Consider the following 44464-nt stretch of genomic DNA (forward strand, 5'->3'; position numbering starts at 1 on the left):
CAACCGCTACAGTGAACACCGCTCACGGGTGGGGATTTTCGTTGAGCACAGCTGGGGAGTTTCCCTGAGCCTCGTCAATGGTTGCATCAGCATCGCGGGACATCGTGCCTCGTAACCGATTACCATCCGACCCTCCACGGGAGGTCGATCGTCCGAGGCAACCGGCCTCGGACGGACGTAAGAGCCGTCCGTCCCCGATCAACCGCAACATTGTGGTGGCATCGCGTACCGATACCGAGCTACTGCGTCGTGCCGTAGCTCACCGCCGAATTCGTTTCCTGACACAGGATTTGGGAACACCGATGCTACGCCCGCGATCGCACTGCCAGATTCGCGATCGCAATGGACGCAGTGCACTTCCCCACGGTCGGCCGCCACCGACGAACGCGACCCTACCCGATCCGAATTCAGCGACAACGCGCACTCATCGAAATCCGGTCGAATCCTGTCAAGGTCGCGGCACATCGAGGCGGTCAGTGCGGGACCGGCGACCAGAAGCGCAACCCGCCCCGCACCTGACGGCGGCATCGACAGCTTCCCCGGTGACTTCGCCCGATCGATACACACGGCGCTACGGTGTGAAAATTTTCCCTGGATTGAGAATCCCCAGTGGGTCCAAGGCCCTCTTCACAGCACGATGCAGCTCCATCACGTGTCCAGAGAGTTCCTGCGTCAGGCCTGCTTTCTTCAGCACGCCGACTCCATGTTCCCCGGTGATCGTGCCCCCCAGTTCCAATGCCTCGGCGATGATGTCGGCGAAGGCAGCTTCAGCGCGCACGCGCCCTTCATCGTCGCCGTGCCGCACCAACAACATCGGATGCAGATTGCCGTCCCCCGCGTGCGCAACGTTCGCGATCACTGTCTCGTGCCGGTGCGCGATCGCCTCGATCCGGGCCAGCATGTCCGGAAGGGCCGTCTTGGGTACACACACGTCCTCGGTCATCACGTGCCCCAAACGTTCCATTGCAGGATAGGCGAGCCGGCGCGCTTCGAACAGCGACTCCGCCTCCTCTGGAGCGGTCGACACGGCCGCCCAAGACGCACCCGCCTGTTCGAAGCACGCTTGTATCGCCGCCGCCTCGTCGTCGCCTATCGACCCTGGAGTATCTGTCCGGCTCAATAGAACTGTGTCCGCCTCCGCAGAAACGCCCATCTTCTTCCACTCATCGACCGCCACCAAGCACTGACGGTCGATCAGTTCCAGAGCAGATGGCGTCAAGCCCGCAGCCGCTACAGCACGGACGGCACGGCCGGCAGCGACGAGCGAGTCGAAGTAGCCAGCGACCGTTCGGGAGGGAGCAGGGGTAGGCAGCAATCTCACCGTCACCTCGGTGATGATGCCGAGCGTCCCCTCGGACCCCACCAGCAATCCGACCAGATCGTACCCTGCGACCCCCTTACTGGTTCGACGGCCGAGTTCCACCAATTCCCCGGTACCCGTGACTACCCTGAGCGCAAGAACGTAGTCCTTGGTCACCCCGTATTTGACGCAACAGATTCCACCTGCGTTCGTAGCGACGTTGCCTCCGATGTTCGACCACGCTGCACTCGACGGGTCGGGTGGGTACCACAAACCGTGCTCGCGGCACGCCTCGCGCAGGTCGTTGTTGATGACGCCAGGGCCAACGACCGCCAATCGTTCGGCAACATTGATCTCTTTGATTTCGTCGAGTCGGTCCAGCACCAGCACGATGCACCCCGCCGTCGCGTTGGCTCCGCCGGACAAACCCGTGCCACCACCACGAGGCACGATAGGTACCCCGCGCTCCACACAGACTTTCACCGTCTGCTGAACTTCGGCTTCGGTGCGTGGTCGCACCACCGCCAGCGGAGTGACGAAAGGAGCCCACTGTGCCTCGTCGCGCGCATAGGAGCGCATAACATCGTCATCGACGATGATGCGGTCGGACGGTAGCACAGCGGCCAGCGCGTCCCGGACTGCCAGGTCAAACGCACTTGTCACGCTCACCGGACCACCCCCGTCGGCACGTTTCGGACGTCACCGTCGGCGATCGACACTGGTGGCGGAGGAACCGAACAGGTGTAGTTCGAGAATTCCCACGGCGGAGCTCCCACGAACAGGTACCCGTGCTCCGCATCGCCCGTCGAGGTGATCAAGCTGGTGTCGCCGACCTGCGCCCGACCGAGGTTCTCTGCGTCGCGGGTGAACTGCGCTGCAGGCACACCCGCCTTGTGGAAGGCCAGCACCCACGCGCGCGTCGGTAGTTGGCAGGTTGCTGCTTCGATCCACTGCCGCAACACTTCGCGGTTGGAACAGCGGGCTGCGTTGGTACCGACGTCGACGGTCAGCGGCGCGGTTTGGTACCGCGCGACGACGGATTCGAACGTCTGCCACTCGTGGTCGTTGCGCGCCTCGACTGCAACCCAACCATCCTTGGTCCGAAAGGCACCTGCCGGCGCATACTCTGCTCGTTCACTGAGGTCATCCGGTTCGCCGACACCGAGATGCGCCGACGCCAGCACTACTTGCTCGGCAAAGATTGCGGTACCGAGCATGGTGTTGGTGATTCGAGACCCCTGTCCGGTCCGTTGGGTGTGCAACAGTCCTGCAAGCATGCCCAGCGTGTTCATCGTCGAGGTGAGCAGATCCAGAAAACCGTTGTATCGCAGAACCTCGGGAGTTCCATCACGCCCGTTTGCCGCAGCAAACCCGCTGAGAGCCTGGATGTGGCCGTCGGTTGCGCGGCGGCCGGCGAGCGGGCCCTCGACGCCGTAACCGGTTGAGCTGAACGTGACGATCCGCGGATTCAGTTGCAGAATCTCGTCCGGATCGAGTCCCAGCCGCTCCATCACACCGGGGCGGAAGTTTTCGGTGATGACGTCGGACTCCGAGATCGCTCGCTTCAGGGCTTCGATTCCGTCTTCGGTCTTGAGGTCGAGAACTTGAACACGTTTACCGAGATTCAGTGCGGTGTAGGTGGTTCGGCGGCCGTTCTGATCGGGTTCGACCTGTTGAATCATGTCGCCGGCCGGTGACTCGACCTTGACCACGTCGGCTCCCAGGTACGCCAGGAGTGTAGCGCCCCACGGCCCGACCCCGGCGATGCCGAGGTCGAGGACCTTCACTCCCGCGAGCGGGCCTGCAGCACGGTCGTGGTTGATCGGCGTACTTGCCGGCGTGTCCGCCTCGCGTGGATGCACCGGGTTGCCGAGGGGAAGAGGTGTCGCAGTGTCGCTGCGAATAGGCAATCGGACAAGGGGTGCCACTGAGCCGATGGGAGTTCGGAAGGACTGCAGGCATTGCACTTGGGGGTCATCGGGCACCCGTCCCAACTGTGTGTACGGCACCGAGATCCCTCGCGCTCGCTGGACTGCAACACCGACGTCATGGGCGCTTCTGTTCTCGATCGCCCGATTGATCGCGCTCCGGAATCGAATGGCGGCGTCACCGAATCCTGCGATGTCGGAGGGGGTGAGACCGGGCATGTCGATGTCGAGGGCGAGGTCAGCGGCGAGGCGCTTGTAGTCCGCCATGGTGACCGCACCCAGATCGAACGAGATCGGTCCGTCTGCTGCCTGATACGGCTCCTGTACCGGTCCTGTTTCGGCGTTGCAGTGGAAGCCGACCCAGGTATCCGGATCATGTTGAGCAGCCCAGGTCAGAGATTTGATGGCCGCGACCGAGCGTGCTGCGGAGACGTCGATGTGGGAACACACCCCAGTTCGTTCGCGAGCGAACAACGCCGCCAGCACTGCCTGTGCGGTGAACGTCGCAGCCGCAACAGCGGCAACATCTGCGCGTACTGTGCGTGGCGATTCGTGGAGCGAGCCCAGGTATCCACAGAGACCGGTGGTCGCTTGGATTCCGGTTTCTCCCAGACGGGTGTCGTTGCCAGGGACATTGTCATGGATGTCGCACCGGACGATGTCGTCCAGGTTGTGCAACCACTCCAGCTTGGCGCGATCGCGATGAGAGTCCGGGTGGTCGATGACTGCATCAGCTCGCTCCACCGCAGTTCGTACCGCAGTTCGATACTCTGCGTCCGTGCTCGGCACGACGACCGTCTTGCCCGCTGAGCACTGACGATACGCGAGAGATTGGTCGCCTACCCGCGGCTCGAATCGGCGTAGCCAGTCACCCTGGGGCGGCTCGATTTTCACCACCGCCGCTCCGAGTTCGGCCAGCATGCTGCCGCACAACGAGCTGATCAACCCCTCCCCGAGCTCAACGATCTCGAGCCCTTCCAACAGACGATTGTCACCGTGTAGTTCCTTCACCCTGGGTCGTCCTTCCATCGGCGGCGTCCACGGCAGGACGGCGTGTGCGTGGGCGGCATGCCCTGACTGTCGCGACGAGCCCGACACCCCTCCCACTAGGTGTGTCGTCAGTCACTGACCACTGATACAATCATATAGAATTTGAGTTGCGCAACAAGAACCTCGGCTGATGGTCGACCCACGATCGCCGACCCGGATCGAGGGCATGTTCATATATTTTCGCATTTCAAGTAGCCGTTTCGGTGAATCTTGATCGTGCGGGCGCAGGATCTCAACGAAGGAAGACCCTGTCGCTGGACCAATTTTATATACAATCGACCAGTCGAGACACACAACCAGGAGGCATCATGTCCCTCGCATCCGATCGTGCGGCCGAGACGGACCGCGCAGCATTCTTCATCGACGGCCGGTGGGCGACACCTTCGTCCACCCGCACGCATATCGCAATCGAAGCCGCCACGGGAGAGGTGCTGGGTTCCGCCCGGCTCGGCGCCGAGTCCGATATCGATGCCGCAGTCGCGGCCGCCAGGACCGCTCTCGACCAGGGCCCCTGGGGAAAGACCACCGCCGTCGAACGAGCAGCCGCGATGACGCGATTCGCCGATGCGCTCGAGGCGCGCGCGACCGAGATCAGCACCCTCGTCAGCCGCGAAAACGGCATGCCCATCGGACTGTCCAATGCCTTCAATGGCGTGGCACCGGCGGCGCTACTCCGGATGTACGCCGGTTGGATCATCGATTTCCCGCTCGAAGAGACCCGGGCCAGTGCCTTGGGATCGACGATCGTTCGTCGTGAACCCGTTGGTGTGGTTGCCGCGATCACTCCCTGGAACTACCCACAGATTCTCGCAATGACGAAGATTGCGCCTGCCCTCGCTGCAGGGTGCACCGTGGTTCTCAAGCCTGCCCCCGAGACGGCATTGGATTCCTACATTCTGGCCGATGCGGCCCTCGAAGCGGGTCTTCCTGCAGGTGTGCTGAACATCGTGCTCGCGGACCGCGAAGTCGGCAGTTACCTGGTGTCGCACCCGGGCGTCGACAAGGTCGCCTTCACCGGTTCCACCGCGGCCGGGCGATCGATCGGCGCGGAGTGTGGCCGGCTGATTCGCAGAGTGACCCTTGAACTGGGTGGCAAATCTGCGTCAATCGTCCTCGACGACGCCGACCTGGACACGTTTGTGCAGGGACTCGACAGCGCCTCATTGATGAACAACAGCCAGACGTGCACAACCCAGTCCCGAATCCTTGCCCCCCGATCCCGCTACGACGAGGTGGTCGACGCCGTCGCGAGCTACGCCTCGGCAATGACGGTCGGAAACCCCCTCGATCCCACGGTGACGTGCGGACCGATGGCCAGCGAATCGCAGCTGGCCCGCGTCAAGCACTTCATCGATGTCGGAGTGGCCAGCGGTGCCCGGCTCGTCACGGGCGGTGGATCTCCCCGCGGAGCCGACCGCGGGTGGTTCGTGGAACCCACCGTATTCGCCGATGTCAAGAATTCCGATGAACTGGCACGCGAGGAGGTTTTCGGTCCGGTCCTCGCGGTAATTCCGTACGACGGCGACGACGATGCCGTGAAGATCGCAAACGATAGCAATTACGGTCTGGCCGGCTCGGTGTGGACGGCGGACGAAAGCCGCGGACTGGGTATCGCCCGACGTGTGCGCACCGGGACAATCGGAATCAACTACTACAACCTCGATCTGGGCGCCCCGTTCGGCGGGATGAAGGACAGCGGAATCGGGCGGGAGCTCGGACCGGAAGCTCTGTCCAACTACCTCGAGTACAAATCGATCTTCGCCAGTTCGGCAATGATCGACGAATGACCGAGCGTCCAGCCAAAAGGATCGACCACGAAGAACCAGCGAGAAAGCGAGTGGAACAATCTGATGGGCACCATGAACGGGGTGAAGATCGTCGAGATGGCCGGGCTGGGTCCGGTCCCGTTCGCGGCGATGATGATGGCGGACATGGGCGCGGACATCGTCAGGATCGACCCTCCTTCGCAGGCTCCGACCGCAGATGCGACCGACATCGCCTGGATGGGAGACAAGAACACTCCGATCTGGCGAGGTCGCTCAGCCGTCGAGCTGGACCTCAAGGACGATCAGGACCGCGAACGGGCGCTGTCACTGATCTCGGAAGCCGATGTGGTTCTCGAGGGATTTCGACCTGGTGTGATGGAGCGACTCGGCCTCGGCCCCGAGGAGTGCCGGCTCAAGAACGCACGCCTCGTCTACGCCCGAATGACCGGGTGGGGGCAGACCGGGCCGATGAAGGACGCAGCCGGGCATGACGTCAACTATCTGGCACTCAGCGGAGCACTCCGGTACATCGCGCGTGAGGGTGAGCGTCCGTTACCACCATTGAACCTGCTGGCAGACTTCGGCGGTGGTGGAATGCTGCTGGTCGTCGGGGTGCTCTCGGCGCTTCTCGAGCGGACCTCCTCCGGGATGGGTCAAACGGTGGATGCAGCGATGCTGGATGGGACGGCCTTGCTGATGACTTCGATCATGGGATGGATGGACCGTGGTTCGTGGATCGAACCGCCCGGCACCAACGTCATCGATACCGGAGCCCCGTTCTACGAGGTGTACACGACGAAGGATGGGCGATACCTGGCGTTCGGCTCGGTAGAGCCGAAATTCTACCGGGAATTGGTGCGTGTACTCGGAATCGACCCCGAGACGTTGGCGCCGCAGTTCGACCGTTCACAGTGGCCCGCGATGAAGCAGATCTTTGCCGAAGCCGTGGCCCGACGGACGTTCGACGAGTGGGTCACTGCATTCGACGGGCACCAGGCGTGTGCGACGGGAGTGTTCGACATGAAAGAAGCTGCAGCACATCCGCATAACGTCGCTCGGGAGACCTATGTCGAAATCGGTGGGGTCCTGCAGCCGGCGCCGGCACCCCGTTTCGATCGGACGCCCAGCTCGATCCGAGAGTCGCGCCCCGACGAATCGGTGGACACTGTGCTGAAGCGATGGTCCATGTACGCATGACACAGCGATGCGGGTTGCCCGTGGGGGCAACCCGCATCGTCCCACAAACGCGGAGTACGACTACGAGGGCACGAGCACAGCCCGACCGATGATCTCCGATCGATCGATCGCGCCGTGCGCGGCGGCAGCTTCGTCGAGCGCAAACGATCGCGTCACAGGCACCACGGCGCCACTGGCCACCAAATCGAGCGAACGGCGGAAGCTCGAGGTTGTCGTCGACGCCGAGCCCGTGATGACGGCTTCGTTGAAGAACACGAAAGCCGGGTACAACGCGATCTTCTCGCGTTTCAGTTGGCCGGTGAGGACATAGCGGCCGCGCCGGCGCAGGGCTTTGAAGCACTCCTCGAACATCCCGGCGAGTCCCACATTGTCCAGGACGACGTCCGCACCGACGCCGTTCGTGAGGTCGAGGACTTGTTCGGTGATGCCTGCGGCCGCAACCACCACGTTGTCAGCTCCGTGCGTGAGTAGCAGGTCGGATTTGGCGGACGACGACGTTACGGCGACGACCCGCGCTCCCAGGTGCCGTGCGATCTGCATGGCATGCAGGCCGAGCCCGCCACCCGCGCCGGTCACGACGACGGTCTCGCCCTGGCGGACTCGCGCGACATCGTCGAGCGCCTGCAGGCAGCTGCCCACCACACAGGCGGTCACAGCGGCCTGCTGCATGTCCACCCCGTCCGGAATCGCGATCAGCGTGTCTTGTTCGAGAGCGGCGTACTCGGCGTATCCCCCGTAAACGAATGTCGCTTGGTCGCAACCCAGTTCGTCCCCGGATGTGCAGCAAACACACTCCAGGCACGTGTGATGCTGTTTACTCGCCACGCGGTCTCCGAGCCTGAACCCTCGGACCGCCGAACCTTTCGCGACCACCTCGCCCGCGATCTCGTGACCCAGCACAACGCCTCCGCGTACCCGCGTCAGCCCGGCGCGGTCCGCTACGTCGTGCCCGCAGACACCGCACGCGCGGACGCGGACGACAACCTGGGTGGGGGTGGGGGTCGGGTCGGTAAGCGTTTGATACCGAAGTACCTCCGGCGCACCGTTATCGGTCATCACTACTGCGTGCACTGTAGCTCTCCTGGGTCTTGCACCGACAATACGGGATCTCACTGGGTACGGGACCTACCGAACCTGATCGGCCGCCGATCGACGATCGACATGGAGTTCTCCGATCAGCCGCTTGCTGACCTTGCCGGTCGCCGTCAGTGGTACCTCGCCCGGGGAGAGCATGACGAACAGATCCGGCACCTTGTAGGACGACACCCTTTCACGCAACCATGTCCGCAGTTCCGCCCGAGCCTCCTCCAATTCGACGCTCACCGAATCTTCGAGAACAATTGCGCAGCACAGTGTCTCCTCGCTAGAGGATCCCAGGTTCCATCCGAACGCATACGCCTCGGCGACCCACGGATGGTTCTCGACGTAGCTTTCCACTTCGGCAGGTGAGATGGTGATTCCGTTGATCTTGAGAACTTCCTTCAATCGGCCGGCGAAGTGGAGGCGACCGTCCGTATCGATCCATCCCAGATCTCCGGTTCTGAACCAGCCATCCGCGGAGAACGAAGCCGCATTTGCCACCTCGTCGTCCAGATAGCCCGGCGTCACGCATCCGGCCAGCTGGATCTCGCCGAGCTGTGCGGGATCACCCGGTGCTATTTCCGTACCCGATGCAGGGTCGATGCATCGGATCCTGTGGGTGGAGTTGACGGTGCCCTGGGTATTCAGGACAACGTCGAGGGAATCACCCGGCTCGGTCACATTGCAGTTACCGTATGACTCTGTCAAGCCGTAGACGCTGGAGGCGCCGGTGACACCGAGCGTCTCGACGGCGAGACGTTTGTCCTCGGCACTGAAGCCGATTGGTCCGGTTCGCAGTGACGAGATGTCGAACTTTCGGTGGGCATCGGCTGCAACGAGGGCCCTGGTCATCGGTCCGAGTCCGTAGTACACCGTGCAACGGTTGGTCTCGATGAACTGTGCGGATGTGAGGGCATCGAAGCGCTCTTCGAGACACAGCGTCACGCCATGGGTCAAGGCGACCGGTAGTGCGTTGACACAACCGAACCCGAAGAACATCGGGGCTGCGAACCAGATCTTGTCCGAGGAGTTCAACGTCCATCGGCGTCCCATTTCGTAGGGGTTGCGGACCAGGCCTTCGTGATTGACGACCACGACTTTGGGCTCAGCACTGCTCCCGCTGGTGAAGACGTGCATCGATACGTCGTCCGGCGCAACCTGTGCAGCGTGGTGCGCTGTCAGGGCCTTCCGACGTGGCAGGCGGTCCGGAAGCTCCCCCTCCGACCAGAAGTAGGTACCCAGCCACTCCGAATCATCCTCGGCGGCAAGGAGATCTGCATCGCGCAGCATGGCGTGATAGTCGGTGCCATAGAAGTTCGGCGTGGCCACGATGGCCTTCAGCTTCGCTTTGCGGCGCGCAGTTGCCAACTCGGCCGTTCTGTACCACGTATTGAGCGGCGCAGCGACAAGGCCCGCGTAGTTCAGCGCCAGCATCGCCGTCGTCATCCTCCACCCGTTGGGCATCAGGATTCCCACAGCCGAACCCCGCGGTAGTTCGAGCGCTGCGAACGACGCAGCCAGCGAGCGGACACTGTCGGCAAACTCGGCCGCCGACATCGTTCGATCCGTCGTCACCAGCAACGTCCGCTGGGGATACGCCTCGGCGTAAGCGTCCAGCACCGACGGCAGCGTCAGCGAACTCGAAAGTTCGAACGGTGTCGGTGCGTCGTGGACATTTTCCGTGTTCATTCGGTGCCATCCTTCGAATCTCTTCGACAGTGGGAAGGGTGCGGTTCGCGGCGTGCGTTCCCGGAACCCGGGCCAGAAGGAGGCCAGCTCCCAGGAGCATTCTATACAATCTTACGAGATCTTATACGATCCTCGTCACAACCATGACGTCAATACGCCTTTGATCAGGCATTGACAGCGGAGGTGACTAACGACACAATATAGAATGTCGGCTCGCCGCCGGTACTGCTTCGGTACTCGCTCCGTTCGGATTTTCGCGAGGGCGCCACTCTTTCTGACCCATCCTGCACAAGGGGACCCACTCATGGCATCACAGCCACAGCTCCAGCCCATAGAAGAAACGAACCAGCGCCGGTTGGTCGTTGCGGGGCTGTCGACAAGCACGATCGAGTTCTACGACTTCATGCTGTATGGCACGATGGCGGCCCTTGTGTTCAATCAGGTCTTCTTCCCTGCCTACAGTCCGGCCACAGGAACGCTCGCAGCCTTCGCTACCTTCGCCGTGGGATTCGTGGCCCGGCCGATCGGCAGCATCGTCCTCGGCCGATTGGGCGATCGCATCGGCCGCAAACAGACCGTGATGCTCACGCTCGTACTCATGGGCGGCGCGACCGTCGGAATCGGGCTGATTCCGAGCTACCAGAGCATCGGCTTGGCCGCCCCGGTCATTCTGGTAACCCTACGATTCGTCCAGGGGTTCGCCATCGGTGGTGAAGTGGCCGGCGTCGCCCTGCTGCTCATCGAACACTCGAAAAAGTCCAGCCGCAATCTCCTCGGCAGCATCGTCCACATGGGCGCCCTCGGCCTCATCCTGTCCTCCGCCGCAACCTCGTTCTTCTCACATGTGGCCGGAGACAGATTCCTCGACTGGGGGTGGCGCATCCCGTTCCTGCTGAGTGCCGTCCTGTTCGGGCTCACCTACTGGCTGCGTAGATCGATCAGCGACAGCCCTCAGTTCGTGGCAACGCGCACCGATGCCGCACGACAGCCCCGCCTCAGCCTGGCACGAACCTTCGCTCTCTACTGGAGGCCGATCCTGCTCGCCACCGGAATCACGGGAGCCGGCGGCGTGGTCTACTATACAATCTTCACATACAGCGTCGGGTATGCCACGGGTTCGTTGGGCTACGACCGCAACTCTATTCTGAATGCCTTGATCCTCTCCGCGGTTCTCTACACCCTCGCCGTCCCAGTAGCTGGATGGCTTGCAGACCGGACCAGTGCACACATCGTAATCTCGTGCGGGCTCATCTTCTCGATCATCTTCGCCTTCCCGTTCTTCATCCTGTTCGACTCCGGCCCCGTGGGCGTATTCGCCGCGATGTCGACCTACCTCTGTCTCACCATGGCTCCCGTCAACGCCCCTCAGTTCGCACTGTATGCCGCCCAATTTCCTGCCTTGTCCCGCTATACCGGAACTGCTCTGTCACAGGCTATTCCTGCAGCCACTATCGCTGGAACGGCTCCCTTCGTCGCGCAGTACCTGTTCGGTGCCACAGGGTCGAACACCTCGGTGGCGTGGTACATCGCACTACTGTCGGTCATCGCGCTGGGATGCACATGGGTTCTCGGCCGCCGACCTTCACTCCTCGATGACAACGTCGAGACACCGGCGCACGCTGGCGAGACGCCCCACTCCTCGCACGCCTAGACAGTCGCCCGTTCACAGTGCTCATCCCCAACCGGCCCATTACGCCGTGCTACCAAGAAACGGACAAGAATCGATGACCGAACAACGACGACGCAGGGCCATCCTGGCCGTGTGCTTCCTCGGGCTCGCATTCGAGGGCTACGACCTCGTTGTATACGGAACAGTGCTACCCCAGCTGATCTCGTCCGACGACTGGAATATGGGTCCGACACAGGCCGGCCTGATCGGTACGGTGACCGTGATCGGCATGCTGATCGGGTCCATCGTCTCCGGCACGCTGGCCGACATCATCGGCCGTCGCGCACTGACGATCGCGTCCTGCGCGTGGTTTTCTACATGGATGCTGGTGTCGTCGGCCGCACCGAGCACCCAAATCCTGGGCGCCACACGCTTCCTGGTCGGGCTGGGCGTCGGCGCGTTCGTTCCCTTGGTCGCGGCCCTGGCAGTGCAGTGCGCCCCCGAAGGTAAAGGCAACCGCTACAGCGCCATTGCGTGGTCGGGCTATCCGATCGGAGGCGTCATCGCCGCCGTCATCGGGTACTTCGCCTTGGAGTCGCTCGGTGCACGGTTTCTGTTCGCACTCGGAGGACTTCCGCTACTGACGATCGTGCCGATGATGATCGCGCAGATCCCGAAGGCAAACGCATACCAGCATTCAGAGAACCATCCGGATCGGCGTGCGATACGGGGTGCCAGCTCACCTGTGGCCGGCCTGTTCAGCCGGGGAGTGCGAGTCCGAACCGTGCTGTTCGGAGCCATCAGCGCCTCAGGCCTGATCCTCACCTATGGATTGAACACCTGGCTACCCCAGCTCATGCGGTCCAACGGCTACGAACTCGGTTCCGCCATCACCTTTCTCATAGTCCTCAACCTCGGGGCCGCAGTCGTACCGCCCATCCTCGCCAGACGAGCCGACATTTCAGGTCCGGGCATCGTGATCCTGTGCGTCTTCCTGTCGGCCTCCGTCAGCATCCTGGCGCTTTCCGTCCCACTGCCCATCCTCGCCGTCTACTGTCTGGTCTTCGTGGCGGGCGCCGGAACACTCGGTGCCCAACTACTGCTGCCCGGCTTCGTGGCCACCGACTATCCTCAGGACACCCGAGTGGCCGCGCTGTCCTGGATCTCGTGTGCGGGGAGGATCGGCGCCCTCGGCGGGCCGACGTTGATCGGCGTTCTGATCGCCGGCGGCAGCAGCGTAGCAACCAACTTCTTCGTCTTCGCCGCCTTCGGACTACTGGGCGCAGTCCTGACAGCCCTCCTCATCCGACGCCGTCCAGCGATCACTCCGTCGTCGGCCAACGGTGCCGAATCGTCATCGCACACCTCAGAGAACACAAGGAGCATTCACAAGTGAACGTCGCAGCAACACCATCAACCGTTCTGGACGGATTCGCCTTCACCGAATGCCCCCGGTGGCACGACGGCCGTCTCTGGTTCGTGGACATGCATCTGAACCAGGTCGTGTCGACCGACCTCGGAACCACCGACACCTCAGTTCTCAACGTACCCGGTTCACCGGGTGGCATCGGCTGGCTTCCCGACGGTCGATTGCTGGTGGTGATGATGGACGAGCGCCGAATCCTCCGCCGGGAAGACGACAAGTGGGTGGTGCATGCAGACCTGTCCACGGCGGTGCCTACGACCCTCAACGACTTGGCGGTCGACTCCGCCGGACGGTGCTTCGTCGGAGAAACCGGCTTCGACCCACACGAGTATCTCTCCGATCCCAGCGATATCGACCGAGTTTCGAGCGGGGAATTCGAATGTCCCTCTCTCAGCCGACTCTTCGTTGTAGAAACCGACGGCCGATACAGAGAATCCGCCTCCGGGCTTGCGTTCGCCAACGGCATCGTCATCAACGATGACACCCGACAACTTTTCGTCGCCGAGTCGTTCGGTGCGAGACTCAGCCGGTACGACATGGACGAGAGCGGTGCGTTGTCCAATCGCCTGAGGCTCCCACTCGGCTTCGCACCCGACGGGATCGGCATGGATGCATGGGGCCACATATGGGTATCCGATGTCTTCGGTAGGGCGGCCCAACGCGTGAGTAGCACCGGTGAACTGCTCGATCGCGTCTCTTCCCGACAACTGTGCCTCGCGTGCACGGTGGGCGGAGCGAGCGGCAACGAACTGATGCTGTGCAGCTCTCCATCGCTCGACCGGACCGAGTGCCTCGCGAAATTGGAGTCGCACATCGAAATGACCACGATCGCGCCTTCCGCGAGGCCCGAGAACGGCGAGTGATCATCTCACGTGCGGTCAACTACCGAGAATGCCTTTGTCGTCCAGGAATTTCTGGAGAACCACGCCCGAGTGCTCGATGTGTCGACGCATCGCGTCCGCCGCACGTTCAGGATCACGGGTCTTCATCGCCTCGAGGATCTCCGCCCGCTCATCCTGCGAGGGATACACTCCCGTCTTCTCGTAAAACCTGTTCGGTACGTACGACAGCGCCACGGCGAGCAACGTCCTCAGCTTCGGCGCGTCGGAGTTTCGATTGATAAGACGATGAAAGTCGCTGTTGAGACTCTGAACCAAGGCAGCGTCGTCTTCGTCGACGGCGACGATCAGGTCCTCGTGGATCCGCGCCAATTCGTTGACTTGCTCCCAGCTCAACCGAGTCGCGGCACGGCGCGCGAGTTCGGCCGACAGATGAGCTTGGACGCCGAAAACGTCCTCGATGTCGGACCGGCGCAGCTCGAGGACTCTGAATCCGCGCCGCGGTTCGAGCCTGAGGAACCCCTGACCGCGCAGGGCTTGAAGCCCCTCACGGACGGGGGTTTGACTGACTCCCATCTGCGCTGCGAGCGTCTCTGTCCGAATATACTGTCCGGCTTTGAATTTTCCGGTCATGATCTCTTCGCGAACATACGCTTCGACCTCGGCGGACAGTTGCTTTCTGCCTCCTGATGACAAAGTGTCGGACCGCGGACTGACGGACTCCACCGACTTCCTCCTACAACCACTGCTGCACATCTCGGGCGGTTCGTGTCCAACGACTGAACACTGGTCGTATTATATACAAGACAGGCCAAGTTCCATGGGATTGGGCACCGAATGGGCCATAGAAACCCAGAACCAACACGGTTGAACCGAATTATTCTATAGAATATAGTTGTTGCAGGCGGTGCCGCCGATTCCTTCTCCCGTTGCACAAGACCACGGGCCCCTCAGAAAAGGACGTGACAGACAATGCCTCCCATCGACGCTCTGAGGGGGTCGACCGCCGTCGTCGGTGTCGGTACGACTCCCTTCGGTAAACTGCCTGGATACTCTGCCGACGATCTGGGTAACTGGGCTCTACGCGAAGCGCTTCGAGACTCCGGGCTCACAGTCCGGGACATCGATGGACTCATCGTCAACAGAGTGAGTTCGTACGAGACGATTGCCTCCACCCTCGGTATTCAGCCGCAATGGATGGCCCAACTGCCGTCGGAAGGACGGATGAGCGGCACTTCGATCGAGATGGCCGCGATGGCGATCACGACCGGACTCTGCCGGCGTGTCGCACTGGTGTATGGAAACAACGGCCGCTCGGCCGGCGCAACGTACGGCGGCGTCGTAGGCGAGGCGTACGGCACTTCCGCCGACCTCACTGCCCCTTACGGCTTCACGTCGCCGGGCGCCTTCTACTCCATGATGTACCAGCGTCACAAGCACCTGTTCGGTACGACCGACGATCAGCTGGCCACGATCGCAACGACGTTCCGTCACAATGCGTCCTTGAACGAAAATGCAGTGATGAGAACGCCTCTCAGCCGCGAGGACTACCACAACTCACGGTACATCGTCGAACCCTTGCATGTGATGGACTACTGCTTGATCAACGACGGCGGTGTCGCGCTGATCATGTGTGCTGCCGACGAAGCTCGCGACTACCCGCAGCCACCCGCTTACCTGCTCGGATTCGCGCAACAGGGCCAGTTGGTCGATTCCGACTTTCCCCCCGAGGACTTCTGGTGCAGTGCCACCGCCGCAGTCGGTGAGCGCGCATATCGCATGGCCGACGTAAAGCGCGAGGACATAGACGCTTTGATGGTGTACGACAACTTCAGTCCGAACGTCCTCTTCGCACTCGAAGGCCTCGGATTCTGCGAACAGGGTCAGGCGGGTGACTTCATTCAGGACGGACGGATCGGTATCGGAGGAGAACTTCCTCTCAATACGAGCGGCGGCCACCTCTCCGAGAGCTACATGCAGGGATGGGGATTGACCGTCGAAGCCGTACGTCAGATCAGAGGCACATGCGGCGACAGACAACTGGAACGTACATCACTGGTTCAGTACGTGTGCCCTTCTCCAGTCGTCTCGTCAATCATCTACGGGTCGGAGAACTGAAATGCACAGCCAAAACGCATCTTTCACCACGTCCTCTAGCTTGCTGACGCCCTATTTCGATGCACTCGATCGACACGAACTGACCACCACTCGGTGCACTTGCTGCGGAGTGGGACAGTTTCCTCCTCGGACAGCATGTTCCTTCTGCGGCACCTTCGACGCCTTTGAATGGCTGACCACCGCCGGGAAGGGCACTATCTGGACGTTCGGCGTGTTCCACAAGATGTACTTTCCGACCTTCGGTCCTGACCCGTACAACGTGGCGGTCATCGAACTCGACGAAGGCACCAAACTCATCAGCAACGTCGTCGATGTCGACAACTCGGAACTCGAGATCGGTATGCGGGTACGCGCAGTATTTGTCGACGCCGGCGGCCACAGTGCGGTCCGATTCGAACTCGACCCCGATGCGCAGGCCGCACACGAAAAGGAATCTTGATGTCCACTCAGGAGAAGTCCAAGTCCTCGTTGTCGCTGCCCGCCGGCGCCACATTGATCGCTGAGGGGATCGGATTCACCGAGGGCCCGGCAAAGATCAGCGATACGTCCGTGGCCGTCACCAGCATCAACCGCGGAAAGATCTACGAGGTCCCGCTCGATGGATCGGGTCCAATCGCGTTGTGCGAGACCGGAGGCGGTCCCAATGGAATCGCCCTTGGACAGGACGGCGAATTGTGGATCACCCAGAACGGTGGCACCGCAATGCCCTCCCGCTCATCGCTTCATACCACCCCCTCACTGCAGCGATGGAAGAACGGGACACTGACCACCGAGTTGACGGACACCGTCACCGCCCCGAGCGACTGCGTCATCGGACCGGACGGACGCCTGTGGTTCACCGACACCGCGGAGCACGCCGTCGGTGAAGCGGTCAAGCCGGGCCGCCTGCACGCCTACGATCCGACAACTCGCCGCTGCGAGACGCAACTGGACGGCCTGATGTTCCCCAACGGACTGGCATTCGACGGCAATCGTGAACGACTGTATGTCGCCGAAACGGCAACGGACACCGTCCGCCGGTACAAAATCTCGTCGTGCGGCTGCGAACCCGACGGGTGGGCAGTGACGCTGGGCAAGGGCAGGCCTGATGGCATGGCAATCGACAGTGCCGGATGGCTCTGGATCGCCGGCAGCTCGGGTGACAATGTCGTCGCCGTCGACAGTGACGGAGAAATTCGGCACGAACTCACCTTCGGAACACGGGTTCTTGTGACCAGCGTGTGTTTCGCCGGAGCCGGCCTCGACACGTTGATCGTCACCATCGCCAAAGGCGGCAGCGTCGTGTCACTTCCTGCAGTTCACCCTGGCCTTCCGCTCCCGGTCACGACGCTGTGAGCGCCGACGAAATCCGCGCCAAGATCGAGCGGGTGTACGGAACGATCAGCGATCAGTGGGAAACGCTGATAGAGCTCGACATCGAGTTCGCGGAGGTCTTCTCCGAGTACATCGAGGCCGCCTACGCGGCCGAATGCCTCGAACCGCATATCCGCGAGTTGCTGCTCCTGGCGCACGACGCATCGATGACCGTTCTCGAACCTCATGGCGTCCACCAGCGGATTCGCCGCGCACTGGAGCTCGGTGCGCGTCAGCGCGAGGTCCTCGACGTACTCGAGCTGCTGTCGATGATCTCCACGCACAGCCTCGCTGTCGGACTCCCCCTCGTGTTCGACTCCGACGACTACCGCGTGCCGGACTCCACTCGAGGCGGGTACTGGGACGCATTCGAGGTGCCCTTCCCAGGAGTTCACGGGATGATGGCCGAGCACACTCCGCGCTTGTTCTCCGCCTACCGCTCCATGGGCCGCGTGCTGTGGAGAAAAGACGGCCTCGCCCCTAAATGGCGGGAACTAGCCCTGGTCGTAGCCGACCTTTCCACGACCCACCTGTACAGCAGCGGCGCCAAACTGCACATCGACAACGCACGACACTACGGAGCAACCGACGCGGAAATCGTAGCCGCATTAGGGCTCACCGTGCCCTTCTCCGCCACCACCATCGAAGTCGGCTTGAGCGCGCTCGCCGGCCTCCTGAGTCAGGACCGTTCACTGTCGAGCGACCCGTCTTCCGAATAACAAACGAACCGCTTCCCACAGCGAGTGGCCGACATCCTTTCGTCGGCCCGCCCTGTGAGTGAGGTAGTCAGGCGACGGAGAAGACGACACCGAACCCCGACCTCGGCACAACCCGAGCTCACCTTCGATCGGCCCATACGAATGCGTGGTGCTTCCAGCATCCGAACGTGGAAGAAGTCCCCATGAACCACAACCTGAACGACGAAGAGACTTTTCTGGTCAAGACCGTCCGCGACTTCATCGATCGGGAGGTCAAGCCGTCGGTGCAGGAGGTCGAGCACGCAGGCGAGTACCCCGAGAAGTGGATCGAGCAGATGAAGCAGATCGGCATCTACGGGCTCGCCGTGCCCGAGGAGTACGGCGGCTCGCCGGTGTCGATGCCCTGCTACGTCCAGGTCACCGAGGAACTCGCCCGCGGATGGATGTCGCTCTCGGGTGCGATGGGCGGGCACACCGTCGTCGCCAAGCTGCTGACCCTGTTCGGCACCGAGGAGCAGAAGAGCAAGTATCTGCCCAAGCTCGCCACCGGTGAGATCCGGGCGACGATGGCGCTGACCGAGCCCGGCGGCGGCTCCGACCTGCAAGCGATGACCACGACCGCCAAGCGTGACGGCGACGAGCTGGTCATCAACGGTGCCAAGACGTGGATCACCAACGCGCGTCGCTCGGGGCTGATCGCGCTGCTGTGCAAGACCGACCCCACCGCGCAGCCGCGCCACAAGGGCATCTCCGTCGTGCTCGTCGAGCACGGCCCGGGCCTGACCGTCTCACGCGACCTGCCCAAGCTGGGTTACAAGGGCGTCGAGTCGTGCGAGCTGAGCTTCGACAACTACCGCATCTCCGCCGACGCGATCCTCGGCGGCGAGCCCGGCAAGGGCTTCGCCCACATGATGAAGGGCCTCGAGACCGGCCGCCTGCAGGTCGCCTCCCGCGCCCTCGGTGTCGCGACCGCCGCACTCGAGGATTCCCTCGCCTACGCGCAGCAGCGCGAGAGCTTCGGCCAGCCGATCTGGAAGCACCAGTCCATCGGCAACTACCTGGCGGAGATGGCCACCAAGCTCACCGCCGCGCGGCAGCTGGCGCGCTACGCGGCGGAGAAGTACGACAGCGGCGAGCGCTGCGACATGGAGGCCGGCATGGCCAAGCTGTACTGCTCGGAGATCGCGATGGAGATCGCCCTGAACGCGGTGCGTATCCACGGCGGCTACGGTTACTCCACCGAGTACGACGTCGAGCGCTACTTCCGCGACGCGCCGCTGATGATCGTCGGTGAGGGCACCAACGAGATCCAGCGCAACGTCATCGCCGGCCAGCTCGTAGCACGCGGCGGACTGTGACGACCAGCTCAAGCAACCAGAAGTACTACACGAGCGGGTAACGCTGACGACAGGACCTTCGTCGCCGATACGTGTGACTCTGCAGGTGCTGGCGACCACAGGGCTTGTGCTGGACCTGATCTGTCCGCGCGCCAGCGGCGCAAGCACTGGCCGACGCGTGTCGATCAGCGGTAAGCGTGGCTTCATGAGGGCCTGGTCAGCCCCGTCCACGTCAGCTCTGCCTGACCTGTGGCCGACGTGCCCCGTGGTCATGGAAGGTGCAGTCTCATGTGTGAACACCGCCCGTCGAAATCATCGATTCCCACCCGATAGGGAGATCATTGCTGGAGTCGATACGCTCTCCGACACACCCATCGCAGTGCTCGGCATCATCGGTGTCCAACTTGGGGACCTTTGGGTCCCCGCAACCTTTGCAGGGAAGGCACACTTTGCAGGTTAGGCACAATCCGATCGACGCCTACGCCACCGCGCAGCAGGCTCGATGCGGTGAATGATGTACCGCTTGGTCCACGATCCGAAGCGTTCACGGCGAGACTGTTTGCGTTGCGTAGCAAAGATCTTCCTTACGCAGGGTCCCCGCACAAGCCCGCTTATGGGGCGTTCCGGGTTGGAGCCTACGCAGCCACCGCCTACGTAGGCCATTTTCCCCGACCGTGGTCAGTCACTACGTGTAGGTGGTGGTACCCTAAAGCCCAAATCCGATTGAATGTTGGTGTTGCAAAACAAAATTGAGTAGTATCGATGGCGACAGTGGAGGTGGTCGCCGACGAGATCACCACACCTGTCGATGACTCGTCCCGCAAGCATCTACCGCAGATTACATGTCCACCCAGCGGTGTGCGTGCAGCGTGGGCGAGGCGGCGTGCCCCCATTTCCGGGCACGGGCAGACGCCGATACCCCTGCATCGGCTTGCCAGGGCCCTGCTTTGATGATCAAGGGATCGGCGAAGCAGGGCCTTCCGTCTGGTGCAGGGCGCAACCTGGGTCGAGTAGGCACCGAGGATTCGACCTGAAAGCTCACCACCTCACGGGGCTCTATCCCGATGGGTAAGTCCCACCCAGACCGCCCGCTTGTGATTGACTTTCTCGTCCGCAGCAACACTATCGTTGAGCTCGGCGGTGATCCTCGGCGCTCCGGAGGTGTTGTCCTGGGCGTGGATCGCCCGGATTCGGTCGGCCCGCTGCGCGTCGGCCTCAGTGCGTGCTGCTCGTGCCGGCTCGGCGGACTTCCAGGCGTAGTAGGACGAGCGCTCGAGCTCGACGATCTCGCACAACCGCTTCACCTGGTAGGTGTCGGAGTGGTCGGCGACGAACTTCGAAGCGGTCACCAGTTCGTCTCCCCGATGCTCACTGAACATCCATGGCCGTACCGACTGCCTTTTGGAAGGGTGGTGGGTGCTGAACCCGGTAGCCGCCGAGCCACTGCTATAGATGCTCGCCCATCGAGGGCCGATAGGAGGACCGCAGGACCCGGCGACCCGGCGTTGAGACTGGCGATAGGGCCATGCGCTTTTCAGCGCCGTGCAGTGAGCGACCAGCACCAACGCCAGCCACCTGGCGCAGCATCCCGACGATGCGGAGAAGGTGCGTATGCAGGAATCACATGTAGTAGCTGGAATCGACTGGGCCGCTGAAGTTCACACGGTATGTGCCCTCGACAACGCCGGCAGGATAGTCGAACGATTCGACGCCATCCACGACAACCAGGCACTTCGCATGATGGTGACTCGGTTCCGCAAGGCAGGAGTGGCCAAAGTAGCGATCGAGCGCGGCGATGGACCGGTCGTGCAGGCATTGATCGACGCCGGGCTCGCGGTGTTCGTTGTCCCCTCACATCAGATCAAAGCCTTACGGACCCGTTACGGCTCGGCAGGCAACAAATCGACGCATACGTCCTTGCGGACACGCTACGCACCGACGGACACCGGTGGCGGCCGTTGCGGGAGGATCACCCGGAAATCAAAGCATTGCGGGCGATGTGCCGGGCCCGCAAGGATCTCGTAGAGATGCGGATGCAGGTGATGAACCAACTTCGGTCCAACCTCGAACTGGCATTTCCCGGGGCCCTCGGGTTGTTCAGTCGCCTCGACAGCCCGATCACGCTGACGTTTCTGCGCCGGTTTCCTACCGCAGCCAAGTGCTGAGTTCCTCTTTGGAGGCGTAGATTGAGGTTGAGTATATCGATTCGAGTCGATCGGAGGCGAGTCGGATGCCGAAGATCCTGCGTGCACGCCCGGCCGCGGACAGCGACGAGGAACGGACGGTCCGCCGATTGGCCGGCGCCCGGCACGCCCCCGCCGATTGCCGGCGCCCGGCACGCCCCCGCCGACTGGGTGCAGCGAGGCCGGATGATCACGCTGAGCTGGGACGGACTGCGGGTTCCGGTGATCGCCGCGCAGCTGGGCTGCCACGAGCAGACCGTGCGCCGGTGGCTCGAACGGTTCAACGCCGGCGGGCTCGACGGGCTGGCCGACCGGGGTGGACAGGGCCGCAAAAGGCGGATCACCGAGGATGAGCGTTCTCGAATTCTGGCTCTGGTCAAGCAGACTCCGCCCAGTCGTCCGGACCGCACACCGGACGGGCAGCTCGCGGAAGCCGAGGCGGCCGGTCCGCCGGAATGGACCCTGAACGCGCTGACCGCCGCGGCCCGGGCCGAGGGTATCGATGTCCACCGCAGCCAGGTGCGGCGGATCCTGCTTGCCGAGGGAGTGCGGTGGCGGCGCACCCGTACCTGGATCCGGTCCACCGATCCGGATTTTGCGGGAAAAGGACACGGATCGTCGCGCTCTACACCACACCACCGGCGGACGCGACGATCCTGTGCGCCGACGAACTCGCCTCCGGTGATCCCGCGCAGCTTCCCGCCGGCGCCGGGCTGGTCCCCGGACGGACACCGGATCAAAGGCCGCCCTCGACTACGGGCGGGGCCCGGAGAAGACCTGGGTGTACGGGGCGCTGCGGCCGAGGGACGGCCACGAGCTGACGATGACCGCATCCTGCCGTAACAGTGTTGCCTACCAACAATTTCTGCAGGTCCTGGAGAAGGGCAACCCCGACGGACAGATCGTGGTGGTCACCGACAATCTTCCTTCTCATCGCAGCGTGTCCACCCGGGCCTGGCTCGAGAACCATCCCCGGATCCGGCAGGTGTTCATCCCGGTCGGTGCGTGCTGGCTGAATCTGCAGGAGGGGTGGTGGCGGATCTTCCGCAAGGCCGCACTGGCGGGACAGACCTTCGCCGACCCCGGCGAGATCGAGGCGGTCACGGCCCTGGCCACCGCCCAGCTCAATGCGCGAGCCCGACCCTGGATCTGGGGCCGCCCGACCCCGCCGACCAGGAAACTACGCCGACGTTTTGTCTACTGTCTTTGAGGAACTCAGCACTAGGCCGTGTTTCAAATGTGGATCCGCCGAGGGATTCACTGCCCCACCTGGCGTGTCATGACAACTGAATGAGCGAGGTCTCCGGTAGAGGGTTAATCGACCAAGACAAACCTGAATACCGGAGACCTCGTGCCCAGCGTAGCGGTACCGGGGCGGGCGGATCTGACCGACGCGCAGTGGGCGCGGTTGGAGCCGTTGCTGCCTCGGGGAAAGAAGGCGGGCCGGCCGCCGAAGTGGACGAAACGCCAGCTCATCGACGGGATCCGGTGGAGGATCCGCACAGGATGCCCGTGGCGGGACATTCCGGACCGGTACGGGCCGTGGCAGACGGTGTACGGGCTGTTCCGGCGCTGGCAACGCGCAGGGGTGTGGGCGCAGATCCTGACCGCGAGGCCCTCGCCGACGCGGCCGGCGAAGTCGTGTGGGATGTCAGCGTCGACTCGACCATCACCCGAGCCCACCAGCACGCAGCCGGTGCCCGCAGGAGCGGTGATCGGCAGGCCGAGCCGCCGGGCGGTGTCGACACCGAGCCCGATGATCACGCGTTGGGACGTTCACGCGGTGGCTGGACAACCAAGATGCATCTGGCATGCGAGCAGGGCCGCAAGGTCCTCTCACTCGTCGTCACTGCAGGTCAGTGCGGTGACAGTCCGCAGTTCGAGGCCGTGCTCGACGCGATTCGGGTGCCGCGGCGCGGTCGTGGTCGACCGCGCCGCCGCCCTGATGCGGTCCTGGCGGACAAGGCGTACAGCAGTGCCGCCAACCGCGCCTACCTGCGCACGCGAGGAATCAGGGCGACGATCCCGACCAAGTCCGACCAGGTCGCGAATCGGAAGAAGAAGGGCTCATCCGGTGGTCGCCCACCTGTCTTCGACACCGAGCACTACAAGCAGCGGCACGCCGTCGAGTGCGGCATCAACCTGCTCAAACAGAACCGTGCTGTAGCAACGAGATACGACAAACTCGCGGTCCGCTACACCGCCACCGTGCGTATCGCCGCGATCAATCAGTGGCTGCGATCAGCCACCTTTTGAAACACGGCCTAGTCCCGTGTGTCAGAACCGGGTCCACCGAATACCTGACAGTCGCGATCCCTTCGCTGTTGCGGAGGTGGGATGAACACGCACTCGCCGGTGAGAGCTTCGATGACTGCGGCCAGGTCCGCAGTCGACAGGTCCCTGTTTCGTTGTTGGTCAGTTTTATTGCGGGCTTCGTGCTTCATGACTATGTCTCCTGAACTGGTTGGCGAGCCGAATGTGTATGGCACCAAACCGTTCGCCTCTCGACACGACAACGTGTGTGGGTCCATTCCTGCACCGTGGGTCAAGTCGGCGGGTGACACAACGCTCAAGATGATCTGCGATTCCCGCTTCGGGTACAGCATGTGAAGTTTTGCCGGGATCCGCAGGGCGACCATCGTCTCGGGCCTTCGTGTCGAGTGCGAGTACACCTTACTGGGACGTATAGTTATTGAAGCCGACGCGGTGAACGTGGATGAGGTTCGCTGACCTGACCGTGTTTGGCGGGGATCCGGCGACAATAACGACGAGGCCACCGTGCCGGTAGCGGTCGAATTGCAGGAGCGCGGTGTCGACCTGGCGGATCATGTCGTCGGCGGTGTGCACTGGATCGAGGAGGAAGGCTTCGGTGCCCCAGGTCAAGGCCAGTTGGTTGCGCACCTCGGGCAGCGGCGTGACGGCCAGCAGTGGTAGCGGAGTGTGCAGGCGAGCGAGGCGACGGACGGTGTCACCGGACTGGGTGAAAGCAACGAGGGCCTTGGCATTGAGGCGTTCGCCGATGTCACGGGCCGCGAAGGACAGCACCCCGCCCTTGGTGCGGGGGACATGGGTGAGTGCGGGTACTGCGGTCAAGTTCTGTTCGACCGCGGCGAGGATGCGAGCCATCGTCCCGACGGTCTCAAGCGGGTACCTGCCGACGGAAGTTTCGCCGGAGAGCATGACCGCATCGGCTCCATCGAGGATGGCATTAGCGACGTCGGAGGCCTCGGCGCGGGTGGGACGGCAGTTCTCGATCATCGAGTCGAGCATCTGGGTGGCGACGATGACCGGGCGGGCATTTTCCCGCGCGAGGTGCACGGCCCGCTTCTGGACCAGAGGGACCTGCTCAAGGGGTATCTCGACACCGAGGTCACCACGAGCGACCATGAGCGCGTCGAAGGCCAGCACGATTTTCTCGAGATTGTCCACCGCTTCAGGTTTTTCGATCTTCGCAATCACCGGGACGCGTCGGCCGACGCGGTCCATCACCTCGTGGACGCGGTCGATGTCGGCAGCGGAGCGCACGAAGGACAAGGCAACCAGATCCGCCCCGAGGCGCAGCGCGAACTTGAGGTCGTCGATGTCCTTGTCCGACAAGGCCGGGGCGGAGATATTCATGCGGGCAGGGACAGGCCCTTGTTGTTCGACACCGGCCCACCTTCGACGACGGTGCAGACCACGTCTGGGCCGTCGACGGCGGTGACGGTCAACGCCAGTTTGCCGTCGTCGACGAGCAGGCGGTCCCCGGGGCAGGCGTCGTCGGCCAGGTGGGTGTAAGTGGCCGAGACGCGGTCGTGGTCGCCGGGGCAGGCCTCGACGATGATGCGTACGGTCTCGCCGGTGGCCCAGACGGTGGCGCCGTTGACAAACCGGCCGAGGCGGACCTTGCCTTGCAAATCGGCGAGAATGCCGACGCAGCGGCCGGTGGCGGCCGCCACTGACCGGACGCGGTCGTAGTTGGCCTGGTGGTCGACGTGATCACCGTGGCTGAAGTTCAGCCGGGCGATGTCCGCCCCGGCCTCGACCATGGTGCGGACCTTCTCGTCGGTGGCAACGGCTGGTCCGAGAGTGCAAACGATCTTTGCCCGCCGCGGGGACAGCAGGGCACCAGGGTCGGCGGATAGTAGAGAGGCTCGCTGGGGCGAGCGGAGCGCTGTGACAGCCATAAGACCTTCCTCAATCGGAAGTGCAGTGCGGATCAAGGACAGGGTGACGGACGTGCAGCGGCAGCGTGGTCACGATGCCGCAAAGTGGTCCCAAAGGGCCCGTTCCTTTGCGCTCATCCCGCCCCAGACCCCATAAGGTTCGCGAGTACGCAGCGCATGAGTGCGACAGTCCACCAGAACAGGGCACTGCCAACAAACGTCTTTGGCAAGCGATTCGAGTCTCGCTCGGACAGGTCCCCGGCTGTTTTCCGGGGGATAGAACAACGAGCTGTCCGTGCTACGACACCGGGCACGTAACTGCCATTCCCACAGACCAGATCGCGCAGGTGGCATTATTGGGAGGGATTCGGTGTAGCGCTGTACAATCCTTGCGGTGGTCTCGGAATCCAGAATGCCCTCCCAGCGGTCATGAAGGTGCGGTTCAGACATGGGTGGGGTGAATGGGCGTATCTACATGTCTACGTCCGATTATCGCCGATCCCGTTTCCGTCTGGCCGATTTCGTAGCCAATTCGGGTGAGCAATTCACCGGTCAGGTGGGAGTCTTCGGTGGTGTCTCTGTCCGTGTAATCACATAGGGAGTAGATGTGAGCGAATCCGGCATGGCCCCAACGATTCCGGGGAATTCTATTGCGTCCGGTGACCGCGAAGACGGGAAGCGGATGCGCCCGGTCGGTGAGGACGGAGAGGAGTTTGCCGTGCTCGGTCTGCTCGTCGATGCTGCCTTCCCCCGTGACGACAAGATCGACGTCGGTCAGCGCTTCGTCGAAACCGAGCAGGTCGAGGAAATACTGTGCGCCCGAGACCATGCGGGCTCCGAGCAGCATCGCAGCGAAACCAATGCCGCCAGCACTGCCCGCACCGGGTATCTTCGCGAGCTCACGGGCGCCAGAATAGCCACTACGAACGAACGCGTCGACGAAGTTGTTGAGTCCAGCTTCGAGGAAGCGCACGTCGGCGTCGGTGGCGCCCTTCTGAGGCGCGTACACCGCGGCAGTGCCAGCAAGTCCGAGCAAGGGGTTGGTGACGTCGCTGGCGACCACGATCTCGATCCCCGTCAGGTTCACTGTGCGCGAGGAGTCGATTGTGTGGACCTGGGGAAGGGTACGCCCGCAGACCCGGAGTTGTCGGCCGGCGACGTCATGGAAGGTGAAGCCTAGTGCGGCAAGCATGCCCATGCCCCCGTCGGTACTGGCGCTGCCACCCAGAGCCAACACCAACCTCTTCGGGTGGCAGCGCAGGGCGTGACCGATGGCTTGGCCGAGTCCGAGGCTCGACGTATCCATCGCGGCGGTGCGGCCACCAGGCAGGGTAGCCAGTCCGCAGATGTTTGCAACTTCGACCACAACAGTCTCCTCACCCAGGGCTATGCGGCCGTAGTGCGGCAGTCCGGTCGCTCCCGCGACAGTCACTTGGTGCGGGGAGAATCCTACAGCGACTGCGGCGTCGACGCTTCCGTCACCTCCGTCGGCAAGCGGAAGTAGGCGACAATCCCTTCCCGCCCTGGCCAGTCCGTTGGCGAGGTGATCGGCAACCTGCGCTGCGGTAAGCGACCCCTTGAACTTGTCCGGAGCGATCAGAACTCTCACTGGTTGGCCTTTCATGCGTGTGATGGATATCAGACAAGGACCGTTAAGCCGCGCAAAGGGAAGGAATTTCCAGAGCTATGCCGTCGAGACTCCTGTTACCGAAGCGCCTTATGTCAAGCGTGTTAGGGGCGAGTCGACGTGCACCGCTGTAAGCGCCGCACGTCTCTGCAGCCCGTCAACCTGCAGATAAATAACCGCATCTATTCGAGAACCGCACGATGAGGTTCAAGCCGAGTCCTTAACAACGATGGCCTTACCAGATCGAGATAGCGATTTTTCATCATCTCAAGGACCTGGTGTCCATCGGTCGACCAGACGCTTTCATTAAAAATCTCGACCTCGACATCCCCCCGATAACCGGCATCGCGGACACTTCCACTTAGCTCCTCGAAGTTGATGACCCCGTCCCCCATCATGCCGCGCGTGAGCAACGGATCTGCTCTCATCGGCACGAGCCAATCACACACCTGATACGAACTGATCCTGTCTTGTTCACCGGCACGGGCGATACCTACGTCTGCCTGCGGATCCCACCAGATATGGAAGGTGTCGACGACGACGCCGACGGTGTCGGCCGGGTGCGGCTCCGCCAAGGTCAATGCTTGACTGAGCGTGGAGATCACCGCCCGATCGGCACAGTACATCGGGTGCAACGGCTCGAGTGCCATGCGCACACCGCGCTCGCGCGCGTAGGGCACGAGTTCGGCAAGACGATCTTCGACTCGTCGCCGCGCACCGGTCAGGTCCCGGTCAGGGATTCCACCGGCAACCATCACGAGCTCGCGGGTGCCGAGTTCGGCGGCCTCGTCGATCGCTCGCCGGTTCGAGTCCAGCGCTGCGGTGGGATCACCGAGGTCGGTCAAAAACCCACCTCGACAGAGACTGGATACGCGAACTCCGGCATCGCGCACTATCCTGGCTGCCGTCGTAACGCCGGCTTCTTGGACACGATCGCGCCAGAGTCCGACGGCGCCGAGCCCGGCAGCAGCTGCCGCGTCAACAGCCTCGCGCAAGGTCCACGACTTCGTCGTTATGGTGTTCAGCGAGAGGTTCACGTAGGGGTTGGTCGGGTCGGTTACGGCATCCCGCAGTGCAGTGGTGGTCATGATGTGATTCCGTTGAGTTCGAGATAGAGGCGCATACGATGCGCCGCGATGGGGGGGTCGCTCAGCAGACCGGCCTTGTCGGCGAGGACGAAGAGTTCGGCCAGATGCTCTACCGAACGGCCGCTTGTCAACCCCCCTACCATCGCGAACCCAGGCTGCTTTCCGTTGAGCCAAGACAGGAAGGCGATTCCGGTCTTGTAGAAATAGGTGGGCACCATGAAGATATGCCGACCGAGTTCGCGAGTCGCATCCAAGATCTGTCGGGCGCGGTCTATGTTTCCGGCGTCGAGTTCCTGCAAGGCGCATGAGGCCGCGGGATATATTCCGGCGAACACGCCTAGAAGAGCATCAGAAAACCCTTCATGGTCCCCCACAATCAGTTCCGGATAGTTGAAGTCGTCGCCGGTATAGAGGCGCACCCCGTCCGGAAGTGCGCGACGCAGTGAAACTTCGTGTGTAGCGTCAAGCAGAGACACTTTGACGCCGTCGATCTTCTCGCTGTGACTTTCGATCAGATCGGTAAAGACTTTGGTAGCAACTGGAATTTCCTCGCTTCCCCAATATCCCTGCAGTGCGGGGTCGAACATCGTGCCAAGCCAGTGCAGAATCACTGGCTGGTCGATTTCCGAGAGCAGCGTGCGGTATACGGTGAGATAGTCCTCGGGCGAGGTCGCGACTTGCGCCAGAGCTCGTGAAGCCATGAGGATGACCTTCGCGCCAGCGGAACGTACGACGTCGATCTGTTCTCGATAGGCGTCGAGGACAACTGCGAGACCGTACTTGCCGGTCGATAGATGCGCGAGGTCTGTGGGATCCAGTTGGTCAGTGCCGGCGCCGCAGGCGATGCTGCCGCCCACTGCGGCTGCTTCCGCGCTACTGCGCCGGATCAATTCAGCGGTGGTGGCCCAGTCCAGCCCCATGCCCCGTTGGGCGGTGTCCATTGCGTCGGCTACGCCTAGACCGTAGGACCACAACTCGTGCCGGTAGGCCAGGGTGGTGTCCCAGTCGAGGTCGGCAGGGGCACCGGGGACGTTGGGGGCAAGCGCACGAGGAACGACATGGGCAGCGGCGTAGGCGACACGTGAGGTCGGGGGCGCCGACGGTTTGCGCCAGAGACCGGGCTCGCCGAGCTCATAGTTCTCGAGTCGTCCGGACCGCGGCAAGGTTACCGACACTCGCGTCGTCGAAGCGGTCACAGCGTGATCTCCGGAACGACGAGCCGACGGCCTTCCGCGGAGCTCTGCAGACCGAGTTCGGCGAGCTGGACCCCCCGAGCCGCGGACAGCAGGCCGAAGCGGTGGCGTCGACCGGCCACGACATCACGGAGGTACTCCTCCCACTGCAACTTGAACCCGTTGTCGAGGTCAGCGTTGGCAGGTACCTCCAGCCACTGGTCACGGAACGACTCGGTGACGGGCAGATCCGGGTTCCACACCGGCTTCGGAGTGTGTGCGCGCTGCTGAGCGACACACTTGTTCAAGCCAGCCACGGCGGATCCGTGCGTTCCATCGACCTGGAACTCGACCAACTCGTCGCGGTATACCCGCACCGTCCAGGAGGAATTGATCTGGGCGATCACACCGTCTTCCATCTCGAAGATGGCGTACGCTGCGTCGTCTGCGGTCGCGTCGTACGGCTGGCCCGATTCGTCCCAGCGGGTGGGCACATGGGTCACGGCCTTCGCCATGACGGACTCCACGCTCCCGAGAATCCCTTCCAGTACATAGTTCCAATGACAGAACATGTCGACAGTGATGCCGCCGCCGTCTGCAGACCGGTAGTTCCAGCTCGGGCGCTGACCCGGCTGAATGTCGCCCTCGAACACCCAGTATCCGAACTCGCCGCGCAGAGAGAGGATACGGCCGAAGAATCCTTCGTCGACCAGGCGCCGCAACTTCACCAACCCGGGAAGATACAGCTTGTCGTGTACTACGCCGGCGTTCACCCCGGCATTCTCGGCAATGCGCGCGAGTTCGACGGCTTCGGTTAACGTCTCCGCAGTTGGCTTCTCGGTGTAGATGTGCTTGCCCGCCTTCATAGCCGAAGTGAGGGCTGCACTGCGTCGGGAGGTCACTTGGGCATCGAAATAGACATCGATCGTGGGATCGGCAAGGACCGATGCGAAATCGGTGGTCCACCGTTCGATGTCGTGCAACTCGGACAGTTCGGCCAGCTTGTCGGCATTGCGGCCGATCAGGACTGGCTCGACATCGACGCGTGTGCCGTCGTCGAGAGTCAGCCCGGAATCACGCAGGGGCAGGATCGACCGCACGAGATGCTGTCGGTAACCCATTCGTCCGGTGACGCCGTTCATGGCGATACGCAGAGTCGTGCGGGGAGAAGGTGTGGTCATGGGATGGGCCTATTCTGTGATGGCTGCAAACGCCTGCGAAGGAGCGTTCGGAGTCTTGACTGGCGGATAAGTGCTGGGAGGTCCGCCGAGCGGGATCATTGCCCGAAATCTGGAATGCGCTTTCCAGGCTAAGCTGTCAGTAGTCTTCAGTCAAGACAGTTAGTGGGGGCAACAATGCCCGCGGAATAGAGGTACGACGATGGGTGCAGTGCGACTGCAGGATGTAGCTGTTCGAGCCGGGGTCTCGCCGGCAACCGCCTCCCGCGTGCTCAACGGATCCACCAGGATTCCCAGGGAAGAAGTCGCAGAACGAGTTCGGACCGCCGCGCGCGAATTGGGGTACGTCCCGAATGCCCAGGCGCAGGCCCTGGCACGGGCTTCGACCGGCTTACTGGGGCTGATCGTGCACGACATCGCCGACCCCTACTTCTCCTCGATCATGCGTGGGGTGCAGATCGCAGCTCGTGCCGCCGGCAGACAGGTGTTGCTGGCAAGTACCGACCGCGACTTCGACGTCGAGCGGGAATCGGTGAGCACCTTCATCGCGCATCGGGCGGACGCGATCATTCTTGCCGGGTCGCGACAGAGTGGAAGTCTGGACCGTGAACTCGAGACAGAGTTCCAACGCTACCGCGCCAACGGTGGCCGCATCGTCGTGATCGGCCAACCCCTTGCCTTCGGCTGCGCCGTGGAGCCCGAGAATTACCGGGCTTCGGCACAGTTGGCGGAATCACTGGTGCAGCAAGGACACCGACGATTCGCCGTCATCGGTGGGCCGGCAAATGTTCGCACGGCAGCAGATCGGCGGAACGGTTTCGTCGACGCACTCGGTGGACATGGCATCACACCTGTGCTTGAGGTGGCGGGAGATTTCACCCGAGACGGCGGATTCTCGGCCGCCAGGATCCTGGCCGCCGGACTGAGGATCGAACCTGGACAGCCACACGCTCCGGTGTGTGTGCTCGCCGTCAACGATGTAATGGCGATCGGGGCGATCGCGGCATGGCGCGAGAGCGGGATCGAAGTTCCCCGGGATATCTGCATTGCGGGCTTCGACGACATCCCGACGTTGCGCGATCACGTGCCCAGCCTGTCGACTGTGGCGTTACCGCTGGTGGAGATCGGTGAGCGAGTCGTACAGCTGGCGTTGGCGACAGGGCCTGACTCGGAGAACTGCCGGGAAACGATAGCCGGCCAGGTCATTCTTCGGGACAGCAGTCGACTCGTCTAGGGCGTGCCTATGGTCGAGAATTGCTACCGAGTCCGAGCGAACACCGCGCGTCACCGACATGCATGCTCCCCGACAACCCGAAGTGCAGCGACCACGCATTTCGGGAGGTGATCAGTGAGCGAGGAAACACTCCCTCGCACCTCGCCCACTGACCTTCGGGCTGTAGTAACTACAGCGCTTTGAGTTCCTCGGTGACCTCGGAGACCATCTTCTTCGCGTCGCCGAACAGCATGGAGGTCTGGTCGGCAGTGAACAGCGGGTTGTCGATACCGGCGTAGCCGGAGGACATCGAGCGCTTGAGCACGATGACCGACTTGGACTGGTCGACGTTGAGGATGGGCATGCCGTAGATCGGGGAGGACGAGTCCTGCCGGGCGGCGGGGTTGGTGACGTCGTTGGCGCCGATGACGACGGTGACGTCGGTGCGGGAGAACTCCCCGTTGATATCGTCCATCTCTTTGAGGGCCTCGTAGGGCACCTCGGCCTCGGCGAGCAGGACGTTCATGTGCCCGGGCATCCGGCCGGCGACCGGGTGGATGGCGTACTTGACATCGACCCCCTTGCCCTCTAGCAGCGCTGCCATCTCCTTGACCGCGTGCTGCGCCTGCGCCACGGCCAGCCCGTACCCGGGCACCACGATGACCTGGTTGGCGTAGGCCATCTGGATCGCCGCATCGGAGGCGGAGGTAGCCTTAACGGTGCCGCCCGCCCCGGCCGGACCCGCCCCGGCGCCGCCCTCGCCGCCGAACGAGCCGAACACAATCGCCGGGATGGACCGGTTCATCGCCTTGGCCATCAGGTTGGTCAGGATCGAACCCGAGGCGCCGACGATCATGCCGGCGACGATCATCGCCTGGTTGTTCAGCGCCAGACCCGCGGCCGCCGCGGACAGGCCGGTCAGGGCGTTGAGCAGCGAGATCACCACGGGCATGTCCGCGCCGCCGATCGGCAGCACCACGAACAGACCCATCAGTCCGGCCACCACCAGCAGCGCCACGATCCACACCGCGGAGGTGGGCTCGTTCGCCGGGTCGGCCGCGAGACCGATGTACACCGCGAGCACGACCGCCGCGAGGGCGAGCACGATGTTCGCGACCTGGAAGGCCTTGGCCGCGCCGACCAGGCGGCGTTCGAGGTTCTTGTTCAGCAGCTCCTGCAGCTTGGCGAACGCCACCAGCGAACCCCAGAACGAGACCGAGCCGACGATCGCGGCGAACAGCGAGCCGAGCACCACGTGCACCGTGGGTTGCTCGTCGAGGGTGGTGAACCCGCCCGAGTCGAGGAACTCGGCCCAGGCGATCAGCGCGACGGTGCCGCCGCCGACGCCGTTGAACAGCGCCACCAGCTGCGGCATCGCGGTCATCTTGGTGCGCAGCGCCGGCGGCACCCCGAGCACCACACCGACGGCCAGGCCGGCGACGATCCAGAGCCAGTTGTCGGTGTCGCGGATGTCGATCAGCACCGCGATCACCGCGACGGCCATGCCGGCCGCGGCGATGTAGTTGCCGCGCACGGCGGTCTTCGGGCCGGTCAGGCCCATCAGACCGTAGATGAACATCGCGAACGCGACGATGTACAGGACGGAGACGAGGTAGCTCATTTCGCGTCGGCTCCCTTCTGCTCCGCCGGGGCGGCCTGCACCGGCACCCGCTTCTTCGGCTTGAACATCCCCAGCATCCGGTCGGTGACGACGAACCCGCCGACGACGTTGAGGGTGCCGAACACCAGCGCCACGAACAAGATGACCTTGATGCTCCACGGCGCGCCGGCCGGCAGATGCCCGAACACCACCAGCGCACCGAGCACCACGATGCCGTGGATCGCGTTGGTGCCCGACATCAGCGGGGTGTGCAGCGTGTTGGGCACCTTCGAGATCACGGCGAAGCCCACGAACCCGGCCAGCACCAGGATCGCGATGTTCGCCAACAATTCCGTATACATGTTCAGCACCCCGATCCGTTGCGGCACAAGTGATCCCAGTCCGGCAGCTCGGGCAGGTCCGGGGCCAGCAGCCGGTCGGCAAGCACGATCGGCACCGCCAACAGCCACGACATCGGAGTGGTGAAGAGTTTGTCGATCAGAGTGTTCACCGTGGCGTTCCTGATGGGAGGGAGGGGGTGAATGAGTGGGTAGGAGCGGTGGTTCGGGTCACGCACGCGCCGGCGAGGATCTCGTCCGAGAAGTCCGGCGCGAGCGCGCCGTCCTCGTCGAGCATCAGCTCGAGCAGGGCCACGACGTTCTTCGTATACAGCTGCGAGGCGTGCTCGGGCATGGTCGCGGGCAGGTTCAGCGGCGAGCAGATCGTCACCGCGTGCTCGACCACCGTTTGCCCGGGCTCGGTCAGCTCGCAGTTGCCGCCGGTCTCCCCGGCCAGATCCACCACCACCGAGCCTGGCTTCATGCCCTCCACGGCGGCGGCGGTCACCAGCCGCGGCGCGGGCCGGCCCGGCACCAGCGCGGTGGTGATCACCACGTCGAAGCCCTTGATGGCCTCCTCGAGCGCCCCCTGCTGCTGCGCGCGTTCGTCCTCGGTGAGCTCGCGGGCGTACCCGCCCTCCCCGGCCGCGTCAATCCCGAGATCGAGCCACTGCGCCCCGACCGAACGCACCTGATCGGCGACCTCCGGCCGCACGTCGTACCCGGTGGTGCGCCCACCGAGGCGCTTAGCCGTGGCCAGCGCCTGCAGCCCGGCCACCCCGACGCCGAGCACGAGCACCGTGGCGGGCTTGACCGTGCCGGCGGCGGTGGTGAGCATCGGGAAAAACCTGGTGGACTCCGACGCGGCCACTAGCACCGCCTTGTACCCAGCGACGTTCGCCTGCGACGACAGCGCGTCCATCACCTGGGCGCGGGAGATCCGCGGGATCGACTCGACGGCGAACGCCTGCACCCCGGCCGCGGTGAGCGCGCCGATCTGGTTGTCGGCGTTGCGGGGGGCGAGGAACCCGATCAGGGTCTGCCCCGGCCGCATCCGCGCGACCTCCGCGTCCGACGGCGGCGCCACCTTGAGCACCACTTCCGCCGACCAGGCATCCCCGATCCGTGCCCCGGCCTCGACATAGGCCTCGTCCGGGATCAGCGCACCGAGCCCGGCCCCGGCCTCGACGACCACGTCGAGCCCCTTCTTGATCAACGACGGCACGATCATCGGCACCAGCGCGACCCGCCGCTCGCCGTCGCCCGTTTCCCGAACGACGCCGACGGTGGGGCGCGCGGTGGTGTTGCTGAGGCTCAAGCGATCGCGGTGTCGCCCTGCTGGGTGTCGATCAGATTCCTCTGCGGCTCGCATCAGTGGGCGCTTGCGATGAAGTCGATCAGAAACTGCGAGGCGACAACCGCAAGGGCGATAGCCACGACGAAGAACCCGAGTGCCCAGGACCGGGCATTGAGCAAGGGCAGCGTCGATGTCGATTCCGCGTGCTGAGTTTCCATTTTCAGAGTTCCCTTCGATAAACGATGTCGATCAGGACGCCGCCGACTGCACACACCGCCACGGCTATGCCCACGAAGACCCAGCCGGCTCCCCCTCCCCCGGACTGGGCATACCAGTCGTTGATGAAGATCGTTATGAGGATGCCGATGAGCAAGGCACACAACACGATCAGGGCAGACAATCGCCGAAGCTTCGATACCCGTGCTCGGGCGAGATATGCATCTGCCAGAGCCGCGTCCGTGGCGTCGAGTGTGGCGTGGAAGGCATGCACGGAGATTTCACCTAGTTTCATTGGTGGGCAACGGGTCAATTGCGCTGTCGCGCGATATAGGACTTGGGTTCGGTGACGATGAGCAGCGCTCCGATCACCGTCGCGATCGATCCGACGATGACGATCAGGCTGAACGGCGCGCCGTATACAGTCAGCGAGAAGAAGGCGATGAAGAAGAAGGCGAGAGTGTTGGTGAGGACGCCGCCTCGTACCGCGCCCGCATAGGAAATCCCGATATAGAACCCCATGATCATCCATATTGCCCAGCCAAAGCCGATGACCGCTCCGATTGCCACGAGCCGTGGATCGCTCCAGGCCAAATACGCGACATGCCGTCCAGTCGGAAACAGTAGGAAGAGCAGAGCGTTGGCGATGAGGAGTTCCAGGAACGCCCGCCACCAGAGGAACCCCTCGGCTGGCATGAGATCCGTACCGGCGGAGATGGCAAAGCTCTCGAACCCCCACGTCAAGACGGCGACGACGATGATGAGGAGTCCGACCACGAAGTAAATTCCCTGCGTCGGGGCGTTGAGGCTGCCGCCGGAGACAGCTAGCCAGATGCCGATCGCCAGTGCTGCCAGACCGACAAGAGTGGTGGGCCGCAGAATGCGCTCACGATACAAAGCCGCCCCGATGACGGCACCCACCACGCCTGCAAGGCCGCCGATCGCGCCGGCGAGTGCACCGCCGATCAGGCCCGCAGCCGCGGCGAAGCACAGGTCACCGACGAATCCACCCACCGCGACGAACAGATTCCACCAGCTGACCCGATGGCCGAGAACACGAACTGCGTCCCTCCAGGTGCCGCTCACAGCTAGGAATACGGCAATGGCAAGAACTCCGAACGGAACTTGCAGCACTGCCACCAGCGCGAAGGCTCCCGTTGGTTCTTCTAGATTGAACGGCTCTGCCGTAACGATCGAGGACAACAAGCCGAACGCCAAGCCCAGGGCCGGGGCGGCGAGGACGGCATAGATCATTCCCATCCGTGTCTTCTTGCCATCGGCAAGCCTCGAACGTTCGGCGAGGTCCGCGCTGTGCACAGTAGAGGTGTGTGTCATCGCAACCCGCTCTCGATCGAAGTTCCGGCCGACGAAAGGTCGCTCGGAAGGTACGTCTCCAGGTTCAGCTGGTACTCGATCAAGGGCCGGGCAGAAGCCGCCAGGCGGTAGCATCGCAGGATTTGACCTCGATGCTCCAACTGCTCGAGGGTGTCGAGCCATCCAACGGTACTCATACCGATCAGATCTTCACGAAGGCCAGACAATTCGGAGTCGCGGTAGTGTTGTCGGAGCGCGCCGAACAGACGGTGCTCCCAGATGCCACGGTCGCCGAGTCGATAGAGCGTCATCGCGGCCTGATACTTCGGTGCTGGCTTCACAGCAGGTCACTCCTCTTCGTGCGCAACTACGTGCACAGCAGATTCAAGGAAGGGGAAGGGTGAGGCAGCGTATGGAAAGCGCTTGCCATGTGGGTCACGCTACGCCGCGGTGTGACGTGCGTCAACGGGTTGAAGTCTTGGTGAATGCAAAATTCCGTTCTAGGCCTCGCGTGGACCCGATGCGACTCCAGTGGCTGGATCATGCTGAACATCCAGCTTCTCACCTGCGACAATCCACTTTGGGGGATGCAGGACCGCGGAACCCCGGTATACCAGCCGAACCTCGGCGACTTCAGCGTCTCGGCCAGCTTCGCCGGGAGCCCCACGCGGTTCGTCTCCGGTTGCGGCTCCCCACGGTGACGCTTGCCACAATCCGGTAATCCTCTGTACGCTCTCGGAAAGCGCTTGCCAAAGTGCTTGGACAGAGAGGACCACGATGGAACAGGCTGATGTCCTGATAATCGGTGCTGGGGCATCGGGAGGAGTTGCCGCGGGTGCGCTCGCGGCAGCAGGCTTCGATGTGCTGTGCCTCGAGCAGGGAACCTGGCCAGACAGAACCGAGTATCCGGCTCAACGGACAACCTACGAACTCGAAGCGCGAAAGCAGTGGTCGGGTAGCCCCAATATTCGTGACAAGCGCGTGGACTACCCCATCAACGATGCAGAATCTGCTGTCGCGCCGCTGATGTACGCCGGCGTCGGGGGAAGTATGACCCTGTATGCCGGTGACTGGCCTCGGCTTCTGCCGTCGGACTTCCGGGTGCGCTCGCTGGATGGTGTCGCAGACGACTGGCCGCTGCGCTACGCCGACCTGCAGCCCTTCTACGAACGCACCGACTCAGCCTTCGGCGTGTCGGGGGTGGGTGGAGATCCGGCGTACCCGGATGGAGCGGACCCACCGTTGCCTCCGCTTCCGATCGGCGCCATTGGGCGTCGGATGGCCCGTGCGCACGACGCACTCGGCTGGCATTGGTGGCCGGCCGCGCAGGCCGTTCTGTCCGCCCCGTACGGCGGTCGCCGACCCTGTGTTCAGTTCGGCGCGTGCATGCAGGGCTGCCCGGAAGGTGCAAAGGCATCCACGGATCTCACCCACTGGCCGACTGCGGTCGCCCGAGGTGCGCGACTTCTGACAGATGCGCGGGTCTCTCGTGTGCTCGTCTCTCCTCAGGGGCTGGCGACCGGTGCCGAGTTCGTACGGTCCGACGGCACCTGGGATGTTGTTCACGCCGAGGTGGTCATCCTCGCCGGGAACGCAATCGGAACCCCGCGCATCCTGCTCAACTCCGCATCGCCGGAGCATCCGGACGGACTTGCCAACTCGAGTGGCCTGGTCGGCCGACGTCTCATGGTCCACCCATTCGCCAACGTGATGGGCTATTTCGACGACGACATGACCAGCTGGCAGGGACACGTCGGCGCCAAGATCGCCAGCTACGAATTCTACGAGACCAATCCCGACCGCGACTTCGTCCGAGGCGCGAAGTGGAGCCTGGCACCGACCGGAGGCCCCCTCAACGCGGCCCTGCCGACCCGAGCCGGGACAGACGTCTGGGGGGAAGCTCACCACGACCACGTCCGGCGTCATCTCGGCAGAACGATCAGCTGGGGCATCTTCGGCGAAGACCTCCCCGACGAGGCCAACACTGTGGAGATTGATCCAGACTTGACGGATTCGTCGGGCATCCCGGCACCCAAGATCACCTACCGTGTCAGCGACAACTCACGGCGACTGCTCGACTTCCATATCGCACGCGCGACCGAGTCGCTCGAGACCGCTGGCGCTTATGACATTGCCACCGAATCGCTGATGCGCTACTCGGGATGGCATCTGTTGGGCACGGCCAGGATGGGGAACGATCCTCGGACATCGGTCGTCGATCAGTACGGACGGTGCCACGATGTTCCCAACCTCTATATCGTCGACGGCAGTGTCTTCGTCACCTCCGGTGGTGTGAACCCGACAAGCACAATTGTGGCGCTGGCGTTGCGCTCCACCGAGCACCTGATCGCACACCGCCGCCACCAGCAGGTCCCCGCGTGATCCCGGTGGCCACCCCAGGAGTCCTGATGCATGTGACCGACCAGCCCGACGCCGGCACTACCGTCGTCCCCGAGAGCTGCCGCCGATGGCTCAGAACCATCGCCGACCACCTGATTCCCGCCTCCGGTCCGATGCCGGCGGCGAGCACCGCCGGCGTAGCGGATGGTCAGCTCGACCTCGTTCTCAATGCGCGGCCCGACCTGACGCCCCATCTGCTCCGAGCATGGTCGACGACATCCGCCGACGACCCAGCGGCGATCGTCGAGAAGCTGCGACAGGCGGGTCCGGATGTCTACCAGGCGATCTGTCTGATAGTCGCGGGCGGCTACTACACCAACAGCGAGGTCCGTGACCTACTCGGCTACACCGGCCAGCAGCCACGAGTCGTCCAGATCGCCGACGACATCGAGGAGGATCTGCTGATGCGCGTCGTGGAACGGGGATCACGCTACCGCCCGGACGGCGCTACGGACCTCATCGAATGACGGCGGCGAAACACCCAGCCCTCCCTCGACGACACAACCCAAGGAACAACGTGGCTTCCACCGAACTACGCATGCTCACCACCGTCAACCCGGCGACCGGTCAAGTCCTGGAGAACTACCCGGTATTCACCCCCGACGACATCGAACAGTCTCTTGTCGAGACGAATGTAGCCACCGGAGCATGGCGCACCGTCCCCGTCGAAAAACGCGCTCACCGGCTCGCAACGGTATCCGACATTCTGCTCGCTCGCCGAGACGAACTGGCGCTACTGATCACCCGAGAGATGGGCAAGCCCCTTCCGGAAGCACGCGCCGAAATCGACAAGTGCGCATGGAACTGCCGGCAGTACGCGCAGGACGGCCCGGGCTATCTCGCGCCCGAGACCCTCGCCACGCTCGCACAGTCGAGCCAACTCGTCTACGAGCCCCTGGGCGTCATCCTTGCCGTCATGCCTTGGAACTTCCCGATGTGGCAAGTGTTCCGATTCGCCGTGCCCGCGATCCTGGCGGGCAACACCGTTCTGCTCAAGCATGCACCCAACGTCACAGGCACGGCGCTGGCAATCGAACGGGTGCTCACCGACGCCGGACTTCCGGCGGGCCTGCTGCGAACCCTCGTGATCGCGGAAGAGGACGTGCCCGACACCGTGGACCGCCTGATCCGCGATCCACGGGTGGCCGCGGTGACATTGACCGGCTCTACACGCGCAGGCGCACACGTCGCTGCCGCTGCAGGTCGGGCCCTGAAGAAGAGCGTCCTCGAACTCGGAGGCTCTGACCCGTTGGTTGTGTTGGCCGACGCCGACCTCGAGACCGCGGCAGCACACGCCGCCAAATCTCGTCTGCTGTGCGCCGGACAGACCTGCATCGCCGCCAAACGAATCATCGTTCACCGTGACGTTGCTGATCGATTCGAGCAACTGTTCGTCGAGGCTGTCGAATCCATGAGGGTGGGAGATCCGACTGCCCCAGAAACCGATATCGGTCCCCTCGCACGCGCGGACATCGTCGACCAGATCGAACGTCAAGTACGTGAATCGGTCCGTCAGGGCGCCACGGTCCTGTGCGGCGGCGAACGGATCGACGGCGACGGACACTACTTCGCACCTACCATCATTACGAACGTCTCCCGAGACATGCCAGTCGTCGCCGAGGAGACCTTCGGCCCTGTCGCCGCGCTCCTCCGAGTCCACGACGACGAGGAGGCCATCGCTGTTGCCAACGATACCGAGTACGGCCTGGCGGCAAGCGTATGGAGCCGCGACGTCGAGCACGCGCTCGAGGTTGGTAGTCGAATCGAATCAGGCTGCCTGTTCGTCAACAGCCTCGTGTCTTCGGATCCGCGGGTTCCGTTCGGCGGGATCAAGCGTAGCGGGTACGGTCGCGAACTCGGTGCAGCCGGAATCCGGGAATTCACCAACATGAGAAGTGTGTGGGTGGCGCCTTGAGCGCGGAACGGCCGCGCTGCTCCCGTACGGCGGCATCCGGGACCGAGTACACCGAGCCGAGTTCCAGCTCCTTCGGAGAACCGAATACCCTCGGGTACAGCGCCAACCACTAGTGTTCTGAGTCAGGAATTGCATTCATAACTGTAGAATCGGTGGATGGTGCGTACCGGGCGGCCGAAGGCCGAGCTGATCCTGTCCGACGACGAACGTACCGCGTTGGAGGGCTGGGTGCGGCGTTCGTCGACACCCCAGGCGTGGGCGTTGCGGCGTTAGGATCATTCTCGCGTGCGCGGACGGCAGCTCGAACAAGGAGGTGGCCGCTCGCCTCGGTTCGACGCAACATGCGGTGGGACGCTGGCGATCTCGCTTTCGCGAGCACCGGATTGCCGGCCTCGGGGACATGCCCCGATCGGGTGGGCCGCGATCGGTGACCGATGCCCAGGTCGCCGAGGTGGTGACCCGGACGCTCGAGACGACACCGAAGAACGCGACGCACTGGTCGACACGAACAATGGCGCAGGAGATGGGCCTGTCGCAGTCGACGGTCTCGCGGATCTGGCGGGCCTTCGGGTTGCAGCCTCACCGAACCGAGGGCTTCACGCTCTCGACCGATCCGTTCTTCGTCGACAAGGTCCACGACGTGGTGGGCCTGTATCTCGATCCGCCGGAGCGGGCACTGGCGTTCTGCGTCGATTGGGGGTCCCTCCCGCTTACGGGGGCGAAGTCGCAGATCCAGGCGTTGGACCGGTCGCAGCCGGTGCTGCCGATGATGCCCGGCGTGCCGCAGCGGATGACCTCCGATTACGTGCGTGCCGGCACCACCACCTTGTTCGCCGCCCTCGACGTCGCGTCGGGGAAGGTGATCGGGTCGCTGCATCGCCGCCACCGTGCCGACGAGTTCACAAAGTTCCTCATGACCTTGGACAAGCAGGCCCCACCGGGTCTGGATCTGCATCTGGTGCTCGACAACTACGCCACCCGCAAGACGCCGGCGATCAAGGCTTGGCTGCTGGCGCATCCACGCTTCCATCTGCACTTCACCCCGACCGGATCGTCCTGGCTCAATCTCGTCGAGCGGTGGTTCGCCGAGTTGACCAACAAGCAGATCCGTCGCGGGGTTCACACGTCGATTCAGGCTTTGGAGAAGGATATTCGGTCCTGGATCGCACAGTAGAACACCGATCCGAAGCCTTACGTGTGGACGAAGACCGCGGACGAGATCCTCGAACGTCTCGCGTCATATTTGAACAAGATTCCTGACTCAGGACACTAGGAGTCTTCCTACTGACGCCGGTGGAGATCGTGCGCGCTGTGCTTCCTGAGTGGACGAATCGAGGCGACGGGGCCTTTCTGCTGACCACCGGCGTTACGGCAGTCCATCCCATGCCGGGTCTCAGTGGCTTGGCCCCTTGGGAGCTGCCGCCCGCAACTACATCTACTCACTTCACGGTGAGCTTGCCGACAGGGGCGTATACGTCGGAACCCTTTCTGTCGGAGCAACAATCGCCCGCAGTGAGATGAGCGCCCTTGTCTCTCAAGTCAGCGCCGCGTCAGCAACCGAGTTCCCAACGGTTGACCCCAATGACCTTGCGGAGCTGTATTGGGATATGTACCCCAAGCGGAACCGAGTTGAGCAGGTCCATCCTCCGGCTCGGAGCCTTCAGCACACCGAATCGTGATCCATTACCGAGGGGAGTGGATAGTCACGGTTCCAAGCTGCGGTCGGCGTCGATGCGCAGCACTGCCGGTGGAACCTTGTGGCGTGTCCCCTGTGAGTAGGTCCGGGTTGTTCTAGAGTCCTGATTGCCCTGGTGAGGGCGAAGAAGGGACGATAGAGATCATGGCGGGACGCAAACGTCACTCGGCGGAGGACATCGTGCGCAAGCTGCGCCGAGCCGACGAGTTGGCCGCGGTAGGCAAGAACGGCGAAGAGATCGCCGCCGCACTCGAGGTGTCGGTGGCGACGCTGTACAACTGGCGTCGCCAGTACGGCGGCATGGACGTCGATGCCGCGAAGGAACTCAAGGAACTGCGGGAGCAGAACGGCCGACTCAAGCGGTTGCTCGCAGATGCCGAGTTGGAGAAGGACGCGTTGCGGGAGATCGCGAAGGGAAAATTCTGAGCCCGACCGCCAAACGCGCCGCGATCACCATGCTCACCGACACCCTGCAGATGTCGGAACGGTTCGCGTGCAAGGTCGTTGGGCTCTCCCGATCGGTCCACCGGAGGCTGCCGTTGGCGCAGACACCGGACGACCCGGACGCTGACCTGCGCACAGAGTTGCGCAGCTATTCCCGCAAACATCCGCGGCACGGGTTCCGTCGGGCGTGGGCGTGGCTGCGCTACGACCAGGGCATCGAGGTGAACAAGAAGAAGGTGCACCGCCTGTGGAAGGAAGAGGGACTGCAGGTCCGGCGTGCCCCACGCCGCAAGCGTGCCGGCCAGTCCTCCGTTCCGGTCGTCGACGCAGATGCTCCGAATGTTGTGTGGGCATTGGACTTCCAGTTCGACTCGACCATCGACGGCAAGACGGTGAAGATCGCGTCGATGGTCGACGAACCTCCCCCGAGCACTGCGTGCAGGGCGGTACCCCCACCCGGATGTCGTTGCTGAATATCGTGGACCGCTCGATCACCGCCGACCGGTTGATCGAGGGATTGGAGAAGGCGTTCGCCATGTGGGGTGGGCCGCCGCTGGTGCTGCGCATGGACAATGGGCCGGAGTTCATCTCGGAAGCGCTGCGAGCCTTCTGTTCTGGGTCGGTGGGGGTGTCCTACATTCCGCCGGGCACGCCGTGGAACAACGGGTTCATCGAGTCCTTCAACAACCGGCTGCGCGATGAGTGCCTGAACCGCAACTACTGGCCCACTCTGCTCGAGGCACGGGTGGTGATCCAGGACTTCAAGGACGACCACAATCACCGACACCGGCATTCGGCATTGGGTTACAAGACCCCCGCCGAGTACGCTGCCGGATGCACCCACCGGCACCAGCCCGTGGCGTGCGAGATCGACTGCAAGTAGGAACCGGCTCTAGAACCGACCGGACCGACTATCGGGGACCTGCCACTTGGGTGATGTTCAGTTCGATTTCGCCGCATGTGTGTGCGGTTCGATGGTCATTCACCGCCGCCTGGCCGCCGCGCGGAGTCGAGCGCCGGGCGGCAGCACACGTGGAATCGTGGCGGTTCCACATGCGCCGCCAGTTCCTGGGACAGTGCCAGATAATCGGTTGCCGGGACTGGTACGCACCGCATTGTTGGTCACGACGCCGAGAGGTCACTCCAGAATCGTGTACCGACCGGTAATTAGTACTGCAACGACAGTTTGTGATGTCGTTGTTTGTAGTGACTGGCGCGGGCTCTGGCTTGGCTGATGCGACGCCAGTT

33 protein-coding genes and 7 pseudogenes are annotated in these 44464 nt (G+C 63.3%); 20 read left to right on the forward strand and 20 right to left on the reverse strand.

Translation table 11 applies throughout. The features are described 5' to 3' along the window. Positions 1-571: 571 nt before the first annotated feature. Entirely contained in the window at positions 572-1969 is a 1398-nt protein-coding gene (locus NVV99_RS23635; RefSeq protein ID WP_242411707.1) for an FAD-binding oxidoreductase, read from the reverse strand. Continuing rightward, positions 1966-4239 carry a CoA transferase gene (locus tag NVV99_RS23640; RefSeq protein WP_024103590.1) on the reverse strand — a complete coding sequence of 758 codons (2274 nt, stop codon included), beginning with the start codon at positions 4237-4239 and terminating at the stop codon, positions 1966-1968. The genes NVV99_RS23635 and NVV99_RS23640 overlap by 4 nt, the downstream gene beginning before the upstream one ends. 347 nt (positions 4240-4586) lie before the next feature. Here NVV99_RS23640 and NVV99_RS23645 point away from each other — a divergent pair, with 347 nt between their 5' ends. Both NVV99_RS23645 and NVV99_RS23650 read left to right on the forward strand, forming a co-directional pair. Next, positions 4587-6065, forward strand: coding sequence for an aldehyde dehydrogenase (locus tag NVV99_RS23645; RefSeq protein WP_024103589.1), 1479 nt, complete (start codon positions 4587-4589; stop codon positions 6063-6065). 72 nt (positions 6066-6137) lie between these two features. Beyond that, on the forward strand, positions 6138-7241 hold the full coding sequence (locus NVV99_RS23650) for a CaiB/BaiF CoA-transferase family protein (protein ID WP_242411763.1): 1104 nt from the start codon (positions 6138-6140) through the stop codon (positions 7239-7241). 60 nt (positions 7242-7301) lie between these two features. Here the strand turns inward: NVV99_RS23650 and NVV99_RS23655 are convergent, their stop codons facing one another. Next, on the reverse strand, positions 7302-8297 hold the full coding sequence (locus NVV99_RS23655; RefSeq protein WP_080678565.1) for an alcohol dehydrogenase catalytic domain-containing protein: 996 nt from the start codon (positions 8295-8297) through the stop codon (positions 7302-7304). Positions 8298-8366: 69 nt separating this feature from the next. Continuing rightward, positions 8367-10010, reverse strand: a complete 1644-nt coding sequence (locus NVV99_RS23660) for a class I adenylate-forming enzyme family protein (RefSeq protein ID WP_024103586.1) — start codon at positions 10008-10010, stop codon at positions 8367-8369. A gap of 304 nt (positions 10011-10314) precedes the next feature. Between NVV99_RS23660 and NVV99_RS23665 the strand changes: the two genes are divergently transcribed. The 3 genes from NVV99_RS23665 to NVV99_RS23675 all read left to right on the forward strand — a co-directional run bounded on the left by NVV99_RS23665 (position 10315) and on the right by NVV99_RS23675 (position 13908). After that, positions 10315-11661, forward strand: a complete 1347-nt coding sequence (locus NVV99_RS23665) for an MFS transporter (RefSeq protein WP_158455925.1) — start codon at positions 10315-10317, stop codon at positions 11659-11661. Positions 11662-11734: 73 nt separating this feature from the next. After that, the gene (locus tag NVV99_RS23670; protein WP_024103584.1) at positions 11735-13015 is read left to right on the forward strand and encodes an aromatic acid/H+ symport family MFS transporter; all 1281 of its coding nucleotides are present in this window, start codon (positions 11735-11737) and stop codon (positions 13013-13015) included. Further along, positions 13012-13908, forward strand: coding sequence for an SMP-30/gluconolactonase/LRE family protein (locus NVV99_RS23675; protein ID WP_024103583.1), 897 nt, complete (start codon positions 13012-13014; stop codon positions 13906-13908). The genes NVV99_RS23670 and NVV99_RS23675 overlap by 4 nt, the downstream gene beginning before the upstream one ends. A 15-nt stretch (positions 13909-13923) precedes the next feature. Here the strand turns inward: NVV99_RS23675 and NVV99_RS23680 are convergent, their stop codons facing one another. Then, positions 13924-14610, reverse strand: coding sequence for a GntR family transcriptional regulator (locus NVV99_RS23680; protein WP_024103582.1), 687 nt, complete (start codon positions 14608-14610; stop codon positions 13924-13926). A 420-nt stretch (positions 14611-15030) separates the two neighbouring features. Here NVV99_RS23680 and NVV99_RS23685 point away from each other — a divergent pair, with 420 nt between their 5' ends. From NVV99_RS23685 to NVV99_RS23705, 5 genes are all read left to right on the forward strand, one after another. Beyond that, positions 15031-16002, forward strand: coding sequence for a thiolase family protein (locus tag NVV99_RS23685; protein ID WP_242411706.1), 972 nt, complete (start codon positions 15031-15033; stop codon positions 16000-16002). 1 nt (position 16003) lies between these two features. Next, a complete protein-coding gene (locus tag NVV99_RS23690) occupies positions 16004-16441 on the forward strand; it encodes a Zn-ribbon domain-containing OB-fold protein (protein WP_242411705.1) in 438 nt (145 codons plus the stop codon). Continuing rightward, positions 16441-17337: an SMP-30/gluconolactonase/LRE family protein gene (locus NVV99_RS23695; protein WP_024103579.1), complete on the forward strand. Its 897-nt coding sequence runs from the start codon at positions 16441-16443 to the stop codon at positions 17335-17337. The genes NVV99_RS23690 and NVV99_RS23695 overlap by 1 nt, the downstream gene beginning before the upstream one ends. Continuing rightward, complete coding sequence (locus NVV99_RS23700) at positions 17334-18074, forward strand: carboxymuconolactone decarboxylase family protein (RefSeq protein WP_024103578.1); 741 nt, start codon at positions 17334-17336, stop codon at positions 18072-18074. The genes NVV99_RS23695 and NVV99_RS23700 overlap by 4 nt, the downstream gene beginning before the upstream one ends. 182 nt (positions 18075-18256) lie before the next feature. Next, the gene (locus NVV99_RS23705; RefSeq protein ID WP_024103577.1) at positions 18257-19411 is read left to right on the forward strand and encodes an acyl-CoA dehydrogenase family protein; all 1155 of its coding nucleotides are present in this window, start codon (positions 18257-18259) and stop codon (positions 19409-19411) included. 1067 nt (positions 19412-20478) lie between these two features. Here the strand turns inward: NVV99_RS23705 and NVV99_RS23710 are convergent. Next, a pseudogene (locus tag NVV99_RS23710) lies at positions 20479-20754 on the reverse strand (IS3 family transposase); the annotation flags it as partial. A 247-nt stretch (positions 20755-21001) separates the two neighbouring features. On the opposite strand from NVV99_RS23710, the pseudogene NVV99_RS27295 reads away from it, so the two are divergent. The 4 genes and pseudogenes from NVV99_RS27295 to NVV99_RS23730 all read left to right on the forward strand — a co-directional run bounded on the left by NVV99_RS27295 (position 21002) and on the right by NVV99_RS23730 (position 23829). After that, positions 21002-21555 (forward strand): annotated as a pseudogene (locus tag NVV99_RS27295) (transposase). 189 nt (positions 21556-21744) lie between these two features. Next, positions 21745-22416, forward strand: a complete 672-nt coding sequence (locus tag NVV99_RS23720; protein ID WP_260783119.1) for a helix-turn-helix domain-containing protein — start codon at positions 21745-21747, stop codon at positions 22414-22416. Beyond that, a pseudogene (locus NVV99_RS23725) lies at positions 22337-22783 on the forward strand (transposase); the annotation flags it as partial. The gene NVV99_RS23720 and the pseudogene NVV99_RS23725, both read left to right, overlap by 80 nt. Before the next feature lie 141 nt (positions 22784-22924). Next, a pseudogene (locus NVV99_RS23730) lies at positions 22925-23829 on the forward strand (IS5 family transposase). Positions 23830-24246: 417 nt separating this feature from the next. Here the strand turns inward: NVV99_RS23730 and pyk are convergent. From pyk to NVV99_RS23760, 6 genes and pseudogenes are all read right to left on the reverse strand, one after another. Continuing rightward, positions 24247-25739 (reverse strand): annotated as a pseudogene (gene pyk, locus NVV99_RS23735) (pyruvate kinase). Between the two features lie 69 nt (positions 25740-25808). Continuing rightward, positions 25809-26072, reverse strand: a complete 264-nt coding sequence (locus tag NVV99_RS23740; RefSeq protein WP_024103573.1) for a WhiB family transcriptional regulator — start codon at positions 26070-26072, stop codon at positions 25809-25811. Positions 26073-26160: 88 nt separating this feature from the next. Next, positions 26161-27327 carry a glycerate kinase gene (locus NVV99_RS23745; protein WP_024103572.1) on the reverse strand — a complete coding sequence of 389 codons (1167 nt, stop codon included), beginning with the start codon at positions 27325-27327 and terminating at the stop codon, positions 26161-26163. A gap of 200 nt (positions 27328-27527) precedes the next feature. Then, complete coding sequence (locus NVV99_RS23750) at positions 27528-28433, reverse strand: sugar phosphate isomerase/epimerase (protein ID WP_024103571.1); 906 nt, start codon at positions 28431-28433, stop codon at positions 27528-27530. Next, positions 28430-29629 (reverse strand): dihydrodipicolinate synthase family protein, encoded by a 1200-nt coding sequence (locus tag NVV99_RS23755; RefSeq protein WP_024103570.1) that lies wholly within the window; start codon positions 29627-29629, stop codon positions 28430-28432. The genes NVV99_RS23750 and NVV99_RS23755 overlap by 4 nt, the downstream gene beginning before the upstream one ends. Next, a complete protein-coding gene (locus tag NVV99_RS23760; protein ID WP_024103569.1) occupies positions 29626-30786 on the reverse strand; it encodes a Gfo/Idh/MocA family protein in 1161 nt (386 codons plus the stop codon). Before NVV99_RS23760 ends, NVV99_RS23755 begins: the two co-directional genes overlap by 4 nt. 199 nt (positions 30787-30985) lie before the next feature. Between NVV99_RS23760 and NVV99_RS23765 the strand changes: the two genes are divergently transcribed. Beyond that, positions 30986-32017 carry a LacI family DNA-binding transcriptional regulator gene (locus tag NVV99_RS23765; RefSeq protein ID WP_024103568.1) on the forward strand — a complete coding sequence of 344 codons (1032 nt, stop codon included), beginning with the start codon at positions 30986-30988 and terminating at the stop codon, positions 32015-32017. Positions 32018-32186: 169 nt separating this feature from the next. Here NVV99_RS23765 and NVV99_RS23770 read toward each other — a convergent pair whose 3' ends face one another. Genes NVV99_RS23770 through NVV99_RS23805 form a run of 8 tightly spaced genes read right to left on the reverse strand, consistent with a single transcriptional unit; the run spans position 32187 to position 37102 of the window. Further along, positions 32187-33617 (reverse strand): NAD(P)(+) transhydrogenase (Re/Si-specific) subunit beta, encoded by a 1431-nt coding sequence (locus NVV99_RS23770; protein WP_024103567.1) that lies wholly within the window; start codon positions 33615-33617, stop codon positions 32187-32189. Further along, positions 33614-33958, reverse strand: coding sequence for an NAD(P) transhydrogenase subunit alpha (locus NVV99_RS23775; RefSeq protein WP_024103566.1), 345 nt, complete (start codon positions 33956-33958; stop codon positions 33614-33616). Before NVV99_RS23775 ends, NVV99_RS23770 begins: the two co-directional genes overlap by 4 nt. 2 nt (positions 33959-33960) lie before the next feature. After that, positions 33961-34107 carry a hypothetical protein gene (locus tag NVV99_RS23780; RefSeq protein ID WP_024103565.1) on the reverse strand — a complete coding sequence of 49 codons (147 nt, stop codon included), beginning with the start codon at positions 34105-34107 and terminating at the stop codon, positions 33961-33963. After that, positions 34104-35252 (reverse strand): Re/Si-specific NAD(P)(+) transhydrogenase subunit alpha, encoded by a 1149-nt coding sequence (locus NVV99_RS23785; RefSeq protein WP_024103564.1) that lies wholly within the window; start codon positions 35250-35252, stop codon positions 34104-34106. Before NVV99_RS23785 ends, NVV99_RS23780 begins: the two co-directional genes overlap by 4 nt. A gap of 53 nt (positions 35253-35305) precedes the next feature. Next, complete coding sequence (locus tag NVV99_RS23790) at positions 35306-35449, reverse strand: hypothetical protein (protein WP_024103563.1); 144 nt, start codon at positions 35447-35449, stop codon at positions 35306-35308. A gap of 2 nt (positions 35450-35451) precedes the next feature. Beyond that, a complete protein-coding gene (locus NVV99_RS23795; RefSeq protein ID WP_144376980.1) occupies positions 35452-35721 on the reverse strand; it encodes a hypothetical protein in 270 nt (89 codons plus the stop codon). A gap of 35 nt (positions 35722-35756) precedes the next feature. Next, entirely contained in the window at positions 35757-36764 is a 1008-nt protein-coding gene (locus tag NVV99_RS23800) for a hypothetical protein (RefSeq protein ID WP_041803613.1), read from the reverse strand. A gap of 14 nt (positions 36765-36778) precedes the next feature. Further along, on the reverse strand, positions 36779-37102 hold the full coding sequence (locus NVV99_RS23805; RefSeq protein WP_041803612.1) for a hypothetical protein: 324 nt from the start codon (positions 37100-37102) through the stop codon (positions 36779-36781). A gap of 436 nt (positions 37103-37538) precedes the next feature. Between NVV99_RS23805 and NVV99_RS23810 the strand changes: the two genes are divergently transcribed. The 5 genes and pseudogenes from NVV99_RS23810 (at position 37539) to NVV99_RS23830 (ending at position 44099) form a co-directional block, all read left to right on the forward strand. Further along, a complete protein-coding gene (locus NVV99_RS23810; protein WP_024103558.1) occupies positions 37539-39143 on the forward strand; it encodes a GMC family oxidoreductase in 1605 nt (534 codons plus the stop codon). A gap of 26 nt (positions 39144-39169) precedes the next feature. Then, positions 39170-39628 carry a hypothetical protein gene (locus tag NVV99_RS23815; protein WP_024103557.1) on the forward strand — a complete coding sequence of 153 codons (459 nt, stop codon included), beginning with the start codon at positions 39170-39172 and terminating at the stop codon, positions 39626-39628. 50 nt (positions 39629-39678) lie between these two features. Then, positions 39679-41076 (forward strand): NAD-dependent succinate-semialdehyde dehydrogenase, encoded by a 1398-nt coding sequence (locus NVV99_RS23820; RefSeq protein ID WP_260783118.1) that lies wholly within the window; start codon positions 39679-39681, stop codon positions 41074-41076. Between the two features lie 156 nt (positions 41077-41232). Continuing rightward, positions 41233-42349: pseudogene (locus NVV99_RS23825) on the forward strand (IS630 family transposase). A 567-nt stretch (positions 42350-42916) separates the two neighbouring features. Next, positions 42917-44099: pseudogene (locus NVV99_RS23830) on the forward strand (IS3 family transposase). The last annotated feature ends 365 nt before the right edge of the window (positions 44100-44464 follow it).

It is taken from the genome of Rhodococcus sp. PAE-6, from assembly GCF_025290685.1.
GTDB classification, from domain to species: domain Bacteria; phylum Actinomycetota; class Actinomycetes; order Mycobacteriales; family Mycobacteriaceae; genus Rhodococcus; species Rhodococcus pyridinivorans.

Coding starts and splice junctions, on each gene's coding strand:
- NVV99_RS23645 (WP_024103589.1), top strand. CDS start 4,587: ATGTCCCTCGCATCCGATCGTGCGGCCGAGACGGACCGCGCAGCATTC.
- NVV99_RS23650 (WP_242411763.1), top strand. CDS start 6,138: ATGAACGGGGTGAAGATCGTCGAGATGGCCGGGCTGGGTCCGGTCCCG.
- NVV99_RS23655 (WP_080678565.1), bottom strand. CDS start 8,297: ATGACCGATAACGGTGCGCCGGAGGTACTTCGGTATCAAACGCTTACC.
- NVV99_RS23660 (WP_024103586.1), bottom strand. CDS start 10,010: ATGAACACGGAAAATGTCCACGACGCACCGACACCGTTCGAACTTTCG.
- NVV99_RS23665 (WP_158455925.1), top strand. CDS start 10,315: ATGGCATCACAGCCACAGCTCCAGCCCATAGAAGAAACGAACCAGCGC.
- NVV99_RS23670 (WP_024103584.1), top strand. CDS start 11,735: ATGACCGAACAACGACGACGCAGGGCCATCCTGGCCGTGTGCTTCCTC.
- NVV99_RS23690 (WP_242411705.1), top strand. CDS start 16,004: ATGCACAGCCAAAACGCATCTTTCACCACGTCCTCTAGCTTGCTGACG.
- NVV99_RS23695 (WP_024103579.1), top strand. CDS start 16,441: ATGTCCACTCAGGAGAAGTCCAAGTCCTCGTTGTCGCTGCCCGCCGGC.
- NVV99_RS23705 (WP_024103577.1), top strand. CDS start 18,257: ATGAACCACAACCTGAACGACGAAGAGACTTTTCTGGTCAAGACCGTC.
- NVV99_RS23740 (WP_024103573.1), bottom strand. CDS start 26,072: ATGCCACCTGCGCGATCTGGTCTGTGGGAATGGCAGTTACGTGCCCGG.
- NVV99_RS23750 (WP_024103571.1), bottom strand. CDS start 28,433: ATGACCACCACTGCACTGCGGGATGCCGTAACCGACCCGACCAACCCC.
- NVV99_RS23760 (WP_024103569.1), bottom strand. CDS start 30,786: ATGACCACACCTTCTCCCCGCACGACTCTGCGTATCGCCATGAACGGC.
- NVV99_RS23765 (WP_024103568.1), top strand. CDS start 30,986: ATGGGTGCAGTGCGACTGCAGGATGTAGCTGTTCGAGCCGGGGTCTCG.
- NVV99_RS23770 (WP_024103567.1), bottom strand. CDS start 33,617: ATGAGCTACCTCGTCTCCGTCCTGTACATCGTCGCGTTCGCGATGTTC.
- NVV99_RS23775 (WP_024103566.1), bottom strand. CDS start 33,958: ATGTATACGGAATTGTTGGCGAACATCGCGATCCTGGTGCTGGCCGGG.
- NVV99_RS23790 (WP_024103563.1), bottom strand. CDS start 35,449: ATGGAAACTCAGCACGCGGAATCGACATCGACGCTGCCCTTGCTCAAT.
- NVV99_RS23810 (WP_024103558.1), top strand. CDS start 37,539: ATGGAACAGGCTGATGTCCTGATAATCGGTGCTGGGGCATCGGGAGGA.
- NVV99_RS23815 (WP_024103557.1), top strand. CDS start 39,170: ATGCATGTGACCGACCAGCCCGACGCCGGCACTACCGTCGTCCCCGAG.